Source organism: Vibrio sp. 10N.286.55.E10, assembly GCF_002872555.1.
GTDB classification, from domain to species: domain Bacteria; phylum Pseudomonadota; class Gammaproteobacteria; order Enterobacterales; family Vibrionaceae; genus Vibrio; species Vibrio crassostreae.
Window position 1 is genome coordinate 111980 of the sequence record NZ_MCSD01000046.1, and the last position, 57671, is coordinate 169650.

Sequence of the window (57671 nt, forward strand, 5' to 3'; positions counted from 1 at the left end):
TGGGTTCACACACACTTCCATTCCCAAGTTGCCAACAATCTCATCGTCAATCATTGCGACATACGAGTACACGTTGTCGGGAATATTAGAGATTCGTTTCTGCCAGCTTTCCAGAGATGGATTTGGGAGTTGCAGCGTACCGGTATAAGCATTAGTGCATTCGTAAACTTCTTTGATTCCCTTTGCATCTGACGGTTCAGACCGTCTCACTATAATACTCATCGCAACTCCTAATATTTCTTCGCTAAATATGAAACACATCCTCAATGTGCACCTAGACACACTAACAAATAGTAAATATTTAACAATAGATTAGATGAAATTGTTTTTATTGGGGCTGACGTGAGGAATGTATCTGGATGTTCTGAAGAAGTAAATTCGTAGAATCAAGGTTAGTTAAACTCGAGGTCATTAGATATGGGCACCTCAGGTGTGCCCATATCGTGAAACCTATGGAGTTATTGAGCTGGACGCCAAACGCCCCATTTGTCATTTTCGTAGGTCGCTTTAGGGTTTGTACCACCTTGAACCCACCATTGCGCTTTCCATGACTGGTTCGAGTAAGTCACGACTTCGCCACCAAGGTAAGTCGCTGATGAGTCCCAAGTGCCATTGTCTGGGTCAGGAGTCGGATCAGGGTCTGGTGTCACGCCACTGCCATCAGCAATCACTTCGAACGTGAAGGTTTCAACACTGTCGTTTTCAATTGAGCTAGCCATAAACGATAGAGTTTCGTTTGCAGTGATGCCAGCGGTATCAACTACGATAGAAGCCGTGCCGTTATTCTGGATGCTTACTGAAGAACCTTGAGTTTGAGTCAATGTCGCCGCTTCGCTTGTTGCAATCACAACTTTATCACCAGCATTCACAACATTGTCACTCTTCACTAGCTCGTAGATGTCACCTTTCAGTGGTTCAACACCACCGTCGCCACCATCAATCAGCGTTAACTGACCAGAAGCACGGCTATCTTTTGAGTTGAAGAAGTTACGTGAAGGATCGTTTTGGAAGTACATGTAGTGCTGCATTTCAGCGTGCCAGTCACCAATGAAGATCGCGCCATCTTTAAACTCTTCATGCCAACCATTGATTTCTGAAGCCAACAAACGAGCCCAATCGTTAATGTTTGAAGCATCGATGACGATGTCGAAGCTACGCGCTACTTCACCATACTTGTTGATGATGTCGTACTTAACTGTATCACCAACTTCTGGCGTTCCAAATTGGTCTGAAACAAACAGATCACCACGCACTAGATCGGGCTCTGGACCCGGCTCTGGTGGAGGGGTTGTGCCACCCGCGACAGTGATGTCTGAACAGTTGTAGAAGCCTTCGCCCGCAGCATCATCACGTTGCCAGCGAACGAATAGAATCGCATCGCCAGAACGGTCTGAAGGGATAGTGACGTTAATGCGGTACTTACCACCATTAACCGGAACGTTACCCTCTTCTTGGATAAGCTCTAAGTCTCCCCACGCTAAGCCTTTGCTTAGGTCTGCGTTTGGTTTCGTTAGGTAGAACTCCCAAAAAGAAGGGTTGTGTGGCGCAGTCGCATTGAATACATATTCAAACGTACCAGTATTTAGTTCAGTACGAGTCCAACCAGTATGAGGCGCACCCATACCGCGTTTTTGCGAATCATTGGCGTAACATAACGTGCCGTCAGGAATCTCCGCTTTTACAGCATTGATATTATTGAAATCCTGAACATTTTTAGCGTATTCGTTACGTTGAACAAACGGATATGAACCAGAAATGTCTTTTGCTTGAGCACACGCAGCATTAGGTGGTGTACCCGACCAGATTCCGCCTTGCTCGTAACACGTGTTCTGACGCGCACTTGGAAATTCAGACCAACCATGAGCATTTGCCACTGAAGGCACACTCGATAGCATAGCCATGCCTACTGCTACTTTTAGTATATTATTATTTATTGTTGTCACTTTCCCACTCTCTATTATTTTACCCTGCACATCACATCAATTGGTCACTTACCAATCAAAATTGCACTTCGAGGGTTTATAGTTTTTATTTGAAGAACAACGAAAAATATATACGTCAATTTTATCAATGACAGCGGGTTTTATATTGATAGGAATCAGAGTCACACAACTCAAAGAAATGCGTTGTCGATAGATGATGTTGCTTCGAATTATCGGGTCTCAGTATTCCGTCTTGATTGACGCAACATTATTCAAAGTGAATAAAAAAGCGGCTTAATGATTAAGCCGCTTTCAATATATACATTAAGTATGCTGCACGAGTTGTACACAAGTTGAGTAATGAGAAGGTAGTTAATAACGGCTATGCATGCCCATACGATGCGACATGTCATCGTCCATACGACCGCCCTTCCAACCGCCGCCACCCAATAGATTGAGTACATCTCGCGCTGTGTAGTCTTCTCCACCGAAGAAGTCATTAGACACATCATTACGTAACAGCTGGATAGTGGGAGCCAATTCAACAGCAAGGTCTTTTGGATCCGCAAACAAGGCTAAAGCAATCTGTTGTTGGCGCTTGCTCAGTTCATTAGAGCTCGTCTCAACCTGTCCAATCGAGAAGAAATCACGGCTTCCGTAGCTCTTCACCATTTTTGCAGACAGAAGCTTAATTACTTTTTTGATTCTTCGTCTTTGGATGTATCTAAACATGTTTGCTTCCTTTACTAACTCGCCTTAAACCCAATGATCAGCTTAACCAATTAGTCTTTTAACCAAACAGCAGATAGGTTTGATTATCGACTGAGATACTTTTGACTTCAGTGTTGAACACGGACTCTAGTTGTTCTGGAGTAAGCACTGCTGTAGCGCTACCTGATGCTTGCAGTACGCCCTTATCGAGCAGCAACACTTGGTCTGCGTGTCTTAGGGTTCTGTTCAAATCATGGTTAGCCATGATAACTGCGATCCCCTTCTCTGCTACTCGTTCAATGAGCTTGTACAACAAGGCTTCTTGAGCAATATCCAACGGAGCGGCAGGTTCATCGAGGATCAGCAGCTTCGCGTAGGGGTTAAGTGTCGGCCAAATTTGCAGGCACATTCCCGCCAAACGAACGCGTTGCCATTCACCACCAGACAGTGTCTGAATTGAACGATGAAGTTTGTCTGCAATGTCTAACATCTGGCTAATTTCTTCCAAAGCTGCGTTGATTTCAGCCTCAAGGCCATGCGATGAACTTGGCAATGACAACGCAAGGTATTGGAACACTTCCAAGTTAAAGGCTGGCCTTGCGCTTTGGCACAAATAAGCACGATGCAATGATAAATCTTGTAGCGACAATTCCGACAAATCCTGCCCGTCGATCTTTATATCGCCTTTGTAACCATCACCAATGCCAGATATCGCTTCGAGTAAGGTACTTTTACCGCTGCCATTCGGGCCGATAACATGAGTCACCTGCCCTTGCTTGAGCTCAAATGATAGTGGTAATAAACGAGCGCCGACGCTCAGGCTCTTAATTTGAATCATGATTTTTAATTAACATCCAAATGAAGATAGGCGCACCAATACTGGTGGTCATCACACCCAAAGGCAGCTCTGCGGAATCTAATAAGGTTCTTGCACAGATATCAGCAAATACCAGCAATGCAGCACCAGCAACGGCAGACAAAGGAAGCAGATATTTGTTATCAGTACCAATCGCTAAACGCAATAAGTGTGGCACAACCAAGCCAACAAAGCTGATCACGCCACCTAAGGCAACCGCGCAGCCGACTAAAATTGAGACAGCAAAGATTAAACGCCAACGTAATCTCGGAACATTCACGCCTAACTGTGCGGCATGCGTTTCGCCTATCATCAGTTTGTCTAGTTTGCTGCCTTGCAAACACAACCAGATAATAACGGGGATCATCACTAACGTGAGCGAGTGTTGGTACCAAGTTACACCACCCAAGCTACCCATCAGCCAATACATCAACAAGCGTAGACTTAAGTCATCACTAAAATAGAACGCCCATGTCACCATCGCGCCAGAAAGAATGCCTAATGCAACACCCACCAGCAGTAATTTAGCCGTGGTGAGTCGCATCGTTTTTACCATGCTCACCAGTATCACGGTGAAACAGAGCGAGCCTAAAACCGCAGCAATCATGAACAGTTCTGGAGTCGGCGCAAACGGCAAGAAGAACAGCACAATCACCATGGCGAGGCTTGCGCCCCCAGAAATGCCGAGTACTCCTGGCTCTGCTAATACGTTGCCTAATAAGACTTGTAAGCTTGCGCCAGATACAGCTAGCCCTGCTCCGATCGCAATCGCTGCTAATAATCGAGGTAAGCGTAAATCAATCAGTAGTTTTTGTTCTAACGTGGACAAGGTGTCCAGAGGGGAAATGAAGAGATCGCCAACCATTAGGTAAATCGCACTCAGCGTGACAAGCAGTGCTGTCATCAGATAAATGGCTCGGGTCCATTTGCGCTGTTTTTGGTGAAGAAGTTGTTGGAAATCCATATCAAGCTACTTTGAAATTGTTCGCGTAACCTTACCTGTATCCCTAAATAAACTCAAGGCTCACACCGTAATGTGAACCTTGATATTTCAACCAGTTGAGCGGTTGTTTTCGTTGCTATAACTCGACTCGGTATTAATCGTACACAAGCTGACCGTGGTCGAATCGTGTTTCAACTTCGCACACCATTAAGGCCGCTCGTTGACCGATAGCCACGTTACGATTTGGGAATACCACTGCTTCGTTTTCATTCTTCGCCATCAATGGCTTATCACCATCATGACCAAACACTTCTCCGTGCTTGAACGCGGTAAAGTTCTCCACGTCATCAGAGAACATGAAATCAAAGTCATCGTGCAAACGAACAATCGTTCGGCTTACGCGATATGTAATGGTTTTCTTCGGCAAATGCTCTGGTTCTATTTCAGCAATCAGATTGCGCATTGCCAAATCGAAAGCAGTTAGCTTATCAAGTTGGTTCTCACCAATTCTTGCTACCTGCCCTAACTCCATTGTCAGTGCTTGCGCTTCGAAGTTTTCGGCGCTGTACCAACTGAAAGTGCTCGTTGGCGCATTCGATAACAACACAGCTTCAACGTGAGCACTGTTAATGAAGTCGAACAAAGCTTTGCTGCGAACTTCGTGGCGAACCTTAGGGCTTACGGCGAAAGAGTAATGCTTAGACAAACGGATCGCACAGTGCAGATCTAAGTGCCAACGAGTGGCAGGTACCGTTTCTTTGTAAAACTCAGTCACCAAGTACTTAAGGTTCTTCGCGATATCCACTTCTCGGTTGCTTTCGTGCTGTTTTTCATCAAACAGACGGTTCATATTCACATCAAGAAAACGAGTATGCGCGTTGGTTGCTTCCGGGTGAGCAATGATGAATAAACATCTTGCTGTCATTACTTGGAAGCCTGTTTCAATATCTTCAATGAGCTTATCAATCAGCTCCATTGGTGAAGTTTCGTCGCCATGAACACCTGTTGAAAAGATGATATTCTTGGTTTCAGAATTGTACTCTGCGGGAATCACTTCCAATACACCGCGTTGATGAAGCTTAATTTGAACACCGTTACTCAGTACGGTCTGTCCTGCAACCACTTCTTGCTCAAGATCTAGGCTGTCAAAAAGAAATGATTGGCGAAAGAGGGTCTTCGTCATGCGCTACTCCTTAATTGCACGGCCGTATGTTAATAAATTGTACATAGAAATTGTGTTGCTAGGATCGCACTTATCAATAGAAACTCCGTTATCACTCACAAATACTACCCATATATTTTTGTATTACCTGCTGATTTTACTAACCGACATCTGTTCCAAATAACTTTCTCTATTTAGAGCAGCTTTTGGTTGTCTCAGGTCATCTCAGCAAGATAAGAGCCACGTAAGCTAACACAGCTCTTACCTGCCATGAACAGATTGAGATCAATTAATCTTCCTGATCGAGCAATCTTTCAAATTCATCGATTTGAACTTTGACCATGTCGATGCTTTGTTGCCAAAAATCCGCTTGAGTCAGATCCATACCAAGGTGCTTTTGAACGACTTCTTCCGCCATCATGCTGCCTGTATCACGAAGCAACGACACGTAATCGCCGTAAAATTGCTCGCCTTTCGCATCTCGCTGAGCATAAACACCTTTACTGAATAGGTAACCAAACAAGTATGGGTAGTTGTAGAAGCTTACTTGAGAGATGCTGAAGTGCAGCTTGCTCGCCCAGAAGTAAGGGTCGGCTTCTGTCATTGCATCGCCGTACCACTCTTTCCAAGTCGTTTCCATCAAGTCACACAGCTGCTGAGCCGTTAGCTCACCTTTTTCACGCTGCTCGTAGAAAGCTTTTTCAAACTCAAAACGCACAGGAATGTTCACCATTAATGCCAAAGAAGAAGAAAGCTCTTCCCATAGCATTTCAAGTTTCTCATTGCGTGTTTTTGCTTGCTTCAATAGATGGTCACGAACGATGTTTTCAGCAAAGATCGAAGCCGTTTCTGCTAGCGTCATTGGGTAGCGTGTTTGACACAACGGCATGTCTTTCATCACCCAGTTGTGGAACGCGTGGCCTAGTTCGTGCGCCAATGTCATTAAATCTGAGCGGCTACCGCTCCATGTCATGAACACAAGAGGTGTGCGTGTCGCAGCAAACTTGGTGCAGTACGCACCTAGACGTTTGTTCGCAGCTGGAGCTGCATCAATCCAACCGTTCTCAACCATCAAAGCGACAAAATCAGCCATCTCTGGATTCACTTCAGCGAACGCAGTTTTGATCACTTCGATCGCTTCATCAAATGGGTAAATCTTAGATTCAGCGTCACCGAGTGGTGGCATTGCTGCTAGATGATTCCAAGGCTTCATTTCATCTAAGCCGTGAACTCTTGCCATCAACAAACCCGCTTTCTGGCCAACCGTTCGATTAGCTTTTGCTACCGACATCATGGTGTCTAACGTTTCTGGCACAATGCGGCTACCGTGTAGGCTTGGAGCAAGGAAATGCACATCGCTAATTTTCGAGCGCTTTTTGTTTTCCGTTAGTCGCCAACCCGCCAATGCATTTAGAATCGAAGCGAACGACTCTTGATGCGTTTTCATTGCGGCTTGAACCGCGCGCCATGCCGGCTCTTGTTTGTCGAATTCGCTGCCGTATAACAGGCTCGCGGCTTGTGAAAAACCTAGAGCTTCCTCTTCACCGTCCAGCTTTAGCGACAGTTTTAAAGAACCGGTTAGGTTATCGTATAAACGACCCCATCCGTCACGCCCATCAACCTTCATAGCTGCCAATAACTGCTCTTCAGCAACACTGAGTCGACTGCTTGATAACTTACGTGAGCTTTCGATAGCAAAGCGTTGTCCTGCTACATCTGCGCTGTCATGCTCTAATACGGCATCAATAAATTCTGGTTCTGCGTGAATTAGCGTGTCTTCGTAAGGGCTGAACGCTTGAGACATTTCAGAGTTCAGCTTCGCAACACGACCAAGCAGTGCTTTCGCTTCTGTGTGTGTCGCGTCAACCGATGCGTGGCAATTAGCGAAAGTGTTGATCGTGCTGAGTAACGTGCCTGCCGCTTCTGAAGTCTGAATCGCGTTTTGCATCGCTAAAATTATGTGACGCTTTTCAACGTGTAAGTTCAACAGCTCAATACACTGCTGAATGAGTTCAATGTCCTGTTCGATTTTTGCATCATTAAGATCGCTGTAAGCAATGCTTAGATCCCAACTCGGTGTTGTCATGACTAAATTCCTTTCACGTAGGTAGTAATACCAATCAGGTATAACGGCTGTGAACGCCGCTTTATATTTCGATCTATTAGATCTGTGTCTATTTACAGATCTAATAGATTGTTAATTCTCAAACTGTGTTTTTTGAACACTCAGAGAACAGGCAGCCCTATCGATTTAACGCTGATAAAACTCTGTGCAAACTGAGTGATTTGAATATGAGTTATCGACGCGTTTTCTATCGATAACTTCGAGTACAAACTCGGATTTTTCCAATCGATATCAAGGCAATGCGCTAACAGAATGCGAATCACACCACCATGAGTAACCAACAATATATTGTCACTTGGATTGTTCAAAAGTTGCGACCAAGCTTGAGTTACTCTGTCGTGGAACCTCTGTAAACTTTCTGCGCCAGTCAATTGATGATTTGCTGGGTTTTGCCAAAAGGTTTCTAGCATTCCCCACTTGTCTTCAAGTTCATCAAATGGGACACCATCGACTTCACCGAAGTTCATTTCCTGAAAGCCAGGTGCAATCGACAAAGGCACAGACATACGCTCTGCATACAAGCTCGCGAGATCACCACATCGTCTTAATGGCGAGGTAACCACGCTATCAAAGGTAATGTCTTGTGTAGCAAGCGCCTGACATATCTGTTCTTGAAGCTCAGGGCTCACCAATACATCAGATACACCATTCAGTGCAGCTTTTCCTTCGACTTTGCCATGTCTTAGCAGATAGATGTTTTTGGTTGTTCCATTGACCATGTGCGTGACCTAGGCTTGAGTATCAAGCAAGTGATTGGATGGTTTTAAGCTCAGTGGTAACCCTGCTGCGACCAGAGTGACTCGTTCAACAACGCGAGCTAGTGATTGGTTCATGCGTCCCGCATTGTCTACAAACAAGCGCGACACTTTACCCAGCGGCACGACACCTAAGCCGACTTCGTTAGAGACCATGATAATTTGCGCCGGACTGTGCTCGACGCTTTTGACCAATACTTCAACCACGGCTTCAACCTGTTCATTGGTTGCATCTTCGCCGAGTTCAAAGATGATGTTGTTCAACCACAATGTTAGGCAGTCAATCAACACCACATCTTCTTTCTCAAAAGACTGCAGTTTTTCGGCTAACTCAACGGGTACTTCATGCTCGATCCACTGTTCTCCACGACGTTGTTGATGGTGCGAGATTCGTTCTCGCATTTCGTCATCAAGATACGTCGCTGTCGCAATATAATTGAGGCGTCCATTTGAACATGCTTCAAACGCACATAATGCTTGTTGCTCTGCAAAACTCGACTTACCTGAACGAGCCCCGCCCAATACCAGATAGCTGTTTCGCTGTCTTGTTTGACTAATTTGATTCGTGTTTGTCATAGGAAACCGTTATAGAAAGCCATTGTAAAATGCAGTAATGAATACCAGGTAAATCAATAACTCCATCAATTGCTGTGCTGCCCCCAAACAGTCGCCAGTAAAGCCACCTATTCGAGCCGTTAACCACTTTTTGAAACCTGCTCTGAACAGATAGGCGACGACCGATAAAACCATAGCGAATTCAAGACCAAACCACAGGCTAGGTAGTACGCCCACAAACAATAAAAAGACAAGTTCACCTTTAGTTTGCTTGTTGGCCAATGGCTTACTCTTGCTCGTGTCCAAATCACTGACATAAGGCATGTCGTAAATCAGCGATGCTGCGATCGCTCGGCTAAAGGTGTAGCTCGTCACGATGACCATAAACAACCCAGTCGAGCTGACGAGTTCATGCAGCAGAACCCACTTACCAAGTAATGCCATGATCAGCGCAGACGCACCATATGTACCAATTCGGCTGTCTTTCATGATGGTCAAGCGGCGTTCAAGTGTCATACCGCCACCGATGCCATCCGCCATGTCGGTCAAGCCGTCTTCATGGAAAGCGCCAGTGAGCATTAAGCTGAAACTCATCATCAAGAAGATGGCAATCGAACTCGGCAATACCGTATTAAGTAGCAAGAACACACCGCCACACAACAGACCAAGTAACAAACCAACCGTTGAAAAGTAGCGACCAGAACGATTCATTCGCTCTGTTGAATAAGGCGTGTTCTTTGGCATTGGCAATCGAGAAAAGAAACCCATCGCCAGCGCAAACAGCTCCCATTGATAAGTGACTCGATCTTTCAACGATCCTTCTGGTGCATCACTCATTAAACCGTGACTCCAGCACTTTCGAAGCTCGCCATGTTGTTATAAAACTCGGCTGCCGCACGAATAATTGGCATCGCCAGAGCTGCACCAGTGCCCTCGCCCAATCTCAACCCAAGATCAAGCAACGGCTCAGCATCTAGTAGCTCTAACAGAATTTTGTGCCCTGACTCTTCAGAGCGATGTGCAAAGATCATATAGTCACGGCAGTTCGGTTCAATTAAGGTCGCGACATACGCCGCAACCGACACGATAAAGCCATCGACTAATACTGGTGTTCTGTTTTGGTAAGCACCAAGGAAACCACCGACCATTTGAACGATTTCATAGCCGCCGACTTGTGCTAGTACCTCATTAATATCTTTAACTTCAGTCGTATCTAAACCTTTGCAACGCGCAACACCTTGCTCAACCACAGCCACTTTACGTATAAGCTGCTCATTGTTGATGCCAGTTCCGAGGCCAACACATTCATCTGCAGAGCGATTCGCTAACGCACTTAAAATCGCTGACGCGCTGCTGGTATTGCCGATGCCCATTTCACCAAACATGATGATATTAGTGCCATTCGAAATGGTTCTAGATACAAGCTCTGCGCCCAGTTCAATCCCACGTTCCACCGTTTCTAAATTCATTGCCGCTTCGTTGGCAAAGTTTTTGGTTCGCATACCCAAGCGCTGAGAAATCAACATGTCACTGTCAGATTCCACAGGCAACAATATCCCCGTGTCGACTACTGTGATATCGATGTTATTCACCGCACAGAAGCAATTGATCGCCGCGCCACCGCTTAAGAAGTTCAACACCATCTGTTGTGTGACGGCACTTGGAGCAATACTCACACCTTCATCTGCTATGCCATGGTCGCCAGCAAAAATGATGATACTTGGCTTATTTAATTCAATGTGTTCAACCGCAGCTTGTTTGCCTTGGCTCTGAATCAATGCCAGTTGATGTGCGACTTTTTCGAGTAAGCCAAGCGCACCGAGCGGCTTGGTTTTTTGGTCAATACGGTGTTGGATGTACTGCGAGTATTGGGTATCTAACATAGTTTTAAAAACGCTTATTCTGGGTACGGTTTAGTTAGGAAAGCTATTTAGGGCGTGCTACAGAGAACACATTAGAAAGCGTCGCGTATTCACCGCCGCCCAGTCGAGATAAAGGATCAAGTGCTAGTGCATCAATCTTCAAGCGATCGCTCTCTTTATCGATCACACCTTCAGAGATATACACCTGTTCAACTTGAGCAAAGATAAGGCTTTGCGGTACTTCACCGACTTCTTTAACTTCATACAATGTGCAGCCAAAAGCCACGGCGCACTCTTTCACTCTCGGTAAAGAAAAGCCCTCAAATTCAACCAGCTCAATATTATTCGCGGTTACTTCAGAATCACCATGATCGAGAGTGGCAGCTGTTGCCGTCATTATTTCTGCAGAACTTGAAGACGCGATATGGATCACCAGCTTACCCGTTTCAAGGGCGTTACGAGTGGTATCTTTGATTTCGCCCGTTGGCTTCTTCCCGACCGACAACATCAGTAGCGGTGGATTGCTGGAAACGGGTGTGAAATAAGAGAAAGGCGCTAGGTTGTACTCTTGGTCAGAAGATTCCGTCAATGCCCACGCAATAGGGCGAGGAACAACGGTTTGTGTCATCAGGTGATAAATCTGAGTGGGAGCAAGAGTATCAAGCTTGAAGTTCATAGCACGTCCTTGGTCTATGTGAATTACGACTCAGTTTACGTGTTAAGAAGAGTCGTATCTATGGCTAAGTACTAGAAACCGCAGAGAGTGTTCTTAATTTAGACAGACCACGTTGGTTTTTTCTCAAATTGACAATCAAATTGACGAACCCTATAACACCAACAATTCTGACAATAGATTTATCAATAACTTACATTTTGGCATCGTTTATGCTTTATCTAAAACACTTGTTAATCTCTCCATTGATAAGTACCCATACAGTGAATTCCCACAACACTGACGCTACACAAAGAAACACAAGCGATAGAAATACTCAACAGAACAGCGATTTAGGAGGTGTAATGATTCCGAACTCAAGTAAAAGAAAGCCAAATAAATCAAATAAGAAAACCAGCAAAAAGGTAAGGAAAATCCCACTGTCCTTCACCTAGTAAGCAGCAAAGCAAGTAACAAAGCCCGTCGCCCAGCGGGCTTTGTTATGTTTGAGACTCAACCAATACCGGATTCAGATCCCTACTATATTAAATACGTCATTAGCCACTCAGCATTCGCCCCTCATTTATCAAACTTTTATTCGCTTAAAATTCAAACACTGTTTATATTAAACAAGCACTTGTGAAGCGAGTAAGGGGTTAGGATGAGCATTTCTGGAGACAAAACATCGGTCGTAGTGGCTGGTGCTACTGGGCTAATTGGCCAACATGTGATGAAACTGCTCACCGACGAACCTGCCGTCGAGCATATCTATGCCCTATCTCGAAGAGCACTAAATTCACAGTTTGACTCCAACAAGCTCCACACGCTTATTCACAGCGACCTGCAAGTCACCAGTTGGGACGATAGCCAAGCCACGCCAAATCTTGGCGTTATCTGCTTAGGTACGACTAAGAAAAAGGCAGGATCAAAAGAAGCACTGCGCAAAATCAATGTGGAGCTGGTTAGCCAAGTCGCTCAGTCGATGAAATTTCTTGGGGTTCAACGCGTCGCGGTCGTTTCTAGCTATGGCGCTTCACCAGATTCCTATTCGCACTACCTTCGTTGCAAGGGGCAAATGGAGCAAAACTTAAAACGTATTGGCTTCAAGCAACTTTTCATCGCACGCCCCGGACCGCTGGTTGGTGAGCGTGATGAACCAAGAGCTGATGAAAAACTCCTGCAAAGTGTCTTTCCTCTGCTGTCTCCATTTATGTTTGGTAAGTTCAAAAACCTACGCCCTATTCAGTCGGAAGACGTAGCTAAAGCAATGTTGTTCCGATTATTCGAAAATAATTTCCAAAATATCGAAATTTACTCGTCAAGTGACATGCTCAATTTATTGGCAAAATATCGCTAAAAAGCTCACCTATTCATCACAATGTTGAATATCCACCCATCCTATTGAGTGGATATTACTAATCGTTCTATTAAATTACTTTTCCTTATTTTACGTTTTGTTACAGGTCGCTACTGTAGCTAACAGTATTTGCGCCCATATATCTAAGCGCCCTATCGATTTAAAGAAATTCATAAGGAAAACAAATGTCATTTTCAGCTATCGCTGCCTTAGCGGTATTCACTGGTATCCTCTTCTTTCTCTACGGACAGCAGAAAAAAGAAAACACGTTATCGCGCTTAGTTCTATTAGGTTTAGTTTTTGGTAGTGCTTTCGGCCTTGGTCTTCAGCTGCTATTTGGTGAAGGCAATCCTGTTATTAACGAAACGCTAGACTGGGTAAACATTGTTGGTCGTGGTTACGTTGGCTTACTGAAAATGGTCATCATGCCATTAGTACTAGTTTCAATGATTGCGGCGGTAGTTAAGCTTGAGAAAGGCGGTTCACTGGGCAAGATTTCTGGCATCACCATTTCTGTCCTGCTAGCAACCACAGCAATCTCTGCGATTGTTGGTATTGTTGTTACGCAAGCATTCGGCTTATCTGCGGAAGGCTTAACAGAAGGCGCTCGCGAAACAGCACGTATCGCAACACTAGAAAGCCGCATTGGCAGCGTTTCAGACCTAACAATTCCGCAGATGCTGATTAGCTTTATTCCGACTAACCCATTTGCAGACCTAACGGGCGCTCGCTCTACGTCTATTATCGCAGTGGTTATCTTTGGTGTGCTAACGGGTATCGCTGCTCGTAAAGTGATGGCAGAGAAAGAAGAACTAGAATCTCCAATCCGTACCTTCGTTGAAGCGGCTCAATCTATCGTGATGCGCTTAGTTAAGATGATCATGGCACTAACACCATATGGCATCGCAGCGTTAATGGCGAAAGTAGTGGCAACATCAAGCGCTTCTGACATCTTAAGCCTACTAGGTTTCATCGTAGCGTCTTACGTAGCGATTCTACTGATGTTCGTTGTACACGGTGTGTTGGTTTCTTTTGTTGGTGTGAACCCGAAAGAGTACTTCCAAAAGATCTGGCCAGTACTGACGTTCGCTTTCACGTCTCGTAGTTCTGCAGCAACGATTCCACTGAACGTTGAAGCTCAAATCACTAAGCTTAACGTACCACCAGCGATTGCTAACCTGTCTGCCTCTTTCGGTGCAACGATTGGTCAAAACGGTTGTGCGGGTATCTACCCTGCAATGCTTGCAGTTATGGTTGCACCTACGGTTGGTATTGACCCAATGGACATCAACTTCATTCTGTCTCTGATTGCTATTATCACAGTGAGCTCTTTCGGTATTGCTGGTGTGGGTGGCGGTGCAACATTCGCGGCGCTTATCGTACTGCCAGCGATGGGGCTTCCTGTAACTATCGCAGCACTGCTTATCTCTATCGAGCCACTTATCGATATGGCACGTACAGCGCTTAACGTATCTGGTGCAATGACAGCCGGTACTATCACAAGTCGCCTATTGGGTAAGAAAGACAAGCAACAAGATCTGGAACAAGCGAACGCTTAATTCTGAATCAAACAGCTCGACCAACAAAAAAACCGATGCATGTGCATCGGTTTTTTATTATTACCGTTTTTATATGGAGTGAATTAGATTTAAATAACCCTATTAATTTATATGCCAATATTTAGAAAGGTGTTGTCGAACAATAAACAAGCGATTTTTAGAATGATCTCATTGATAATTGTGTTTAATAGAAAAAATCGTGCATTTGTTCAATAAAACAATGAGTTAGCTATGAACGATTAACATAACTGATATATCATGCACCGCTTCAGTATGTCACATCATTTTGGCACCAGTTCGATAACAGGATCCTCATGAGCTTTATTATACTTTTACTTCTTCTACTCTTCGTTTTCATAACACGCTTACTTCAATGGCGAGCAACTTCCACTTTTTTATCTCTTGTTCTTATATCGTCATTTGTGTTGATTGGTTCAGGTTTTATCCCTCGTTATTTATTAGATGACCTGCAAGCAAATTACGAAAGTAAGCCTGAGATCCAATGGTCGGATAATAATTCGATTGTTCTTCTGGGTGCAGGAACGCAGTTAATTAAAAGCACGCAAGAATTCGAGCCGGCCTTCTTCTCTTTTGGCCGAATCAGCGAAACAGCCAGCCAATATAAAGATTGTTCGACAACGCAAGCCACTTGCAAAGTGATCATCAGTGGTGGCGATGCACAAAACAACGGTGTCACCGAAGCAGAAATTTATCAACAACAATTGCTGAGACTTGGCGTTCCGATGGGTGACATCATTCAAGAGCCAAATAGCGTCAACACTTGGAAGAATGCACAGCTAACTAGTGACCTAATGAAGCATCATAAATTCGACAACATTGTACTGGTTTCATCTGGCCTACATATTCGTCGCAGCGAGCTCTACTTCAACCACTTCGGCTTGAATGTTGTTCCAGTGAGAGCCGATTATATGGCGGCTCAAATTTCATGGCTGCCATTGTGGTACAACTTTGCGGTCACAGATTTTGCTATGCATGAACAGATAGGATTTGCTCGTTACAACATCTACAACTTTATGGGCTGGAACAGCAAACGCGAAAAGCCAGGTGATGCGTAATAAGACACTTGCCGATTACCGAGGGCTGCTCTAAGTAAGGTAGTCAAATCACTATAAATGAAAATGCAGCGACAACCCTTGGGTTATCGCTGCATTTTTGTATCTGTTTTGTCTATGTTCTTTACCAACTATGCAAAACAATCAGTATCAACCTGTTTGTTGAACTCGCCACCTTTCATCATTTCATCGAAAGCTTTACACACACCTCAAAAGGTATCCCGTACCTGAGTACGCACCGCTCAATAAAAAAGACAGAGAATAAAGAGAAAAATCTTTATCAAATGATACTTTAATCATTAAATGAGCCTGAAATTAAAGAGAATTTCTTTTCAATTCAATTCAGTATTTTTGCGATCGTTTTATATGACAGAGTACACGCCGCTAGGAGCCCTCGGCTTCAAAATAACACATATAAATAATATCTAATAAAAAAGCCAAACAATGGCAATTAGGAACTCATTAATGTTCAACGTCAGTAAAACTGCGCTCTTTATCGCTGCCACATCATTAACGTCTTATTCTGTTAATGCCAAAATCTATTCAGACCAAATCGTATTAGATAAGCTCGGTGAAGATATCTGCCGTTCCGATTATCGTCCGCTCAGCAATACAGAAGCTCAAGAACACAAAACCTCCCTACTATCTCGCATGAATGTATGGGACATTATTGGCCTTCAAAATGACTGGGTGATCATGGGGTCTGGCTACCACGGGCTCATCAAACATGGGCAACCAAGCGACAATACTTGGTGCTACCCCAACACCCCAGACGCAGGCCTGCCATACTACGAAGCGCAAGCCATTGAAACGAACAACAACCTTGATGTTCAAAACGCTTTAGTCAGCGACAACACGAACTTTATCAGACCATTGAGTTACTTAGCCCATAACCTGGGTTACGCTTGGGTTGGAGGCGATAGCGCGCGTTATGTGGGTCAAGATATGGCGATTAAACCGCTTAACAATGGTTGGGAGATTAAAGGCAATAACGATGGAAGCTGTGCCGGTGATCGCTGTAATGAGAAGGCAAGCATCACTGTTGATAACTTCGCTTACACGCTCGATAACACATCGTTTTTACACGGCTCTATCACAGAGACCGACCAAGAGCTGATTGAAACCGTCTCGGCTTATGCGATCAATGATGGAGATCAGCCTAAACAAATCATCGTTGACCTTCATTTTCAGCAATCCACACAATGGCGTAAAACACAGCGCTTCGACCTTGCTGATTCAGTCGTCATTGATGAAACCTTTCACTGGCCACAAGTTGGCAAAACAGAGGTAAGAGTCGCGCTAGAAGAAGGCCAACGTTTCTCTGATACCAATAGTGGCGCTCATTTTGAGCCGACGGATCTGCAAGCCATCATTACCGTGCCTGCTCACTCAGTACTTCCTTTTCAAGTCGAGTTTTTACGCTCTACCATCACTTACCCATACCGTATCAAAACCAACATGAGTTACGACGTGAACTTCACAGGTTTCCTTCGTTACAGCGGCAACGCGCTAAGCTCACACCCAACCAACCGCCCTACTGTCTCACACACCTTCACCATGGGAACCACCAGCGAAGATCAAGCCAATATCCGTTACCAGTGGGATCACCGCTATATTCCTGGAGAGATGAAATGGTGGGATTGGAGCTGGGCAATCAACACCAATGGCTTGAATAGCATGCAGTACGCCGCAGGTGCCAGTGTGCGTCCTTTCTACACCTATGTTTCAGGCCAGTTTAGTGCGGAGTCACAATATTCTGGAATGATAGATATCGGCGCTGAGCACGCTGCTAATTCATTTGATGTCATAGAGGTATTAACTAACCACACAACCTACTACGCGGGTGATATTAAAGTGGTTACTGATTTCGACCCTGCGACTCTTGCTCGACTTGGGTATGAAGATGCTCAGCTTGTGATAAACCCTTTACAGCAGTAAACAAACTCATATCTCCCCCCTTACCTAAGCTCATCACTCTGGTGGTGAGCTTTTTTTGTAATACCTCTATCAACACAACCAAACCTATCTTGAATCTCAGAAACCAAACAAGGCTCGTACCAGTTGGTGAGAAGCTATCTCGATAGATACAGCTAACTATCCAAAAAGAAATACTATGAAAAACAAAAACACGTTATGGCGGTTCGCTGCGATTATATATAGCCCCATATCTGTCGCATTTTGTCTTAGTGACGACGTCCAAGATACTCAATCATTAGATGCGATTAACCAGAATCGTATAACGTCATGGGCTCGGAACGAAGTTTATTCAGAGCCACAGTTTGGGATTGCACTAGGCGAACTCGAGCAAGATGCTCATACGAACTCTTTTTCGGCAGCTTGGCCACAAACAGAACAAGCACTAGCGAGCGTCCCTCAAACTTTTGAAAGTCCACTAAGCGAACAAAGTCTATTCAGTCGCCTCGGTAAAGCGGGCTCTTCTACGTTGGAAGTTTTAGGGCCAGTTGGAGATGCGGTCGCTGTGGGCTTTTGGCTAGACAACATGGTAAGTACATTCTCTAAGGAATCCTCTACCCGTCTTGATGAAGCCGCTTCTGTTTTTTCCATCATTCCTCTCGTTGGTGACGAGTTAAACCTATTGTCGAATGATATTAAGTACTTCGCAGCGAAAGAAAAAATTGAAGAGTTTGAAAGCCAATCACATTACGTGTTTAGTGACCACTCGTCAGAGTTTTATCGCTTCCATCACAAAAAAGAGGACGCAATTACTCTACTTAACAAATACGACAATCACGTATTACAGAGTGCCAAAATGTATGTCGACCACTTACTTCTTGAAGCTAACACAGAATATCGCCGACTGACCGCTGCATACGATAGGCAACTTTCTAAGCAAATGGCACGCATTGATTTAGAAATGTTGAAATCTATCGCGCATGTATCGCCTGAATCAAATCTGCACCAACCTCTATGCCACAACGTTCACTCCTCTTTAACAGAACTAGAACGCTGTATTCGCACTGAAGGGCCCTCACGTATTGGCAATTTAGTTAATAACCTAAACGAAGATGACTACCACGCGCTCGCTTTAAAATTACATAGCAAGAAAAGAGAGCTCGTTGAAATCGCTTTACGCCGACTATCCACGCACAGAATGAACATAGTTAAAAGGCTAATAGAAAGGTCAAAACCTCACGTCGCATCGATCATAACACACAGCAAAATCAACCGAAGTACATTGGAATTTCAAGTCAGGCAAAGTGGACTGAGAGAGTATGCAAACGAAGTTTGGGGACTTGATTATCTCAGTGAAGAGCAACTTAAAACTGCTACCTTACTGATACGCCCAGCCAGAGAATGTTGGGGAGTTCCTGCCATTGTACCAGGAGGCATTAAAGCCTCTGTCGATGCGTGTAAAGACTCTGGTGCATTATACGATACTTACCACCCTAAAAAGGACCCAGAGTTATCAGAAGTGTTGCTAAGAAAGGTTGAACTTAATGTCGAACAGTATATTGCATCAAGAGTTATTGATGGTTGGCCAGCTGGCTTATTTAAAACTCACTTAATCAACACTGCTAACGCCTACATATCAGGCCAGTCGTCGAACAAACTATTTGAAGAGCTCCTGTCCAAGTTAGCAAACAAGGAGGCTCTCCCCTACCAAACGTCTTTCAATGATTACCTAGAGAGCAAAGGAGTTGACAGCTCTGACCCCAATAATCGCAACAGTTGGTATCAGATTAGCCGTTGGTACGAGTTGCTGCTAACAGAACGACCAAGTGGTGGGGTATTAGATCAAATCAAACAATATGAAATTTTTAAACACTTTATTCAGCCTCAATTCAAGATAACTATTACCCTTTCTTACATACGCTCTCTCAATTACTCAGTACCCTACCCAAGCGTATACTCTGCAGCAAACCTTAGGTTTTATGCCCCTCAAATGGCAGACATACTCGATAACGTGATGTCGCAACCTGGCGCTCACTTTGAGCGAAACTTTCAAAGCGCCATTGACAGCATAACGGAAAAGGCGATGAAAGCGACAAATGCCAACCAACTTCAGTATTTATTGGGCGATCTTTCTCTCTATCTTCAAATCGCACAGCATCAACAGTCAGAATCAAATATATCAACCAACAGTAAACATCAACTGTTCAACAGCACGCTATCACCTCTTCATCTGAGCTACCTATCACAAGACCATCAAGACACCATTGCGTTTCAAATTGGGGAGATCTCTACCCACCAGCTTTGGTCACAACTTGCCGATATCAAGAGCACGTTAAGCCAAGGGGATATTCAAACGGCAGTTACACAACTAGGAGTCATCGTAAAGGAGGATGACTTTACTATGCTTCCACACATCAACCATCTGCTGCTTAGAGAGCTAGAAGATTGGATTGAAATCCAATTGGCACTAGAGGAATAAATCTATGAAACATAACATTACACGAATCTTCTTGGTCTTGTTGCTGATCATTAATTCAAGCGGTGCATTTGCTGGAAAAGGTTCTGAATTTGGACTCTTTTATGATGATCCAGACGGCGTAAAAGTCATCGAAGGATACAATTCCACGGCTTATGGAAACCTCTATCGCATGTCCAGAAATCTATACGTGCAAACCAAGAGTGACGCCTACCTTGCAGACATGAGCGTGTTAATTCGCAACCTGCAACTATCGCCAACAGGGCGTGAGATTTTGCGACAAATCGCGACCTACGAACCAGTAAATGCACCCGATGATGCTGTTGAACCGTTAGTTGAACATACGGTTGGAGTCGATCAATCAAAGGCCACTGTTGTCACTGTGATCAGGGAGCCTGAAGGCCCAGGCCGACTATTCGAGACAGTACCTTCGATATTCGAAGATCAACAAAAAGCTTCACTGGCATGGCAACGACAATTCAATGGTAAAGGTGTATCGAATACAATACTCTTCTCCACCACAGAAATGGTTAACATTCCAGGAAAGAACACACCATTTGATCAAACTGTCGCTTTAGGACATGAGCTCATCCACGCTCGAGACTTTGCTTCTGGCGCTGTTCCACAAGGCAGTACACCTTTGTCTCATCGACATCCCGACACCAACCAAATCACAGAATATGTCATTCCGAATTATGAGTACCAAACGACAGGAATTACACACTACAACAATGCTGAAAATGGGCGAGATCCTGTAACGGAAATCAGTAGTGCCAGACAATCAATGATCACCCTTCGCGAAGAGATGTATTTCCATTGGAAAGCACTGGGACAAGAAAAGGCTAAGGCGTATTTAAAAAATGAAAAAGTAGTGAGCGAGTTTCATTTGGCTGATGATCTAGGAAAAACGAAGCGCAATACTTATTGGCCAAAAGATCACTACGACTATCAACCCTATGCCCTTGAAACTAGACCATCTGCAACACCTCAGCATGCCCCTAAATGGGATACCGTAGAAGGAAAGCAAGCTCATATAGAAGTTAAACAAGCACTCCAAAAGTCATTAAGTGAAGGGAACAAGCCAGCGATTGTTATCGTTGACGCTACCGAACAGCGTCTTTCTCAAAGCCTGCAAAACTCGCCAGCGCTTACACGAAGAGGCCTTAGTAACCAAAGTTCCATTTTAAAATACGCAGCTCAGAACGACATTAAAGTGGTCAACCTATACAGTGCCGCGAATGAAACGCCACTGGGCTCGCTAAAGAAACGGAAAAAGAACCTGCTGTATCGAGCAATTTCCGGCCAAAGAACAGGCGAGACACAAGGTTATCGAGATGTTCAGTACAACGAAGGCAACCAAACAGCCCTAACCTCGGCACTGGAAGACAATGACGAAGTGTTAGTGATGGCCTACTCTGACGGCAAAGTAACAACCAATATTATCGACAATCTTTCAGAAAACATGCAAAAACAAGTAGTGGTATCGCGATACGCTAACTTGGATTACCAGCCATCAAACCTCAGCGCAGAAGAAAGCACTGCCTGGAAATCGCTAGGAAGAAAAGACAATGTAAGAATGCTTGGAGGTGGCAGTCGCTCTCGCTTCAATATATGTAGCATCCAATAAAAAAGGCTTAAAAAGCCAGTTTGCCATCAATAAACGTCGTATACAACTGGCCCTTTGTTAGTGATTAACCGCAATAGCAAAGGGCTGGTTTATGACAAATAAACCCGTTGCGTGACTTAAAAATGAAATCACAACGAAACAAAAGTTTGAGTTAATGGGGCCGGTTATACACTGGGATTCCATCAGGAGGATCTATGAAACACTGCCCATCTTGTTCAACTGAACTGGTCGCAAGAGACGATGTACAAATTTGCCCACGCAATGAAATCGGCGACTGCTATTTTGATGGTTATGAGCAATATCAGCTCGAATATCATCAGTTTAAAAACAACCAACAAGACTCAACGTTCGACATCGTAGACATTGTTGCCGATTAGCAGGCCAAAGCCTTAGTCGGTAACCTACTTACCTACTTATCTACTTATCTACTTATCTACTTATCTACTTACCTACCAGTAAAGCGGTCGTAAGTGAGACACTGGCAATGAATTATTTCTCAAATATAGAGACACGACCGGTTCAGATGAGCCCGTAAATAATTCTATGCAGTTGCCAACATTGAAAAAGCCCCGATGCAAGACGCATCGGGGCTTTTAATACTTCTTCACGCCACAAGTAATTGACGAATTAGATAGCGGTTTAGTCGAGGACTACCACATTAGATCATCAGGGATCACGAAGTCTTTGTATGGGTCATCTTCGTCTACTTCATCTGAGCTTGAAGCTTGAGTATCAACGATAGATTCTTCGTCACGCATCGCGATCTTGTTCGCTACTGCAGTAGGGATAACAACATAGCTTTCGCCTTGACGCGCGATACTTAAGATACCTTTACTGAGTTGCTTTTGAGTCAGATCTTCTACGTAAAGATATTTAACTAGCGTACCATCGGTGAAGTTGTATTTGATCTCACCATTCTTCTGTTCGATCTTGTTCATCTCAATCAGTTGCTTCACTTGAGCTTTAATTTCTTTGCTCAACTGTTGTTCTTTCAACTGTTGGTTTAACTCTTTGTCTTTCGCTTGCTGCGCCAGTTTAGTTTCTTCTGCTGCCGCTTTTGCTTCACGAGACTGAACGCGAGACTTTTTAGAGCCCTTCTTCGCCTTCTTTAATTTTTTCTCATTTACCAAGCCAGCTTTAAGCATTTGCTCTTGGAGTGTTAACTTTGCCATGACTTTCCCAGTTCAGGATTAAAAACGACACTATCATACCTGTTTTTGAGGAATCTGTTTACTGAACAATGGCAAAATTTATGCTGATAGAGCAAGGCGGTTAGCGTTATCCCTTATCGTGATTCACAGCATCCATTTCTGGTTATTTCCCGACCTATGATTTCCACGAAAACACACCACTAGTGACTTAGCCTTAAATCCAAATCGTTCTTCTGTTTGTTAGCGTGCGCGCGTATCACTTATCATTCCGACAAAGCAATATGTTAATTATCAATGAGTAATCGAATTTATAAAACTATGGCATATATCTAATATTTGGATAATTCTGATAGAGTTATAACTCCAATGTCATAACTCTTTACTACGTTATTCTTTAAACCAATCAGTAAGGATAACGTGAAAATGAAAACTCAATGGACTTGCCTGAGTGCATTACTTGTATCAGCTTCATTCATCTCAACCTCGGCTATTGCAGATACCGATGTGTACCTGACCAACAACACCAACCAAGTGATGACGATTCAAACCATTCATACTGGTACCGACCTACTTCAGTTAGGTGATGAGTGGCAGCAACATGTTGAACAAATTGGCCCGTGGGAAACCAAAAAGCTGATAAGTTTCAACCGCTGGACAGGCGTGAAGTCCGGTAAGACATACGAGTTTGACACAGTAGTCTCAAATTCTATTGGGGAGAGCGTCACACTTAATCAAATCATGGAAGGACATTGGTACAACTCAACACTGCAACACGGTTTGAGCGCAGCAGACGTCGACTTAACACTGCATGATGATCGTAATATTCACCGTAATTCAACCGATGCTTTTGATGTGAATACGGAGCTTGCCTCCAAAGCTGATAGCACCGCTCGCTACGATGATATTTACTATACCATCACCCCAGAGAAAATCGATGAGCAACCAGAGCCAGATGCCAACATATTGAAAGTGATGACCTACAACATTTGGGCTCTACCCGCTATCGCTTCGCACATCGGCGATCGTTACGACCTCATCCCTCAATACGTTAAGGGCTACGACGTATTGGCGCTTCAAGAAGTGTTTGCCAACGGACGAGATGAGTTCCTGCGTGAACTGGCAAAAGAGTATCCTTACCAAACTAAAATGCTCGATAAAGAAGGCATCAACATCTACGACGGTGGCGTGATCATTGTGAGCCGCTATCCTATCGTCAACGAAGCACAATACGTATTCCCTGATTGTACGGGCACAGATTGTTTCGCTGACAAAGGGGTGAATTACGCTGAGGTCATCAAAAACGGTCAGGCTTACCACGTGTTCGGTACTCACACCGCTTCGTTCGATACGGACACAGCGCGTGACTATCGTCAGCGTCAATTTAGACAGATGCGTGAACTCGCTCAATCACTGAATATACCAACCTCAGAAACGGTGATTTACAGCGGCGATTTCAACGTGAACAAGCTTAAGTTCCCAAGCGACTACCAACAGATGTTCGCCAACCTGCAAGCCGCCGAGCCTGATTACTCCGGTTATACCGCTTCAACTTTTGATCCTCGCATCAATAACTTTGCGGGTGCACCTATGTCGGGTGGTGAGAACGTCGAATACTTGGATTACGTGGTGGTGAGTTCAGAGTATGCACAAAAAGCTCACAACAATAACCGCGTTGATGTTCCTCGCTCAACCAGCAGTGAATTATGGAAGCACTACAACCTTTCAGACCACTTCCCTGTTAGTGCTGTCATCAAGTAGCGCGGTGAACGGATAATGCATCGAGTTATATTAATCCTAATGCTCGTCGCGGTGACGAGCATTGTTGGCTACTCATGGTCATCAAAATCAATTGAAACACCGCAATCTTCTGTTCAACACACAGAAGCAAAAAAGCACGTTTCTAAAACAATTGAGGACAATAGTCCCACATCAAAGACGGCAAGCTTTTCAGACAATCCCGTTTCGCAAGGTAAACAAGTCCAAACTGAAAACCTGCACGGAAAAGTATATGCAGAAGACCTAATTGAACTTGAAGGTAAATCGCTGCTGAATGAACTCGATAAGTTTTGGACGCTTTGCCAACAAGTGGGCAATTGCACTGAACAACTCGCGCAGTTGAAATCTAAATTACCGATAGAATGGTTTGAACTATTAAGTGATTACCCCAAGCTATCTACTGATTGGCAAGTAATGGAAAGCACAATTCCACTTGAGTCCGTTGACTCTTTGGAAGCGCGTGTTGAGCTGTTTAAGCAGTCTGCACAAGAGGTTTGGGGAGAGTTAGCCCACCAGCTATTTGCCGATCAATTTGCGCATCTGAACTTTACGCTCAGAGCAAACACGCTTGAGGAAGTTGAGCCCACAGAATTTATCTCACACTACCAAGATTTACTCGCTGAGTGGGCAAACAAAACAGGGACATTAAATGCAGAGACTCCGGCTCAAAAATACGAGCTTGCTGTCTCACTGCTGCCAAACAGCTACAGTTCTGCCGAGCTAGCGACCATCAAAGTTGAACTTCAAGAGACATATTTAGATGCAGCACAGGCCGATAATATCGCCGCGCGTGAACAACAAGTGGTGCAACAACAGCAGACGGTGATGACTTATCACGACCAACTTGATCAATTAAAATCGAGCTTAGACTCTCAACGCTCTGCAAGTCATGCCAATTGGGATACTCAGGAATGGAACAGTTACTATCAACAACAAGTAACTGAATTTCGTGAGCAGTTCTTCAGGAAATAAAGAGAGACAAAAGTTATAACCAGATTAAGTGAGGCCTTTACGAAACTGCGCCGGTGTTTTATTTAGCCAGCTTTTGAATGCTCGTCTAAAATTAGCGGGGTCGCTATACCCTAGCCTTTCGCCAATTTCATCGATACTCATTGCTGTGCCGAGTAACAACTCTTTGGCTAACTCGACCCGGACTTCAGTAAGTAAGGCTTGATAACTGGAATTATGAGAAACCAGTTCTCGTCTGAGTGTGCGAGAGCTGCAACCAAACTCGACGGCGAGTTGCTCTATAGTTGGGAAGCTACCTGCTGTTTGATAAAAGATCGTTTTGATCTGATCAGTTAATAGGTGCTCAGAGTCCAGCGTTTCGACTATAGACTGGCAAGACGCAAGATAGCGCTTCAGTGTCGCGGCATCATGAGTCAATAAGGTTTGTGATAAAACCGAGGCATCAAAACGCAGTTCACAATGGCTTTGCTCAAAAATCACAGGGCACTGGAAACGGTCGTCATAGAGCTTGGCGTAGTTAGGGCGAGCATAAGGCAAAGCCAAAGTATGAATATCCAATTCATGACCAGTCAGTTCTTTGAACAAAGAGACGATTGAACTTAAGAAATATTCACTGCAGAAAGGCAGGAGATCACCCACTTCCAAGGTGTTCTCAATCTGAATCACTGCTTGCTCGGAATCTAGAAACAATTTAACCGAGAATATAGGACCGTTCAGGCGCAGATATTTAAAGCCCGACTTGATGGCCTCCCCGACATTTTGACTGGTCGATAGCGCATAACCCAACACACCAAAGTGGCTCAAGCTAGCGTGGTCCCCCAGCCAAAGCCCTAAGCCATCGTGAGGAAAATTCTGGGTGGCCGCACTGAAGATGGACAGTTTATCCGCGTAAGTCAGCTTCCCATTTGGGTTTTGCCAATCTAGGCTATCTAACCCGGCACCAGCAAGTAGCACTTCAATATCCATGCCTCTTTGCGCCAGTGTATTCAGCAATAACACGACATCCAATGTTCCCAATTGGTGGCGATGCTCCGTTGGCATGTACTCTGCGATAATTTCCAACTAAATCCCCTTATACTGAGCCGATTCCCACGCTCATGACCATACAGATTCGATAACCCACACTGACAGAATCGTGATTGATAACCTGCTCTTGTCCGATTATGACCTCCCAATTTTACGTTACTCGTCGCACAATGCTGTTAATTGTTAAATTTATGTGAACCATCGCAATGATAAAAACAAATCCGGCTCCATACAGTTTGATTGATTCTAATGGTCAGCCGATCATTGGACATTTCGATGGCATCCCCAAACACCTGAACATCGAGAGCTTTGACTACCGAAACTCGATGGATTCAAAGGCAAACTCTTGGCAGAAGCACTTCCACTACAAACAATTCCAATTTGTCAGCATCGTCACCGACACACACATTATTGGTGTCGCTATCGCGGATATTCGCTACTTGGGCTCGGCATTTTGTTATCTGTACGATATTGAAAACAACCATCTAGAAGAGTCATCTTGGTTGAGGCCATTAGGGTTTTATAAACAAGTTACCGCTTCACCATTTGACGGCACGACAAACATTGCAGACCAAAGCATTACCTTTGAAATTGAAGGCGGACAATGGCAAGTTCGCTTGAATACCAAACTCATCAAGGCCGATATCGCTTTACAGCCTGAAGCCGACAGCTTGCCCTTGGCGATGTGCAGCCCAACCGGTTATTCAGGTTGGACTTACACCCAAAAGCACAATGCTTTGCGCATCAGCGGCGACATCCAAATCAAAGGAGAATCACTCGTTCTCGAACAAGCTCGTGCCGGTTATGACTTTTCAGCGGGCTACATGAGACGTGAAACCAGTTGGCGCTGGGCAAGCATCAACACGCAATCCAATGGCACAGATATTGGCCTAAACCTCGCGGCGGGCGTGAATGAAACCGGTACTTGTGAGAACGTATTGTGGGTTGATGGCTCTAGACACCTACTTAACCCTGTGCACTTTATGTTTAACCGAGATGATATCGACCGACCTTGGACAATCACATCGCAAGATGGGCGCATCAACCTGACGTTTACCCCTATTAACCAACGCAGTGAAAAGCTCAATTTATGGGTACTTAAAAGTAACTTCCGTCAGTTCATCGGCCACTTTTCAGGTTCAATTCAAGACAACGATGGGAGCATCCATCAGCTAGAGAATGTGCTTGGTCTTACCGAAGATCATTTCGCACGCTGGTAGCGCACCTAGTCACGAAGCAAAAACAAAAAAGGAACAGGAACAGGAACAGGAAATGGATATCGACTCACTGATCAATCACCCAGAATGGCTACTGCTTGTGTTAGCTCCGTTGTTCATGATCTGTATGTTGGCCGAGTATTTCATTGGTCAAAAGCAAGGTCGATTACCCGACAATTCGAGTTATAAATTGTCTGAAGTGCTCTGTAACTTTACGTTGGCGGGTATGCACCAGCTCTCCGATTTGTTAACCGGATTACTGATTGTTCAGCTGTATCTTTGGTTATTCGGCTGGCACTTAATGGATATCGAAATGGGCGTACTGAGTTTCATTGTTTTGATGGTTCTGCAGGATTTTTTCTATTATTGGTTCCACCGTGCAAGTCATAGAGTCCGTTGGATGTGGGCGGCACACGTGGCACACCATAGTTCAGAAAGCATGAACTTCAGTACGGCTTTCCGTCAGAGTTTAATGTACCCATTTGCAGGCATGTGGTTATTTTGGGTGCCTTTAGTCATCATAGGCTTTGACCCTAAATGGGTGATATTTGTGGTGCTTTTAAATCTCGGTTTACAGTTCTTTGTGCACACCCAATGGATAAGAAACCTAGGCCCATTCGAATACATTTTTAACACACCCTCTCACCACCGTGTACATCACGGCAGAAACCCGCAATACATAGATAAAAACTACGCTGGTGTTCTTATCATCTGGGATAAGCTATTCGGTACCTTCGAACCTGAAATCGAAACAGTGCGTTACGGCGTCACCAAGCCTGTAAACAGTTTTAACCCGATAACGGTGACCTTTCAAGAGTGGAGAGCTATATGGACAGACCTCAAGAATACACAGCTCTCGCGAATGCAGAAAATCAAACTGATGTTTTCCCCGCCTTCCGATTAACATCTGCAAGTTGATAGAATAAAAAAGCCCGCATAACGCGGGCCATCAATTCAGTTTATTTCCAACGCCACTGGCTACCGTTGATATCAGCACCCACCAGCCAAGTACGATCATTCCATTTCAGGGAGTTCGCCAAACCATTCTTCAGCTGGCCATTATCCCAACGCCATTGTTGAGTCTCGTGATTACGGCACTCCTCTAAACTGATATCTATGCCATTTTGGTCAAGGCAAATATCCGGTGCCGCTTTGTTGATCAACTTTCCATCCACATTCATTTTCCACTTTTGATTGTCCCCATCGTGACAACTCCAACCATAAATGAGTAAGCCTGAATTAGAGCCAGCAACTTCGGCATCCAGACATTTCAATCCATCTTCTGAATCAGTAACAATACCTCGCCATTCATCATCGGACTGAATACCGCTCGACGCTTCAAACAAAGCGTTTACGACCGATGTTAGTGGTTGAGTACTGCGCGATGCTCTGCGAGCGTTATCTTGCCAAGATTGAGGAACGGGCTGTGTAATATCCCACTGACCTTGGCCATCGTAGTAAGACTTAGCCACCGCTTGAGGAGTGGGTGTCCATAAAAAATCTGGATGTCGATTCTGGTACCATTCGCCACCGATTGCGTTGCCATTCTGATCAAGTTCCAGATCGTAGTAATAAGTGACGTTGGTAATGCCATCGAAACGAGGCGAATCACTATCTCTATGAGTTGGAGATGTCTCAACCACATAACTGACTACCATCTGAACCCCAACCACACTTTGAGCATTTGAAGAGCGGTAATTAGAAAACCTGTCTTTACGGTAATCCTGCAAATCAATGGTTACTGCTGATGGTTGAGAAGCTGTTTGGTTCGTTTCTGGGTTAAAATAGGTCACCTTGTAGCCAACAACGGGCTGATTCCAAACTTGATAATCATAGGTTGCGTCCATGATTAAGCTTCGCTTGGAAATGCCCAATTGATTTACGATAGATAGATGCCAACTTGCTGGATTTGTATCCGCGCAATTTGGATCAATAACACGCCCATTTTCGTCTCTCATTGGATCTTTTATGTTGCAGCGCCCACCAATAAAACGAGAATTAAACGGCGCTTCAGACCATAGCAATGTCCCGAGTGCTTTAATATCTGACGGGTAGAAAGTAAGGAGCTCACCATTTGCGTCAGGTACAATCAACGATTGCTTTGGTCGTGGAAGCATATATGCTGCGGGGGCCCATCCGTGACAAAGCCCCATCCAACGCTCCACATGTCCACGAGACTCATAATACCGCTTGCCAGAATCCCACGAACGTTGAGTCAGAGTGAAATCCCCATCTCCAACCAGAAGATCGTACTTTTCTGCTGGCGACAGGTCATCACGGTCTTGACCCTGATAGAACGCTAAGGGCTTTTGCGTATTACTAAAATCGAAATACGCATTCCAATTATTCGCTCTAAGTTCCTTATCTGCATAACGCCAAGCGAGTGCACCAGAATACAAAGGCCAATACGTATCTGACCACGGCTGAACATCGAGTCGTGTTTGATTTGGAGCCACTTGAGACAATTGGTTTAAATTGCGAATTAGACCATTCCCAGAGTCAACTAAACGAGCAGGGTTATCGTTTTGTTGAATCGGTGATAATAAAAATTCTGATATTCCCGAATTTATCTCTCCCCTTCTAATTATGGATTCTCTCATCAAGTCTCGGTGACTACTCATAAATTCAGAATTCTTGGAAAAGATAACATGGCCACTTTTTTCAGGAACAGCATCCATAACCGCCTCGGGCGAACCATGAAACGCCTCCATGAAATCGGTTACTTGTGAATCACTAGCGGCTACAGCATATGGGAGCATCGCTGACAATAAAGTTACGATCGTTTTCATTAAAATTTCTACTCACTCAGTTACTATCATTAGTGATAATAATTACCATTAACAGGACAAGGTAAGCAGAATGGTTCGCTTTAAGGGATAAATCAATTTCACGATCGTGCCAGTAAATAAAACTGTGATTCGCTTTCAAATAACACGTCCAATTATCTTCTTTACTAATTAGAGCGTAAATTATCTATAAATAATCAGGTAGATACGGAATATTTATTATTAAACAGAGGGCATATCACATATAATAGAAAGCTATTAATACAACAATTATAATTACTAAAATGAAGAATTTGCACATTCGCTACTTACTTGCCCTTTGCCTTACGGCGATACCTTTTACTTCTCTTGCTGAACTCAAATATAACGCTGAGTTCTATAGTGCCGATAACATTGAAGCCATTATTGAAGATATGTCCGACCCAGGAATTGAATCGAATTATGGGGACTTTGCTAAGATTCGATCGCAGCTTTATCAGCAAGCAGGAATGCAAAATCAAGAGCTGAGCTATAGTGAGATCGAAGCCTTAGAAAGGTATCAATACGATGCTTACCAGCCAATAAGAAGGGGCTTAGCACAAGGTAGGATGGATGAGGAAACAGAATCGTTAGTGAAAGAAATCGATTCTGCGTTCAAAAATGGCATCAAATACCAAGGGACGGTTTTTCGCGGTGAGAGCTTACTCTCTCCTTATGGATCGAACGTAAAGGTTGGAGATATCGTCAGCCCCTCTTCCTACTTATCGACGTCTATCTCGAAAACATCCTCTTATACTTTTCATAATGGGCAACTTTCGCGCTTTGAGCTCAATCTTGGTCAACACGGTATCGTGATACCCACGGTGCGCGATGATGAACTAGAAGTACTCATTAATAGAAACTCTCTGTTTGAGGTCACTGCTATCAATACCACGCCGGAGGGAAATCAGGTGATCTATCGTGAAATGTCAGCAGAACAAGTCGGCATGCGCCCTATAAAAGATCTCCATTCAGGAGAAACCCTCACGGTAGCGGAAGCCTGCGTCTACTAGTGAGCGTTAAGATAAAGGCTGAGAACATCGATTCTCAGCCTCAACTAGCATTAATAGACCTTATGAAAGTCGATCAGCTGGAATGTTAAGTCGCTTACCCAAAAGTCACCATCTAAGTCGGCACCTTGCACGTATCTTTTATCGCCCATCTCTAGGGTAATAATATATTTTCCAGCGATTAATCCTTCTACCATGTAAAAGCCGTCACTCTCTATTTCGCTCGAATATTCCGTACCTTTTTGTATGTGTTTGAAGTGTAAATATGCGTTATCTTCCAGCGTTCCCTCTACTGTGCCGTCAACGCCAAATGAAACCACCATTTCGATATGAGCATGGGTCAACCCGACTTGTTTAGTATTCACAAATACAGGGTTCTGAATCGGTGTTAAGTTAAGGTCAAGCGCACCTTCATCGATATAGATAGGCAGATTGTCGCGCGCGGGAACACTTGAGAATTCGAAGCGCCCTTTTGAATCGCTCACCGCACGTTGGTCCAGTATTTGTAAGCTCACACCCGCGATAGGCTGCTTGTGGTGATCATAAACAATTCCCGTCAGCTTAGAATGATTGTATTTATTCCACTCAACGAACTCGCCTATGTTCTTATCAAAATAGGTTTTCGCGCCAAATTCAGTGGTCACCTCAACACCATAACGGTCTTCGTTTCCTTCCAATTTGAAGAGCAGATAAGGGTTCACACGCGCTTCTAGAGAAGCCGAAAATGACACCTCTTGCTTTTGATATCTTGCGGACACATTAGTCGTAAGTTCTTGAAAAGCATTAAGTGGGTCCAATATGCACTCTTTGCACGCGTTCCTTAACGAAAACTCGGTTCGTTCATGGTGTCCAGAGCCATTCACTGTGCCCGAGACATTCCAAGATGTGTCTGAAAATCCGCTCTTGGCTAACCCTATTGTGTGTAGATAATCGTCTTTATGGGAGCTCTTGATATAACGATAGTCTCCAGCATAAGAGAGAAACAGATTACTCGACACCTTGGCGTTCACTTTTGGCTCGACACTCAGCTCATCTTCGTCGTCTCTCACCGTTAAAAAGGCCGTCAGATTTGCAAGCGAAGAGTTGTATTTGAATACGTCATATTCCATTGACTCTGAATCCAGTTCATCGGTTTTATTGAGCTCGATTGACGCAGATTGGTCGCTACCGAGTAAGATATCAAACTCCATTGGAAACCGATTAAAGTCAGGTAACCAACCGATATGACCTGCAAACCAATGTGTCGGTAAATATCGCCCTTGGAAACCAACCAAGTCTTTGCCATGTTGCCTCCTAAAAGCGCTACCCACAGTAAAGTAATCAGCAAGTCCATACTCCAAAGATACAGCACCCGCTCTGTCTGCACCTTCATTCCCGACTACCTGTACGCCCCACTCATTGCGTGGCAGAAATGCATCTTCTAAACCGGCAACGGTGATCTCTTCTTCCTGCCAGACTCCTTTCGATAAATAGTAGCGAAATTTAATGGTGTCACCAGGCGAGATGTTGTCTTCTTCAACAACAAAGCGTCCAAACTCATCAGAACGATACGTAGTTTGATAGATGCCATTAACCAACACATCGATGCTGATGTTCGGTTTAGTAGTACGTTCCAATTGTAAGTTGCCAAATTCGGGCTGACGCTTTCGATTGGTATAATAAAGCCCATCTTCGAGTGTTTGATTGACGGTAAATACGCTGCCATCTAACAGCACGTGCCCAATTTCAATTGAACCTTCTCCATCATGCGCCTCAACCGCAATGTTGTAATAGACGACAGGCTGATCTTCTCGCGAATCAATAGACAAGCGAGATAAGGAATGTTCGGTGCTTAGGATAGTGTCGGAAATGACGTAAACATCGCCGCCGGTTTCACTATCGTGGTAAACAGAAGCCGCCAATCTTGTTGCCAAACCCACGGTCGCAAGTGGCTCTATAACTGGAGTATTACTGGCACGCTTCAACTCTTCGGCTTTCTTACGGGATTCATTTTTGATCTTAGAGATCACTGCTTCCAACTCGGTTAACGAACTGAATTCCGGGGAAACGGTTAGCCGATAGTCATCAATGTCCCATCGGATTTTGGCAGGGATACAGGCTTGTAAGCTGTACCAGTGGATGTAGGTTTCTGAGTCAATCACTTCAAATTTGATCGACTGGATATTGTTGTCATCGCGATAACAAAGCGCTTGCTCAGTGTCAACAATATAAGGAGGTGACTCTCTGCCTACATCTTGTGGCAAGTAGATTTCGCAATAGCCGTTCTCATCGCACTGCCCATTCATCTCTAGCAGAGAAAACGCGGCATTTGATATCGAAATAAACGGCTCTTCGTAATCATCCATCATGACACGATAGAAACTATCACCGACTTGCCCTACTCGAACTTCGATATGAGCAGGATAAAGCTCAATCGCCTCACTTTCCCCTTCTGACTGCGAAAGAACGACAAATGGAAACAGTGAACAAAGCAAGGCAAATCGACAAGCCAAATGTTGAAACATGGATCTTGTCGTCACTCAGTTGAGCGCACAATCACTGGCAACACACAGTTCAAGCTACAGAACACATTCGTACAAAGGCTGGTCGTTCTGCACCAATGAAACCTTCGAGCCCTTTGGTAGCGGTTTGGTTAATTCTGCATTTCGAAGTAACACCACCTTTTCGCTGTGTTCGTCGACATTCAGTTTAGCGCTGAACTGGAAATTACCGTCATTCGTGATCTTGAGGTTCTGATCATCACATTGAAACTTCACATCTTGTACCTGCTCACCTTTTTGTACATAAACCGGGACATAACTGTTGATATGAAAGTTGAGTTTAAACGCAGAACCGTTGTTAGAACGAACCTTTCTGGATAAATCAGGCGGTGAGGCTTCAACAGCCTTCGCGATAGGCGAAAACCATAGGTAAGCTCGATATTCGCCATCTGGCATGTCGTCTGGCAATGCGTTCATGCGTAAGCGAACAGTGCGTCTTTGGTTGGGTTTCAATTCACGAATAATCGGCGGTGACACTTTAATCCAATCAGCGATATTTTCAGACTCAGCAATATTCGCGTCGGTACGAACTAACCCACTGGCCTTGACTGGTCGATAGATTGGTTTGATCTCCAATCGAATCGGTTCATCCGAATTGTTCTCCACCACGATTTTTTCCGTCACAGAGGTATCAGCATCTAAGACAAAACGAGTTGGAGCGATTAGGAGTTGAGCAGAGGCTTGTGCCGTGAAAAGTAAGCCGAGAACACATGAGATAAATAACTTCATTTATAATTAACCTCAAAAGGAATTGTACTGGTATAAACGCCAGCGGGATGATTAGCGCCGATTTTCACTCGTGCACCAATACACAGTAGTTTGCTTCTTCCATTGCCTTTGATTTTGGCTCTGCCTCGCTTTGATAAGCCGCAACCAAAATAGAACTTTTTAATACGAAGACGTTTGGATTTACGAGAATGGTTGAGGTACTGCTTAGAGGGGAGCGAAACCACGATCTTTTTACCAGGCTCGCCTTCAACATAAAATCGAACTACGTAAATCTGACTATTAGCCGGATTAGCATCAGCATTTTGCCCCGAGCCAGAGATATACATACCCGGAAATTTCACCTCCATATTTTCAGGAATGATTTCCAGAGCATGAAACGGGCTTGAATAAAACGTCAGACCGATATAAATCGCGTATTTGAATAGAAACTTCATCGTAAAAATGGCTGCTCTACAACAGCCAAAATATTATACTGATTTCATTTGATTACTGGTAAGTTACATCTACTGCAACGTTTGCAGTATAAGTACCAGCAACTAATGTTGCACTTGAAGTACGTGCTGTGCCACCAATATTAAGATCCGCACTACCACCAGTAAGAGTAATAGCGTTATTAAAGTCGAATTCTGCTGCAATCGTATTTACACCGTTAACTAAGTTAGTATCAGAAATACTTACTGTTACTGCATCACCAGACTCTCCTGAAAGCGTAAATGCCGCAGCTCCTGCATCACCTTGAGCGATAACAACATCTGTTGTGTTATCTGAAGTGATGATACCAAAATCAAGATCACTTGTTTTTGTCATCGTAATTGCTTGTTTTACTTCTAGTGTTGCATCAAAAGTGTCACTCACAGCGAAAACGTTCGCTGAAGAGATAGAAAGTGCAGAGACAGCAACAACCTTAAAAATTTTGTTCATTTCTTTAATCCTTTATATAAAATCGGCTTTATTATTAGGGTTACCTAATAGTTAATCAGAGTTAACAATTAAGTAACAGCAATCCTATTTAGAAAATATATACATTGACACTAATTTATAAAGAAATGAGGCGCAGTGAGAATAAGATCACGCAAATTGACACAAATAACACTAGAAAAAATAGTGGTATTTAGGTGTTTTTATTAATTATATATAAAACTGGTTTTACACTTAATCCCTTTAATTTTATACGTCATTATTTTTATAAAAAACGTTTTATTTAAAATGTCTGCACAATAAACAAAAGTAATAACCAAGCATTTTATTTAAATGAATCACTATATAGATCACCGTGTTGCAATATAGTCTCATAAATGAAACAAACCAGTATTAACATTGATCTGTAATAAAAATGAAATATTAAGTTTCTGTATTAGCCAGTTTAAACATAAGTTTTAAACAGTATTAAAAATGAGACACGTAGAACTATCCAACATGATTACCCCTACACTCATAAATACTCAATAAATCGTCAAAGCTAGTGAATTATATTGCCGAAAGACAACTAAATTGGGGAGAGCATTAGGCATGAAGATGTAACGGTTTAAACGGTCGTCTGATAGCTTAAACATCTGTACCTTGATAGTGACCCTGACTCTCCACCACCGCCGCTCATCTAAACCGTAAACAGGCAGAACCGTTACGAAGAAATCGCCACAATTCGATTCAAAAGCTTCCCTGTTGACTCGATTGAATAGTAAAGCACCGTTTTCCGGCAATTTATTTGTGATCTGGGTTGCACGCGTACCGCATACTATCAGATACTGAACAAAACTAACCTTCAGCCACAGTAAACGTCGTCCGCTTACTGTTCAGGAAATTCAATGAGTTCAGATAATCAGCCAACCTACTTCTTTTTCGATTACGAAACATGGGGCGTGAGCCCAGCGAAAGATCGTCCGAGTCAATTCGCAGGTGTTCGTACCGACCAAGATTTCAATGTTATCGGAGAACCTTTGGTTATCTACTGCCAACCTCCTGCTGATTATCTTCCTGCACCTGAAGCTGCGCTGATCACTCGCATCACACCACAAAAAGCCATGTCTCAAGGCTTACCTGAGCCTGAGTTTATCGCCAAGATTCATGCAGAGCTTGCAAAACCAAACACCACAAGCCTTGGCTACAACAGCATTCGATTCGATGACGAAGTAACGCGTTACACCTGTTACCGTAACTTCATCGACCCATATGCGTGGAGCTGGCAGAACGGCAACTCACGTTGGGATCTACTGGATGTAATGCGCGCTGTTCACGCACTGCGCCCTGAAGGCATTGTTTGGCCAGAGAATGAAGAAGGTTACCCAAGTTTTAAACTGGAACACCTATCTGTGGCAAATGGCATTGAACATGAGAACGCGCACGATGCGATGGCCGATGTTATCGCAACTATCGAACTCGCGAAAAAGCTGAAAGCCGCACAACCTAAGATGTTTGATTACCTCTACAACATGCGCCACAAGCGTAAGTTGAATGAGCTTGTCGACATCGTCAACATGACACCGTTAATGCACGTGTCAGGCATGTTTGGTCGTGACTGCAACTACACAAGTTGGATTGTTCCTATGGCTTGGCACCCGACCAACCAAAATGCCGTTATCGTTGTGGATTTAGCGAAAGATCCTAGCCCTTTACTGGAAATGGATGCGGATGAACTAAGAGAAAGGCTTTATACCAAGCGCAGCGAGCTTGCTGAAGACGAACTGCCAGTACCAATCAAACTGGTACAACTCAACAAGTGCCCTATTCTCGCGCCAGCAAAAACGCTCACCGCTGAAAATGCTGAAACGATCGGTATCGATCGTCAACAGTGTTTGAAGAATCTAGCCCTATTACGTGAACATCCAGAGATCCGTGAAAAACTGATCGGTTTATATTCACAAGAGCGTGAATACGAGAAAAGCAATGACGTAGACACACACCTTTACGACGGCTTCTTTTCACCAGCTGACAAGACCGCAATGAACATCATTCGCGAAACTGACCCAAATAACTTGGCAGCACTGGACATCACTTTTAGTGACGAACGCATTAAGCCTTTGTTGTTCCGTTACCGCGCTCGCCATTTTCCATGGACGCTAGACGAAGCTGAACAACTTAAGTGGGCTAACCACTGTCGTGAGTATTATGAGAGCCGTTTAGAAGATTACATGCTAAACCTTGAAAACCTCGCGCATGAACATGAAAGCGACGAGAAGAAAATGGCCATCTTGAAAGCGGTTTATCAGTACGTAGAAAAGTTAGCTAGTTAATTCATTATCAAGAGATGTGACACTTTGAAAGAAAGATTGATCAAACTCGTTTACTGCTTAATCTCCTTCACCTTAATCATAGGTGCTCTCACTGCAGGCAACGCGTTACAACAATATCTAGAGACCTCTATCCCAGGCAGTATCTTTGGCATGTTGATCCTATTTACTGCCATGGTGATAGGTATCGTCCCTTCACATTGGGTACAGCCCGGAGCCAGTCTGATTATTCGTTTGATGATCTTATTGTTCGTCCCAATCAGTGTTGGATTAATGGATCACTTCGACATGCTTATCGCCAATGCTTTGCCAATCATGGCAAGTGCAGTTGGCGGAACTCTGATCGTATTGGTGTCTCTATCATGGTTCTTAGACCGCTTGCTTTCGAGAGGTTAATAATCATGTGGATTCTACTGACCATCGCGGTGTTCCTGTTTGCTCGCTGGGTAAGCCAAAAAGTGAACTCACCACTGTGTAACCCGTTATTGATCAGCATTGGCATCATTATTCCAATTCTGTTGTTCTTCAAAGTCCCTTTCGAGACCTACTACGCAGACAACACTTGGATTACTTACATGCTTCAGCCTGCGGTTGTGGCGCTTGCTTATCCGCTATATGAACAGTTACCTCAAATTCGAGCGAACTGGCGCATCATCACCTTTGCTTGCACGCTGGGCAGTGTGATGTCGATGACAACAACAGCACTGATTGCGGTCGCCTTTAAAGCAGATCTGAGCCTAATTGCCAGCCTACTAGGTAAATCGGTCACTACACCTATAGCAATGGAAGTCTCAAGTCATTTAGGTGGTGAAGCGGCTATTGCTGCGATTCTGGTTTTGATTGTTGGTCTGTTTGGGGCAATTTTTGCTTACCCAATCTATAACCTGATTGGTATTAAGAGCCCAATCGCCAGAGGGTTAACAATGGGAACGGTATCTCACGCATTAGGTACTGCGACATGTGCTGAAAAGAATCAAGAAGATGCGGCATTCAGTTCTCTAGCGCTTGTTCTCTGTGGCGTCATTACCTCGATTATCGCACCGAGTATATTTTCGCTTGTAGTTTGGCTCTACTCTTAATCGAAACAATCACTACGCGATTCAGCCCAACCAGAATGCTGTTACTTACAGTGTCTGTTTGGGCTTTTTATTCGCATTTATTCAGCAAGAGCAGTCAAGTCACGGTCTTTTACGAGCAATAAGTGCGATATCAACTGTATAAATGGCTCTTGTAATCGATTTCAAGTGTGACCTCACTCTAATTATGCAAACCAATGTAACAACAACAATTCAATAGTGACCCTTGTCACAGAAAATTCCTGAGTATTGCATAAACTTAAAGCCTAAGGTCAATTAAGGATTCAACATGAACAGTCGTATTACCCTGGCGCTGGAAAGTGCTCCAACAGAAATCAAAGCACTTTTGAGTGACATCGTATTAGCAGACAACTTTGACGCGACATTGTCTCCAGAACAATTTGCTAGCTTACTGCAAGCAAGTGGTTTAGCGGATGACGAGCTACGTATTGCGCTACTTCCTTTTGCCGCAGCGTATTCTTACGCTCCGTTATCTGACTTTTATGTTGGTGCAATCGTGCGCGGTTTGTCTGGTACTCTGTATTTTGGTGCAAACCTTGAAATCGCCGGAGCTCAACTTGGTCAAACGGTTCACGCAGAGCAATCAGCAATCAGCCACGCTTGGATGAAAGGCGAACAAGGTATCTCAGATATCACGATCAACTTCAGTCCTTGTGGTCACTGTCGTCAATTCATGAACGAACTGACAACAGCAAAAGAACTTAAAGTTCAGCTTCCACAGCGTGATGAAATGTCTCTGCAGGAGTACCTGCCAGACTCGTTCGGCCCTGCAGACTTAGGTGTAACAACTGGCCTAATGACTAAGCTTGATCATAAGTACACGACCGAAGAAACAACGCCTATTGTTGTAGAAGCGCTAGCAGCACTAAACCGCAGCCATGCTCCTTACACCAAAAACCTAAGCGGTGTTTCACTACAACTAACATCAGGTGAGATCTTCACGGGTGCTTACGCAGAAAATGCTGCGTTTAACCCGAGCCTGCCCCCTCTGCAAGTGGCATTGATTCAACTTAAACTGGCGGGCTTCGATTTTGAACAAATTGAAAGTGCTGCTTTGGTTGAAATCGCAGAAGGTAGCATCAGCCACCTAGCGGATACGCAATCTACATTAGAAGCGATTAATCCCGACATTCCAGTGACTTACTTAGCAATCTAAGTACATCTAATTAACAAAAATTTAAATAAGCAGCCCTATTTAACAGGGCTGCTTTTTTTATATCTGTAATTAACGCAACAACTTGCGCAAACGTTTGCTTTTGTCATTGAAATAAGTATGATCACCCCGTTTTCAATCAATCGTTCAAAAGATCGGAAGGAATTTCTATGTTTGGTACTGCTACTCGTGAAAATGCTACTCGTGTACTTCTATTAGGTTCAGGTGAACTCGGCAAAGAAGTTGCTATCGAGTGCCAACGTTTAGGTTTGGAAGTTATTGCTTGTGACCGTTATGCAGACGCACCAGCAATGCAAGTTGCGCATCGTAGCCATGTATTAGACATGTTAGACGGCGATGCACTTCAAGCTATCATCGAACGAGAAAAACCTGATTACGTGGTTCCTGAAATCGAAGCTATTGCCACCAGCAAGTTAGTTGAGCTAGAAGCACAAGGTTTGAATGTCGTTCCAACTGCGAATGCAACCAAGCTAACCATGAACCGCGAAGGTATCCGTCGTCTAGCCGCAGAAGAGCTGAAACTGAGCACCTCCCCTTATCGCTTCGCAGACACCTTCGAAGATTTCTCAGCCGCTGTTGAATTCGTAGGCATGCCTTGTGTTGTGAAACCAGTAATGAGTTCTTCAGGCAAAGGCCAAAGCGTTATAAAAACACAAGAAGACATCCAAAAATCTTGGGACTACGCACAAGAAGGTGGTCGTACTGGCGCAGGTCGTGTGATCGTCGAAGGCTTCATCGACTTTGATTACGAAATCACACTGCTTACCGTTCGTGCAGTCGACGGTGTTCATTTCTGTGCGCCAATCGGTCACCGCCAAGAAGACGGTGATTACCGTGAATCATGGCAGCCACAGATCATGTCAGATAACGCTCTGAAAGCTGCGCAATACACTGCTGAACAAGTGGTTAACGCACTAGGTGGTCGCGGTATCTTTGGTGTCGAGCTGTTTGTTAAAGGCGATCACGTAATCTTCAACGAAGTATCCCCTCGCCCACACGATACTGGCTTAGTAACATTGATGTCTCAAGATTCATCGGAATTCGCACTGCACGTACGCGCCTTTACCGGTATGCCGGTTAAATCCATCACGCAATACGGCCCGTGTGCTTCAGCGGTTATTCTGGGCCAAGGCACTTCAACTAACATTCGTTTTGAAGGTCTTACAGAGGCGTTAGACGCGCCACAAACGCAAGTTCGCCTGTTTGGTAAACCTGATATCGATGGTCGCCGTCGTCTCGGTGTAGCGCTTACTCGTCGCAACAGCACTGAGACAGCGATTGAAGATGCTATTGAGAGCGCGTCAAAAGTAAAAGTGATCTACTAGCTAGCTATTCAACTCTGAACAATCGCGACTTCAAATCTCAACAATAAAAAAGACGGGCTATCGAGCCCGTCTTTTTGTTGGTGTTATCTTATTTATTTGAGCGCTCTTTTCGCTTGAAAGCTTGCGGAATTTAAGCGTCTGACTCAATCAAATACACTTCTTCACTGAATCGAGATAAGCCTTTCTTTGCAATCTTAGGATGTTCATCGTCTGCGATGTCCTGATTCAACAATGTAATATTGTAGCCCGCGAATAACTGATCGATCTCTAGTTTAGGTACGCTAAACGGAGGCCCCGCCATCTCGCTTTGGTCGTAATCCAGCGTCACCAGGAGGATCTTACCGCCCGGTTTCAGCAGTTGTTTCAAACGCTCTACATACTGCACTCGCATCTCTTCAGGCAATGCGACCAAAGACGCTCGATCATAAATGGTATCGACAGGCTGGATTGGCGCTGTGAAGTAGTCGCCTGTATAGATGTTCAATTCATCGAATTGGTACAGCTCGTGCTGACCGCTAATTTGAGTCACAGTCGGCGTGTAAAGGTGCTCGGCAAAAAATGCGCGAACCGCAATCTGGCTTAACTCGACACCTTGAACATCTTCATGCTTTGAAGCTAGCCAAATTAGATCTTCACTTTTGCCACAAAGTGGAACAAACACACTCTTCTCGTAGCTAGGCTCGGTCTTTTCCCAAAATTTAATCAGAAGTGGGTTTACATCTTCGAGGTGGAAACCAATTTGGTTGGCTGCCCATTTATTGTGCCAAAATTCAGGATTATTCATCTTTCGTTCATGTTAAACAGTCATAATGCAAGGGTACAGTATAGAGAGGTAAGAGCAACCTTAGCGTGATTTAAAGTACCACATTGGTTTCGATAAAATCAGAAACTGGCTAAGTTCAAAGTTCTGATAATTGCGGAACTAACGGTTGGATTATTTGTCTATATCTTCACATTTTAAAGCAATATTAAACGTTAGAGTTGGTTTCTGTCTTAGCTAGCCCCATTTAATATCTAGTGAGTTTAGTTAAGCTGTTTTTACTCTTATGCGTTACTGGTTACCCCTTTTGACTACCCGTTTTTTGTAACCTTGTATTTTGGAGTTTGAATGAGTGTATTTCTCCGTACGACGGCCCTAATGCTTCTGGTATTGAGCCGAGCGCCTGCATTCGCAGCAGCACCTGTTTCAACAAGTTCAACTGATCAATCACGCACAGCGTCATCGCAAAACCAAGTTTCATCAAATGTATTCCGCCATAGCCTAAGCGGCTTGTATGGCATTAAAGCATTCGACTCACGTCCGACTCAACCTTATACCGACTTCGATATTCTGTACAGCAAAGCGCATCAAGGCCAAGCTGAACTAGAAACTATCTGTAAAAGCACAGCCCTACTCACCAATTCTGAAGCGCTCTTTGCTGGCGTTAAATCTCAAGCTCGTGCAGAAGAAAAAATCGCTCTTGAGCTTGATGGTGACGTAACAAAAATTACCGACTTAGCCCGTGCAACTATCATCGCGAACGATGTAGAGAGCTTGGTTGAAGTTTACGAAGCGCTGAGCCGCGAAGCAGACGTTGTTAAGCTGAAGAACAAGTTTAAATCACCGGCTGATTCTGGATACCGTGACCTTAACTTATTGGTTCGTTTGCCAAAAACCAACATCATTGCGGAGGTTCAACTTCACTTAAAAGCGATTGCTGATGTGAAAAGCGGCCCTGAGCACGAGCTATATGAAATAATCCAAGGCATTGAGCGTCACGCGATTGCAGAAAAACGCCCAATCAACGATATCGAAGCGGCGCAAATCAATAGCCTAAGACGCCAATCTTTAGAGCTTTACCAACAAGCATGGCAACCGTATATTACAACGCACATCAAAGCAGCTTAGTCACTGGCTAAGCAATTATCATAAACAAGAACGACAAAGGGCTGCATAATCGCAGCCCTTTCTTGTTATTGGTGTTCTCGATTTGCTTTCCTTACTCCATTCCTATCAGACAGCAAAATATAGAGATTTCACTAATGGTAATTAACGAGGAGAGCAACGAAAAAAAGAGAGTAAGGTCATGCTACTAAGGGGAACTAGCGACAAAAAAGTCAACAGACGATGTATGAACCGCAAAAACAAAAAGACCACGCTTGGCGTGGTCTATTGCTTGGCTACTTCTCGATTTTAATATTCTCGACTCGGGCCTTTAATTTTTGTCCCGGTCTAAAAGTAACAACACGTCGAGCAGAAATTGGAATGTCTTCACCAGTTTTCGGGTTACGACCAGGTCGCTCGTTTTTCTCGCGAAGATCAAAGTTACCAAAACCAGACAGTTTTACCTGTTCGCCATTTTCGAGTGCTTTACGAACTTCTTCGAAAAACACTTCCACCGTTTCCTTGGCATCCCGCTTGCTGTATCCGAGTGTCTCAAACAGGTTCTCAGCCAAATCGGCCTTCGTGAGTGCCATAAAACTTTCCTCAAAGCTATGTTAAACATTGCTACTATCGCCAGTAGCGCCAAAGCATTTACCCTATTCAATCAATGAGATAAGGTCATTTACAAGGAAAGTGTATGCCAAGCTTCTGATTTTCGCCAACTTTTTTATCTGAACTATTGAATTATTCTTTCAAATCAGAAAGATAACTCGCTCCTAAATTCACACATATAGCTGAAAAACCTCTACTTCTCGGCCATCAAACAGAGTTATACTCCAACCAAACTAAATTAGCCAATATTTAAAACTTTAGTTTTCTAAATATTAATTTCTGAGACTTTTCTCCGATACCCAATAAAATCAGCCACTTGATTTGATATCGAACTCAACAGAGGTTACTAAATAAGCGTTATTAAATATGAGATTCGTATCATTTCAGCATTTAATTCGATTGTGTCAATATCGGAATGCAGATATGCGTCACGCTCGTTGACGTTTTAAAACGGTATTACCCAACGGAAACTCCGTATCCAACCTAAAAACGTCGCATTTCCTTACTTCATTTAAAACTAATAATAGTCACACTTAGTACTAACAAAACCAAAAGTACGTTTCACTACTCAAATTGTTATGTTATAACATCTCTATATTGTTTTTAATTTAGTGGATTGAATGCGAGACGTCGAAGCGATCATTAAGCATGTAAAACACGGCTGCAAAACCAATGGCAAACAGTTTACGGCAAAGAGACTGTTGATATTGCGTGCGTTGGTACACGCTGACAAAGCGCTGTCTGCCTATGAAATTGTCGATTACTGTAAAGAGCACTTTGATCAGAATGTTCAGGCGATGTCGGTTTATCGAGTGTTGGAGTTCTTAGAAGAGCACCACTTGGCGCATAAACTGAAAGTCTCCAATAAATTCATACTTTGCGACCATATTCTTTGTGAACATGAACATGGCATCCCCCAATTTTTGATCTGCTCCAAATGCGACAAGATCAGCGAGCAAACCATCCACCCTGCCATTATTCGCGACCTTCAATCTCACGCTAAGCAAGAAGGCTTCACCGTTGTTAGCCCTCAGTTAGAGATAAGTTGTGTGTGCGATGAATGCGCTAACCAAGATGCGACCGCTTCCACTTAATGATGCTCCTACTCTCTTAACCATTCCCAATAGTATTTGCCCCATCAACAAGGAGAAAGTGAAACGTTATGTCTGCAACGCTCATAAAGAATGCCCGCGTGGTTAACGAAGGCATCGTCACCGAAACGGATGTATTGGTCGTAGACCAGCGAATCGAAAAGATCGCAAACCACATTTCACCGAGCCCAAACGATGAGGTCATTGATGCTCAAGGCTGTTACTTAATCCCTGGAATGATTGACGACCAAGTTCACTTTCGTGAGCCGGGTTTGACACACAAAGGCTCAATCGCCACTGAGTCACGAGCTGCGGTTGCAGGCGGTATTACCAGCTATATGGAGATGCCAAACGTAAACCCTGCCACAACGACCATTGAAGCCTTAGAAAAAAAATTTGATATCGCAGCACAGAATTCACTGGCTAACTACTCTTTTTACCTAGGTGCAACTGAAGATAACCTAGAGCAAATCAAGCTGCTCGACCCGACCAAACACTGTGGTGTAAAGGTGTTTATGGGCGCTTCAACGGGTAACCTGTTGGTTGAAGATCCTCAAGCACTCGATGCCATATTTCGTGATTCTCCCGTCCTGATTGTCACCCATTGTGAAAGCCGGCCTGTTATCGCTAATAACCAAGAAGAATTGAGAAAAGAGAAAACGGTTTTCACGATTGAAGATCACCCTATTCTAAGAGACGACAACGCCTGCTATGCCTCTTCTTCTTATGCGATTGAGCTAGCTACAAAACACAATAGCCAACTTCATGTGTTGCATATCACGACAGAAAAAGAACTCGCTCAGTTTGAAGCCGGATCCATTCAGGGAAAACGTATTACCGCAGAAGCTTGTGTCCATCACTTATGGTTTAGCAATAAAGATTACACAACGCTCGGTAACCAAATTAAGTGTAATCCAGCCGTCAAATACCCTAGTGATAGAGACGCTCTATTAACAGCGTTGAGCACGGGCCAAATCGACATCATCGCAACAGACCACGCGCCACATACATGGGAAGAGAAACAAGTTCCTTACGAACAAGCACCAGCAGGGTTACCTCTGGTACAGCACGCCTTGTTGAGCCTATTTGACCACGTACATGCTGGAACCTTGACTGTTGATCAGGTGGTCGAGAAAACCGCACATAACCCAGCGACCCGTTATGCGATACAGGAACGCGGCTATATCCGTGAGGGCTACTTCGCCGATTTAGTATTAGTCGATCCACAGACACCAACTCTAGTCAGCAATGAAAATAGTTTGTATCAATGTGGATGGTCACCGTTCGCAGGGCACGAATTCTCAGCTCAGATCAAGCACACCTGGGTCAATGGCGCCAAGGTATATAGCAATCCAGAATCCCCTGAGAACCAAGATACGCATACCGCTGATACATCAAAAGAAATATCGAGTGACATGGTCACTCCTGCAATGAGGCTCTCATTTGAGCGTTAGTTCAGCAGTTATTACCAATCAATAAAAAGAAATCAATATGTTAAGAAGAAATCCAAGCGGTCACATGCCAGAAGTATCGGAGACCGCTTTCATTGACCCGACTGCCATTATTTGTGGCAAGGTAATCATTGAAGACAACGTGTTTATTGGCCCTTACGCTGTGATTCGAGCTGACGAGGTCAACGAACAAGGTGACATGGAAGCCATCGTGATTAAGCGCGACACCAACATTCAAGATGGTGTGGTTATTCATTCAAAAGCTGGCGCAGCCGTCACTATTGGTGAACGCTCATCCATCGCTCACCGATCGATCATTCATGGTCCTTGTCAGGTCTGTGACGACGTATTTATTGGCTTCAACTCAGTCGTCTTTAATGCGGTGATTGGCAAAGGTTGTGTAATTCGCCATAACTGTGTGGTGGACGGCCACGACTTACCTGAAAGCTTCCATGTACCACCAATGACCAACATCGGTTCAGGGTTTGATTTGAACAATATCTCAAAGGTACCACCTGAGTATTCTGCGTTTTCAGAGTCTGTTGTTTCGGCCAACCATACCCTTGTGCAAGGTTATAGGAGAATTGCCAATGAGCTCTGATAACAAACCTCTCTTGGGTATCCCAACCAATATCATTACCGGCTTTCTCGGCGTAGGTAAAACTACCGCGATTCTCAACCTAATGAAGAACAAACCCGTAGATGAAAACTGGGCTATTTTGGTAAATGAATTTGGAGAAATTGGCGTCGATGGAAGCTTATTCGAAGGCAATCAAACCAAACAGCAGCGAGTTTTTATTCGTGAAGTACCCGGTGGCTGCATGTGTTGTGCCGCAGGGCTACCGATGCAGATAGCACTCAATCAATTGCTTTCTGAGGCGAAACCAGACCGCTTACTGATTGAACCTACTGGACTCGGCCACCCAAAAGAAGTGTTAGCAGTCTTGTCTTCAGAGCATTATCGTAAAGTGCTGTCACTACAAAAGAACATCACCTTGGTCGATGCTCGCAAACTGTCTGATACACGTTACTCTGAACACGATACTTTCAACCAGCAAATTACCATTGCCGATACGATTGTAGGTAATAAAGTAGACCTATATAACAATGGCGATGCAGAAAAACTGGCCGAGTACATTGCTCAGGTTTGTCACCCTGACACTAAGCTGATCTTTGCTCATTACGGTAAGATCTCATACGACGAGTTTGATGGAAACAGTAATTTCTATCACCACCAAGCTCATGGGCACCATCACCACCATCATCATAAGGAAGATAAGCCACTCGCTTCAGAATTACCGATGCCAAAGAGCGGTATGATAAAGGCGAGCAACCAAGGTGAAGGGTTTGAAAGTATTGGTTGGCGATTCGCGGCTGACAAACTGTTCGACCACCAGCGTTTACGACGATTTCTAGTCGGCTTGAAAGTAGAGCGCATGAAAGCAGTGTTCATTACTCCAAATGGTATCTTTAGCTACAACTTAACAGAGGATGGTTTGACCGAATCAGAACTCGATGAGTGTGCCGAAACTAGAATTGAAGTGATCGGGCACCAAATGGATGAAGAGCTAGAGTGCCAATTACTCAAGTGTATGGTGACTTGATCGCTTAGTTAATAGAGTTATTAATTAAGAGCTAGTTCATTGAGAGCAAGTGAATAGAGTGCTGTTAATTAATTCTTTAAGTAACTTCACTTCTTCGACATAGAGTAAGACCTCGCAAGTGCGAGGCCTTATTGTTATTCAAAGCATTTGAACTCTATCCGTTTCATTGAATACTATCCGATTATCAATCACTTTTGTTCTGCGAGTTTCGTTGTAGCTTGAGAATTAGAAGCCTTCGCAGGCTTCACTATCAAACCAATCCCGACTAAAAACAGCACCGATGCAACCACTTGAGCGACTGACAATACTTCGTCATACATAAAGTAACCGCTGATCAATGCAAAGATTGGTACTAGTAAGGTTAACGGTGCCGTTGTACTTAAAGGATATTGGATTAACAACTTATTCCACACCCAGTAACCAAACAATGTGGTCGGGTAAGCCTGAAACAGAACAGCAATCGTCGTATTCCAATCCCATTGTTCGATGCCCTGCCAGATAATTTGATCACCGTGTAGCATCACTGCAAATAACACTAATGGTACTGGAGCAAACAACATCCCCCAGACATTGAACGCAAAAGCTTGAGTGGTTTTAGATGCCTTAACAATCACGCCCATTAGCGTCCAACTACACGCTGCAATCATAATCAAGATCACGCCATTAACGGTGATATTACCCTGTGCCGCCGAGACTAAGACTGCGAGTGCAAACATGGCTAACATCGCACCAATTAACTTACGAACCGACGCACTTTCTTTGAAAACCCATACCCCAACGGCCATACCAATTAATACGTTGGTAGAAAGCAATACAGACGACAACCCTGATGAGAGCCCCGCTGTGATTGACCATGAAGCCATGCCCCAAATACCCACACCGAACACAAAGCCATAACTGACTAAATAGCGCCAAGCGACATTCGGTCTCGCCACAAAAAATATCACTGGAATCACCGCTAGCGAGAAACGCGCAGCCGTTGCCAACAAAGGGTGCACATTGGTCACGCCCATTTTAATCATCGAGAAATTGAATCCCCAAATTGCCATGACGAACACCGCTAACAACAAATCATTTCTTTTCATACTGACCCCTCCTTTGTTTTAAAAGAGTATCCCTTGAACAATAAAACCGGTACAGATACAATTTTTACAATAAAAACCAGTACAGTTAATAACGGTCGTGACAATGAGCATCTACAGAAAGCTAGCCAATCAGTTTATCGATGAGATAGAAACAGGCAAAAGACCCGAAGGGGGGCGCATGCCTTCACTGCGCCAATTAGCTAAGCAACAGGCGATCAGCATGTCGACCGTAGTAAGCTGTTACCAAGAGTTAGAATCACAGGGTTGGATTCATTCTCGCCCGCAAGCGGGGTATTTTGTCTCGCCTCACAAGCCTGTTCATTCAACACCTGAATGGGCGCAGTTTGAAAGTAAGATTTCCAAAGTTAAGCAAACTTCATCGACTCACAACTCAATCAATGGGCCTTTAGGGGTCTCTAGCACCACTAATGATGAACAATCGATTGTTGAACTAGAACGCAGTTTCCGCCGTTCTATCAAACGTATGGGCGACAGGCTTAATCACTACCCTGATACGCAGGGCGAGCCGATGTTAAGACAAGCTTTATCCACCCACTTTGCCAAGCTTGATGTCCACTTTGGACCTGACGAAATGGTGATCACGGCAGGCTGTATGTCGGCGATTAAAGCCGCTCTCGAATCCTGCACCAAAGAAGGTGACACCATTGCCATCAGCTCTCCTTGCTTCAACGGTATTCTGGACTTGCTCGGCAAGATGTCACGCCAGATCATCGAGATCCCGTCTTTGGATGACGGTGTCGACCTAAAACAGCTAGAAACACATCTGAAAAACAAACGTGTGGATGCAGCAATCTTCTGTACCTCCCATATGAATCCTCAGGGGATCAATATGTCTGCCAGTCAAAAGCAAAAACTGGCTGAATTAGCGAACCACTATCGAGTACCCATCATTGAAGACGATGTGTATTTGGAGCTGTCATACTCATCACACACGCCTCTGCCGGCAAAATACTATGACAAAGGCGGATACGTGATGTGGTGTGGGTCGGTATCGAAAAGCCTTTCACCCAGTTATCGTTTAGGCTGGTGTTTGCCTGGCAGATACATAGACGAGTACAAGGCTCAGTTTTCTGCTGCTAGCTATGGCGTCGCCCTGCCGACTCAACTCGCGGTTGCTGACTTTATCGAATCAGGCCAATACGCCAAACACGTTAGAAGAAGATGCTCTCAAATCCTCTCTTTGCGCCAACAATACCTCAGCTATTTAACTCAACACCTTCCTCAAGATGTGAAGATCAGTAACCCACAAGGTGGCATGGTGCTTTGGTTACAAATACCCAATCTAAATCAACAAGCATTTACTCAAGCGGTCGCCAAACAAAACCTTGATATCAGGCTTGGGCATCTGTTCAGCACTCTTGATCTCTACAGCAACTGTCTACGCATCAATTTTGGTTATTCGTTAGAGGGAGAAGCCAAACAGCAGTTGGATGACTTGATTAAACTTATCCATCAATGTGTCAGTGGTTAGCCTTTTCTAAGAGCTTTCTCTCACGGCTTTGACTCTTAGTCCCTTCATCGCTATTTGTTATAAAAGAGGCGGTTATTATTCTGATTGGAATTGGGTTAGAGCTCGTTACCGTAAGGAAATCCATTCGCCTCAAAACCCTTAAATGCTGAGTTTGCAAGCACCCACAAAATTATGCAACTTGGCTAATGACACACCACTTTTTATCTTCAATATACAGCCGTCAGCGCTGGCGTTTTCCTATATTTGAAGAGAACTATTATGAGTGATAAAAACAAAACATTACCTTCCTTTATTGAAGAACGCTTGAGCTTCTATATTCAAGACCTAATCACCCAGAACCAAAGCCAAAAACACTTGGTTTTGGGTAAACGTCCATCGCGCGACTCCGTTGTCATGCAGAGCAATGATTATTTGTCTTTGTCACATAACAAAGCAATCCAACAAGCTCACCAAGCGGCGATCAGCGACCACGACGACAATGTGGTAATGTCTGCGATTTTCTTACAAGATGCAGAGTCTAAACCTGCGTTTGAAACCGAACTCGCCAACTATGTTGGAATGGAAAGCTGCCTGCTTTCTCAGTCTGGTTGGGCAGCCAATATTGGGTTGCTTCAAACGATCTGTCCGCCAAATACGCCGGTGTATATCGACTTCTTTGCACATATGTCGCTATGGGAAGGTATTCGCGCAGCAGGCGCGGCAGCTCATCCATTTATGCATAACAATATGAGTCACTTACGTAAGCAACTGGAACGTCATGGTTCTGGTGTGATTGTTGTCGACTCGATTTACAGCACCATTGGTACCATTGCCCCGCTCCGCGACATCTACGAAATGGCGCAAGAGTTTGATTGCGCTGTTATCGTCGATGAATCGCACTCATTAGGGACACACGGTGAAAAAGGTGCAGGCTTAGTGCAAGCTCTCGGGCTCACTGACCAAGTCGACTTTATCACGGTCAGCTTAGCCAAAACCTTCGCTTATCGTGCAGGCGCGATCCTTGGGCCCAAACAGCTCTCTGATACTTTGCCGTTTGTTGCTTATCCTGCCATTTTTAGCTCAACCGTATTGCCGCAAGAAGTGATTCGTTTAGAGAAAACATTGGAGGTGATTAAAGGTGCAGATGACAAACGACAAGCCCTGTTTAAGCGAGCACAGTCGCTCATTACGGGTCTAAAACGGATTGGCTTTAACATCCGTAGTGAATCTCAAATCGTCTCGCTAGAGTGTGGTAATGAAAGAAATACAGAGCGAGTGCGCGATTTCCTTGAAGAACGTGATGTGTTCGGTGCAGTGTTCTGCCGCCCAGCGACAGGGAAGAATAAGAACATCATTCGATTTTCAGTGAATGCCGACATGACTCCACGAGACATTGACCATGTGCTCACGGTTTGTCATGAGGCGTACCATCACTCAGAATTAGAATTCGTATAGCTCTGAACACACTAATTCTTTAACTAAAAACGGCAGGACTGAATGGACGCTACCATGTCGCTAAACAAAAAGAGCCCAGCAATTCGCTGAGCTCTTTCTTGTATTTGAGTCGCCGACACGATGGTCGTGTAGTTCAACCTATAACATTCACTAGATCCAGTGAGCAATCTTATCGAACAGTCGGTTTTTATCTGCGGGTTTGACGATGAAATCAGACATGCCTGATGATTCCATTTTCTCCAAAGTGACGGGCGAACTGTCACCGGTATGGGCAATAATCGGCACTGAAGAGTATGCCTTGTTGGCACTTCGAATTCGGCGAGACGCTTCCACACCATCCATGATTGGCATTTCGATATCCATGAGAATCAGGTCAATATCGTCGCAATCCAACGCATCTAACGCTTGCTGACCATCTTGTTTCTGCACCACATCAAAGCCCTGCTTTTCCAATAACATCGCAGTAAAACGGCGCAAAGATTCATTGTCATCCACCACCATAATCGTACGTTTGTTCGCAGCCTCTAACGGTTTTACTGGCACAGGCGGCATCACGTAATTGGAATCGAACATTAAACGATCGATGGTCGCTTTGGTATTGAGTAGCCAAACCTGCGTTTCCACCCAAATAGGCTCGAAAGAGACGTTACGTACACGCCTAATCGGATGATGTTCATAGAGATAAATGATTCGAGCTTCAGTAAACGAAAGCAGTGATTCAATCCTCTCCAAGCAGCTAGCTCGTAGATCCAAGCTCTCCATATCAACGAAAACCAAATCAAATTCGAACTGATATTCCTTATTTTTAAGCGCAGAAGCGACATCCATAATAGTGAGGTCAAAGCCCATAAAACGCGACATCTCGGTCATTTTACTGGTCAGAACCTTCTGATCACTGATCATCACCACACCCTTTAACTTAGTCAGTTCGCTCTTAATCTCTTTCACTGAGTTGGATGTCAGAGCTGGGAACGTCATCGTGAATTGCGTCCATTGCTCCACTTCCGACTGACATTTGATTTCGCCACCAAACGAGCGCATTACCTTCTGACAAAATGGCAAGCCTAAACCGTAGTTACCCGATTGGCCTGTGGTGTAGAAGTCTTGGAAGATACGGCGAATCACATCACTTGATATGCCAGAGCCGTTATCCGTCACCATGATTTGATTGGTTACTTCATCACTGCACATCGTGACATGAATATGGAAATCTTCAGGGCTGCGATGATGGAATGCGTTCTTGAACAGGTTATACATCACGTACTTCAACAAGGTATCGCTTCCTAAGAAGTCAAAGTCGCTTTGTACGTCTAAAGAAATGGCAGATTTATCGGCTGCGCGCTTGTAATTAAAGCTGGCAATCGAACCCTCCACGACCGCTTGCGCCGAATGCTTTTTAAAGGTCGAGCGAGAGACTCGGTTTTCGTCAATTGAAGTCAATAACAGATCAATCGTTTCGTTACCTGAGTGAATGATCTCCATCGCTTCATCACCCACTTCTCGCAACTGGATAACGTCTTCATTACTCAGCGCATATTGCCCTTTGTGGTCGCCACTTTTTGGGTCCGGCAATATGGATTGCATGACATCAATAGAGGTCAACAAACCACTTAATGGGTTTCGCATTTCGTGGGCAATACCAGCACCAAAAGACTTCGCCAGTGATACCTTGTTCTCGTGTTCCACCTGATTACGGAAGTAGAACAAGTTGCCGAACAGGTAGATAAACAAGAAGATGGGTACATGCGTCCAATCCATTGTGATTTCGAGGTAGAAGCCTTGTGCCACCCAAGCACATAACGTCGCAATTCCAATTCCGACAAAAGTTTGAGCGAACATGACTTTAGTGACGTGCACCAACAAAATATGCAGAAATATAGCCGACATAAAAGACATGACCCAAACGTTGGACCAATTGTTCATCAGCAGCATGTAAAAGAAGAAACACGGCAAACAGAGGGTTACCGCAACTTGGTAATAAGCCGGAAGGTATTTGCGCCATTCAAATGGCACACGATTACGGGAAATGATGCCTAAAAATAATACCGAACACGCTAGACGCAGCGGTAGGTTTTCATATGGTTGAGGGAACAAAAACTCCCATATAATGTAGTAAATGGGAAAGCCGACAAAGCCCATCCAACCTACAAGGGTGAGATTAGGTTCTGCGTATTGATAAACTTTGCGAATAGCGTTCATACGAAATACTTTGTTCTCTAAGCCCTAACGTTTACTGGTTCTATGGTTTAATTTTTATTCTTATATTTAGGCGCCGATTATATTACACATCACCTCCGAGCAGTGAGGTTTGAATCAAATATATATCAAGGTTTTTGCTTTTAAACTTGAATTTGGAGTCAGTATAAATACTGACAAAAGTAACAAAAGCCTTTAGCGGATTCAGAATAACTAAAGAACCTTTGGTCATGCGTGCTCAGCGATCACAGCCGAGCACACACAACTCATCAATGTTATATCGAGTCAACTGGCGAGCGCAGCTAATTGAAATTTACAACTAATTGATATGTAGAACTAACTGATATGTAAAGCTAACGAAGCTCCAATTTCATATTGATAGTTTCTATTTCTTGCTGCCATTTATGTTGAAGATCTGGCTTTTGATGTTTTGCTTTTCGAGACTGGTCTTGTGTCAGTAACTCTTCCAACTCCAACAGCCTTTCCAAAAGCAACTCTTCATCGTTTTGTGTCGTATTTGAGTGGTGATTTTCGATAAACTCAGATTTGGATAACAACACCGAGCTTGGCGCTGTGTCATTCGCCTCTAAGCTAACGACCTGATTACCGACAGACATCGCCTCATACACCGCATCTAAGTAAGTCATTTCCACAAGTTGACCATCATTGATGTACCAGAATCGATTGCATGATTTTTCAATCAACTCTCGATCATGGCTGACCAACAGTAGCCCCCCTTCGAATTGAGTTAAGCAATTCACCAGCTCTTCCTTACCTTCAATATCAAGGTGGTTAGTGGGCTCATCCAACAACAGGAAGTGATACTTCGCTAGCGATAGCCCAACAAACAGCAGTCGAGAACGCTCGCCACCGCTAAGCTCTGCGATCTTTTGCTCGTGTCTTTCATAGGAAAAACCCGCGCTAATCAAAGCCATTTTTCTAGCTTCCTCCGAAACAGGATAAAATGAGTAAAGTGAATCTATTAGTGAATGGTCATCACGTAATTGGTGAAGGCTTTGGTCGTAATACCCGACTTCAGCATTTGGGTGAAAATAACCATTATCTCCAAGTTGAGACGCCTGATAATTCGCCCACAATACTTTCAGAAGCGATGACTTACCCGCCCCATTTTTGCCTAGCACAGCAACACGGTCACCGCTCTTTATCTGTTGGAACAGCACTTCAAACAGTGGCGCTTGGTCGTCAGCGGCGGTAATTGGCACCTCCGACAATTCAAGTAGTCGATTGGCCTTCATGGATTCACCGGACAAGCTTAGTGTCCATGGTTCAACGGAATCTAAACGAGTCATGGTCGAGCGTAACCCTTCAGCGCGCTTTTCCATGCTTTTTGCTTTTCGTGACAGACCTTCATTGTCAAAGTCACGCCCCCAAATCGCTAAACGATGAGCGCTCTTTTCGATGCGGTCGATCTCTTTCTTTTCTGCTTGTTGCCTTTCAGCATCCGTTCGATCTTTATCTTCCAGTGCTTTTCTAGCTTCGGTGCATTTTTGGCTAAAGCTAAGTATCCTTTTGTCACGTAACACCCAAGTAGAATCGGTGACGTGGTCGAGTAATCGTTGATCATGCGAAACCATGACAAACGTCCCTCTCCAATCTTTCAGAAACTGCTCTAACCAAAGTAACGTCGGTAGATCTAAGTGGTTACTTGGTTCATCTAGCAACAGGACATCTGGCTCAAGAATCAATGCTCTCGCGACTAACACTCGCGCGTATTGACCGCCACTTAAAGTGCCTACCGGCTGGTTCCAATAGCTTTCATCAAACCCTAAATTAGAAAGAGTAATTTGTGCACGCCATTGCTCTGTTTGCTGCATGTTTAAAGTAAGGTTGTCGGTCACAGCATCGAGCATTGTTAGGCTTAACAGTCGCTTAGGTAAGTGTTGCTCAATCAAGGCAACTACGGCATTCGAGGCGAAGGAAACATTCCCTACACAGTCAGGTAAATCTTTGTTTAACAGACGTAATAAGGTGCTTTTGCCACAGCCATTACTGCCAATAAGGCCAATGCGGTCACCTTTCTTAATGGTAAAGGAAAGCCCATCAAATAATCGGCATGATGTTAGATCGTAAGAAATGGATGATGTAGATATTAATGTAGTCATTTGTTTACTCAAGTTTCAAGCGCAAAAAAGCGCTGTCGTCATTCGCTGACAACAACCAAGTAAACTAGAGTGAAGAAACTCTATTGAAGGTTATATTGAAATGCTTCGCTCAAGTTTTGGTTATCGCAGCACGATAGTGTTAAAACTTGAGTTTTGGTCGTACCAAAAAATATGCGCGAAGTTAAATTCACACACTTTCATAAAAATCCTCCTTATGTTTGTCTTGAGTTGAACATTAGCGCTAAAAATAAATCACATTAACCGATGAGTCAAAATATTTAGGCGCTTCGACTTGTACTTGATTTACAACCTTAGGTCACTGTTACTCGGTGCATTTTTCTTGGCGTATCACCGTAATCAATCACAGCATAATGCTGAGTGACCCTGTTGTCCCATATCGCCATTGAGCCCCTGTTCCATTTGAAACGCACTTGATACTCTGGTCGTCGTGCAATTTCAAAAAGCTGGCGAAGTAGTGAATCACTCTCTTCACGTTTGAGTTCATTGATGTAACGGGTAAATTGCTCGTTGATATATAGCGTCTCTTTGCCCGTTTCTGGATGAACTTGTACTAAAGGATGTTCTACTGGAGGATTTTCTTGCGCGGTTTTCAGCAACGACTTATGCCAATCTAGCTCAATTTGGTCCGATTCAATACCCTCAAACGCGACTAACGAATGCGTTGCCGATAAGCCTCTTAGCTTTTCTTTCATGCTTTCATCTAATGAATCGAACACTGAGGTCATCGAACACCAAATCGTGTCGCCACCGACATCCGGTACATGTTGAGCATGCAATAGAGAGGCTTTAGATGGTAGCTCCCGCCAGGTTAAGTCGGTATGCCAATAACTCTCCATTGGCGCATTACCTCGAGTAGTTTCTATCACACTGACTTGCGGGACTTGTTCTACACGCGGAAAGAAGGGATGAGCGGGTTCGAGCTCTCCGAAACGCTTGGCAAGCGCTAAGTGTTGTTCAGGCGAGAGGCTTTGTTCATCCAAGAAAATGACTTGATAAGTAATAAGCGCCTTGTACACATCATCAAGTTCATACTCACTGCAATCCGAAAGATTTAATCCATGAATACGAGCGCCAATGTGAGGGGTAATAGGTTCAATTTTCAAC

General features: G+C 44.1%; 49 protein-coding genes (2 of these 49 running past the window's edge). 24 read left to right on the top strand and 25 right to left on the bottom strand.

Translation table 11 applies throughout. The features are described from left to right. The 12 genes from BCV39_RS19370 to BCV39_RS19425 form a co-directional block, all read right to left on the bottom strand. A protein-coding gene (locus BCV39_RS19370; protein WP_048658534.1) for a GNAT family N-acetyltransferase crosses the window boundary here: on the bottom strand, positions 1 to 222 show its 5' end (the start). It extends 267 nt beyond the left edge of the window; 222 of the gene's 489 nt are visible here — the first part of the coding sequence; the start codon lies at positions 220 to 222; its stop codon lies off the left edge, out of view. Positions 223 to 458: 236 nt separating this feature from the next. Continuing rightward, positions 459 to 1895 (bottom strand): lytic polysaccharide monooxygenase, encoded by a 1437-nt coding sequence (locus tag BCV39_RS19375; RefSeq protein ID WP_102433235.1) that lies wholly within the window; start codon positions 1893 to 1895, stop codon positions 459 to 461. Positions 1896 to 2294: 399 nt separating this feature from the next. Then, on the bottom strand, positions 2295 to 2654 hold the full coding sequence (locus BCV39_RS19380) for a DUF6559 family protein (RefSeq protein WP_057622554.1): 360 nt from the start codon (positions 2652 to 2654) through the stop codon (positions 2295 to 2297). Between the two features lie 58 nt (positions 2655 to 2712). Further along, positions 2713 to 3471 carry a vitamin B12 ABC transporter ATP-binding protein BtuD gene (gene btuD, locus BCV39_RS19385; RefSeq protein ID WP_102433234.1) on the bottom strand — a complete coding sequence of 253 codons (759 nt, stop codon included), beginning with the start codon at positions 3469 to 3471 and terminating at the stop codon, positions 2713 to 2715. Continuing rightward, positions 3458 to 4453, bottom strand: coding sequence for a vitamin B12 ABC transporter permease BtuC (gene btuC / locus BCV39_RS19390; RefSeq protein WP_048658530.1), 996 nt, complete (start codon positions 4451 to 4453; stop codon positions 3458 to 3460). Before btuC ends, btuD begins: the two co-directional genes overlap by 14 nt. A 133-nt stretch (positions 4454 to 4586) precedes the next feature. After that, complete coding sequence (locus BCV39_RS19395) at positions 4587 to 5615, bottom strand: succinylglutamate desuccinylase (RefSeq protein ID WP_102433233.1); 1029 nt, start codon at positions 5613 to 5615, stop codon at positions 4587 to 4589. 268 nt (positions 5616 to 5883) lie between these two features. Next, positions 5884 to 7680, bottom strand: a complete 1797-nt coding sequence (locus tag BCV39_RS19400; RefSeq protein ID WP_102433232.1) for a M3 family oligoendopeptidase — start codon at positions 7678 to 7680, stop codon at positions 5884 to 5886. 140 nt (positions 7681 to 7820) lie between these two features. Then, positions 7821 to 8438, bottom strand: coding sequence for an alpha-ribazole phosphatase family protein (cobC, locus tag BCV39_RS19405; protein WP_102433231.1), 618 nt, complete (start codon positions 8436 to 8438; stop codon positions 7821 to 7823). 9 nt (positions 8439 to 8447) lie between these two features. Further along, positions 8448 to 9050, bottom strand: coding sequence for a bifunctional adenosylcobinamide kinase/adenosylcobinamide-phosphate guanylyltransferase (cobU, locus tag BCV39_RS19410; protein ID WP_102433230.1), 603 nt, complete (start codon positions 9048 to 9050; stop codon positions 8448 to 8450). A 9-nt stretch (positions 9051 to 9059) separates the two neighbouring features. Next, positions 9060 to 9866, bottom strand: coding sequence for an adenosylcobinamide-GDP ribazoletransferase (locus tag BCV39_RS19415; protein WP_102433229.1), 807 nt, complete (start codon positions 9864 to 9866; stop codon positions 9060 to 9062). Beyond that, on the bottom strand, positions 9866 to 10912 hold the full coding sequence (gene cobT / locus BCV39_RS19420) for a nicotinate-nucleotide--dimethylbenzimidazole phosphoribosyltransferase (RefSeq protein ID WP_102433228.1): 1047 nt from the start codon (positions 10910 to 10912) through the stop codon (positions 9866 to 9868). Before cobT ends, BCV39_RS19415 begins: the two co-directional genes overlap by 1 nt. Before the next feature lie 43 nt (positions 10913 to 10955). Beyond that, positions 10956 to 11567 carry a flavin reductase family protein gene (locus BCV39_RS19425; protein ID WP_102433227.1) on the bottom strand — a complete coding sequence of 204 codons (612 nt, stop codon included), beginning with the start codon at positions 11565 to 11567 and terminating at the stop codon, positions 10956 to 10958. A 637-nt stretch (positions 11568 to 12204) separates the two neighbouring features. On the opposite strand from BCV39_RS19425, the gene BCV39_RS19430 reads away from it, so the two are divergent. The 7 genes from BCV39_RS19430 (at position 12205) to BCV39_RS19460 (ending at position 21926) form a co-directional block, all read left to right on the top strand. After that, positions 12205 to 12900 (top strand): NAD-dependent epimerase/dehydratase family protein, encoded by a 696-nt coding sequence (locus BCV39_RS19430; RefSeq protein ID WP_102433226.1) that lies wholly within the window; start codon positions 12205 to 12207, stop codon positions 12898 to 12900. A 185-nt stretch (positions 12901 to 13085) separates the two neighbouring features. Beyond that, positions 13086 to 14459, top strand: a complete 1374-nt coding sequence (locus BCV39_RS19435; RefSeq protein ID WP_048611859.1) for an L-cystine transporter — start codon at positions 13086 to 13088, stop codon at positions 14457 to 14459. Between the two features lie 314 nt (positions 14460 to 14773). Beyond that, the gene (locus BCV39_RS19440) at positions 14774 to 15535 is read left to right on the top strand and encodes a YdcF family protein (protein WP_102433225.1); all 762 of its coding nucleotides are present in this window, start codon (positions 14774 to 14776) and stop codon (positions 15533 to 15535) included. A gap of 462 nt (positions 15536 to 15997) precedes the next feature. Next, positions 15998 to 17470, top strand: a complete 1473-nt coding sequence (locus BCV39_RS19445) for an aerolysin family beta-barrel pore-forming toxin (protein WP_102433224.1) — start codon at positions 15998 to 16000, stop codon at positions 17468 to 17470. Positions 17471 to 17645: 175 nt separating this feature from the next. Further along, positions 17646 to 19925 (top strand): hypothetical protein, encoded by a 2280-nt coding sequence (locus BCV39_RS19450; RefSeq protein WP_102433223.1) that lies wholly within the window; start codon positions 17646 to 17648, stop codon positions 19923 to 19925. Between the two features lie 4 nt (positions 19926 to 19929). Beyond that, a complete protein-coding gene (locus BCV39_RS19455; protein WP_102433222.1) occupies positions 19930 to 21549 on the top strand; it encodes a M91 family zinc metallopeptidase in 1620 nt (539 codons plus the stop codon). Between the two features lie 194 nt (positions 21550 to 21743). Next, the gene (locus tag BCV39_RS19460) at positions 21744 to 21926 is read left to right on the top strand and encodes a hypothetical protein (protein WP_102433221.1); all 183 of its coding nucleotides are present in this window, start codon (positions 21744 to 21746) and stop codon (positions 21924 to 21926) included. Positions 21927 to 22199: 273 nt separating this feature from the next. Here the strand turns inward: BCV39_RS19460 and BCV39_RS19465 are convergent, their stop codons facing one another. Continuing rightward, complete coding sequence (locus tag BCV39_RS19465) at positions 22200 to 22721, bottom strand: DUF2058 domain-containing protein (RefSeq protein ID WP_004734880.1); 522 nt, start codon at positions 22719 to 22721, stop codon at positions 22200 to 22202. A 402-nt stretch (positions 22722 to 23123) separates the two neighbouring features. On the opposite strand from BCV39_RS19465, the gene BCV39_RS19470 reads away from it, so the two are divergent. Together BCV39_RS19470 and BCV39_RS19475 are read left to right on the top strand one after the other, a co-directional pair. Further along, positions 23124 to 24458: a sphingomyelin phosphodiesterase gene (locus tag BCV39_RS19470; protein ID WP_102433220.1), complete on the top strand. Its 1335-nt coding sequence runs from the start codon at positions 23124 to 23126 to the stop codon at positions 24456 to 24458. A gap of 39 nt (positions 24459 to 24497) precedes the next feature. Next, complete coding sequence (locus tag BCV39_RS19475) at positions 24498 to 25448, top strand: chromosome partitioning protein ParA (RefSeq protein ID WP_102433219.1); 951 nt, start codon at positions 24498 to 24500, stop codon at positions 25446 to 25448. Between the two features lie 24 nt (positions 25449 to 25472). Here the strand turns inward: BCV39_RS19475 and BCV39_RS19480 are convergent, their stop codons facing one another. Continuing rightward, positions 25473 to 26507, bottom strand: a complete 1035-nt coding sequence (locus BCV39_RS19480) for an AraC family transcriptional regulator (protein WP_102433218.1) — start codon at positions 26505 to 26507, stop codon at positions 25473 to 25475. Positions 26508 to 26677: 170 nt separating this feature from the next. Between BCV39_RS19480 and BCV39_RS19485 the strand changes: the two genes are divergently transcribed. Both BCV39_RS19485 and BCV39_RS19490 read left to right on the top strand, forming a co-directional pair. Continuing rightward, positions 26678 to 27691 (top strand): DUF2804 domain-containing protein, encoded by a 1014-nt coding sequence (locus BCV39_RS19485; protein WP_102433217.1) that lies wholly within the window; start codon positions 26678 to 26680, stop codon positions 27689 to 27691. Between the two features lie 52 nt (positions 27692 to 27743). Continuing rightward, the gene (locus BCV39_RS19490) at positions 27744 to 28592 is read left to right on the top strand and encodes a sterol desaturase family protein (protein WP_102433216.1); all 849 of its coding nucleotides are present in this window, start codon (positions 27744 to 27746) and stop codon (positions 28590 to 28592) included. Between the two features lie 55 nt (positions 28593 to 28647). Here BCV39_RS19490 and BCV39_RS19495 read toward each other — a convergent pair whose 3' ends face one another. Then, a complete protein-coding gene (locus BCV39_RS19495; RefSeq protein WP_102433215.1) occupies positions 28648 to 30477 on the bottom strand; it encodes a ricin-type beta-trefoil lectin domain protein in 1830 nt (609 codons plus the stop codon). 281 nt (positions 30478 to 30758) lie between these two features. On the opposite strand from BCV39_RS19495, the gene BCV39_RS19500 reads away from it, so the two are divergent. Then, complete coding sequence (locus tag BCV39_RS19500; RefSeq protein ID WP_102433214.1) at positions 30759 to 31505, top strand: ADP-ribosyltransferase; 747 nt, start codon at positions 30759 to 30761, stop codon at positions 31503 to 31505. Between the two features lie 50 nt (positions 31506 to 31555). Here the strand turns inward: BCV39_RS19500 and BCV39_RS19505 are convergent, their stop codons facing one another. From BCV39_RS19505 to BCV39_RS19520, 4 genes are read right to left on the bottom strand one after another with little or no spacing between them, the layout of a single operon-like run. After that, positions 31556 to 34006: a carboxypeptidase-like regulatory domain-containing protein gene (locus BCV39_RS19505; protein ID WP_102433213.1), complete on the bottom strand. Its 2451-nt coding sequence runs from the start codon at positions 34004 to 34006 to the stop codon at positions 31556 to 31558. A gap of 54 nt (positions 34007 to 34060) precedes the next feature. Continuing rightward, on the bottom strand, positions 34061 to 34771 hold the full coding sequence (locus BCV39_RS19510; RefSeq protein WP_102433212.1) for a molecular chaperone: 711 nt from the start codon (positions 34769 to 34771) through the stop codon (positions 34061 to 34063). Then, complete coding sequence (locus tag BCV39_RS19515) at positions 34768 to 35205, bottom strand: DUF4402 domain-containing protein (protein WP_102433211.1); 438 nt, start codon at positions 35203 to 35205, stop codon at positions 34768 to 34770. The genes BCV39_RS19510 and BCV39_RS19515 overlap by 4 nt, the downstream gene beginning before the upstream one ends. A gap of 52 nt (positions 35206 to 35257) precedes the next feature. Further along, complete coding sequence (locus BCV39_RS19520; protein WP_017104493.1) at positions 35258 to 35692, bottom strand: DUF4402 domain-containing protein; 435 nt, start codon at positions 35690 to 35692, stop codon at positions 35258 to 35260. An 884-nt stretch (positions 35693 to 36576) separates the two neighbouring features. Between BCV39_RS19520 and sbcB the strand changes: the two genes are divergently transcribed. The 5 genes from sbcB to purT all read left to right on the top strand — a co-directional run bounded on the left by sbcB (position 36577) and on the right by purT (position 41594). Further along, on the top strand, positions 36577 to 38001 hold the full coding sequence (gene sbcB, locus BCV39_RS19525; RefSeq protein WP_102431774.1) for an exodeoxyribonuclease I: 1425 nt from the start codon (positions 36577 to 36579) through the stop codon (positions 37999 to 38001). Between the two features lie 24 nt (positions 38002 to 38025). Further along, a complete protein-coding gene (locus BCV39_RS19530; protein WP_102431773.1) occupies positions 38026 to 38394 on the top strand; it encodes a CidA/LrgA family protein in 369 nt (122 codons plus the stop codon). A gap of 5 nt (positions 38395 to 38399) precedes the next feature. Continuing rightward, entirely contained in the window at positions 38400 to 39077 is a 678-nt protein-coding gene (locus tag BCV39_RS19535; protein ID WP_102431772.1) for an LrgB family protein, read from the top strand. 286 nt (positions 39078 to 39363) lie between these two features. Then, a complete protein-coding gene (gene cdd / locus BCV39_RS19540) occupies positions 39364 to 40251 on the top strand; it encodes a cytidine deaminase (RefSeq protein WP_048664862.1) in 888 nt (295 codons plus the stop codon). A 167-nt stretch (positions 40252 to 40418) separates the two neighbouring features. Continuing rightward, complete coding sequence (purT, locus tag BCV39_RS19545; RefSeq protein WP_102431771.1) at positions 40419 to 41594, top strand: formate-dependent phosphoribosylglycinamide formyltransferase; 1176 nt, start codon at positions 40419 to 40421, stop codon at positions 41592 to 41594. Between the two features lie 130 nt (positions 41595 to 41724). On the opposite strand, the gene BCV39_RS19550 is transcribed toward purT, so the two are convergent. After that, a complete protein-coding gene (locus tag BCV39_RS19550; RefSeq protein ID WP_102431770.1) occupies positions 41725 to 42378 on the bottom strand; it encodes a thiopurine S-methyltransferase in 654 nt (217 codons plus the stop codon). A 324-nt stretch (positions 42379 to 42702) separates the two neighbouring features. Here BCV39_RS19550 and BCV39_RS19555 point away from each other — a divergent pair, with 324 nt between their 5' ends. Continuing rightward, the gene (locus tag BCV39_RS19555; protein WP_102431769.1) at positions 42703 to 43482 is read left to right on the top strand and encodes a RelA/SpoT domain-containing protein; all 780 of its coding nucleotides are present in this window, start codon (positions 42703 to 42705) and stop codon (positions 43480 to 43482) included. Positions 43483 to 43754: 272 nt separating this feature from the next. On the opposite strand, the gene ihfA is transcribed toward BCV39_RS19555, so the two are convergent. Beyond that, positions 43755 to 44051 (bottom strand): integration host factor subunit alpha, encoded by a 297-nt coding sequence (gene ihfA / locus BCV39_RS19560; RefSeq protein ID WP_004734853.1) that lies wholly within the window; start codon positions 44049 to 44051, stop codon positions 43755 to 43757. A gap of 639 nt (positions 44052 to 44690) precedes the next feature. Here ihfA and BCV39_RS19565 point away from each other — a divergent pair. The 4 genes from BCV39_RS19565 to BCV39_RS19580 all read left to right on the top strand — a co-directional run bounded on the left by BCV39_RS19565 (position 44691) and on the right by BCV39_RS19580 (position 48216). After that, entirely contained in the window at positions 44691 to 45164 is a 474-nt protein-coding gene (locus BCV39_RS19565) for a transcriptional repressor (protein ID WP_048664859.1), read from the top strand. A 68-nt stretch (positions 45165 to 45232) separates the two neighbouring features. Continuing rightward, positions 45233 to 46615 (top strand): dihydroorotase, encoded by a 1383-nt coding sequence (locus tag BCV39_RS19570; protein ID WP_102431768.1) that lies wholly within the window; start codon positions 45233 to 45235, stop codon positions 46613 to 46615. Between the two features lie 37 nt (positions 46616 to 46652). Then, positions 46653 to 47213, top strand: a complete 561-nt coding sequence (locus BCV39_RS19575; RefSeq protein WP_102431767.1) for a carbonate dehydratase — start codon at positions 46653 to 46655, stop codon at positions 47211 to 47213. Further along, positions 47203 to 48216, top strand: a complete 1014-nt coding sequence (locus BCV39_RS19580) for a GTP-binding protein (protein WP_102431766.1) — start codon at positions 47203 to 47205, stop codon at positions 48214 to 48216. The genes BCV39_RS19575 and BCV39_RS19580 overlap by 11 nt, the downstream gene beginning before the upstream one ends. Positions 48217 to 48404: 188 nt before the next feature. Here BCV39_RS19580 and BCV39_RS19585 read toward each other — a convergent pair whose 3' ends face one another. After that, positions 48405 to 49301 (bottom strand): EamA family transporter, encoded by an 897-nt coding sequence (locus BCV39_RS19585; protein WP_102431765.1) that lies wholly within the window; start codon positions 49299 to 49301, stop codon positions 48405 to 48407. A 103-nt stretch (positions 49302 to 49404) separates the two neighbouring features. Between BCV39_RS19585 and BCV39_RS19590 the strand changes: the two genes are divergently transcribed. Continuing rightward, positions 49405 to 50793 (top strand): PLP-dependent aminotransferase family protein, encoded by a 1389-nt coding sequence (locus tag BCV39_RS19590; RefSeq protein WP_102431764.1) that lies wholly within the window; start codon positions 49405 to 49407, stop codon positions 50791 to 50793. Positions 50794 to 51051: 258 nt separating this feature from the next. After that, entirely contained in the window at positions 51052 to 52227 is a 1176-nt protein-coding gene (cqsA, locus tag BCV39_RS19595; protein WP_102431763.1) for an alpha-hydroxyketone-type quorum-sensing autoinducer synthase, read from the top strand. Positions 52228 to 52377: 150 nt separating this feature from the next. Here the strand turns inward: cqsA and BCV39_RS19600 are convergent, their stop codons facing one another. The 3 genes from BCV39_RS19600 to BCV39_RS19610 all read right to left on the bottom strand — a co-directional run. Further along, entirely contained in the window at positions 52378 to 54426 is a 2049-nt protein-coding gene (locus BCV39_RS19600) for a hybrid sensor histidine kinase/response regulator (protein ID WP_102431762.1), read from the bottom strand. A 350-nt stretch (positions 54427 to 54776) separates the two neighbouring features. After that, positions 54777 to 56546 carry an ABC-F family ATP-binding cassette domain-containing protein gene (locus tag BCV39_RS19605; RefSeq protein ID WP_102431761.1) on the bottom strand — a complete coding sequence of 590 codons (1770 nt, stop codon included), beginning with the start codon at positions 56544 to 56546 and terminating at the stop codon, positions 54777 to 54779. A gap of 311 nt (positions 56547 to 56857) precedes the next feature. Beyond that, positions 56858 to 57671, bottom strand: partial view of a TauD/TfdA family dioxygenase gene (locus BCV39_RS19610; RefSeq protein WP_102431760.1) — the 3' portion only. It continues 2 nt past the right edge of the window; the window shows 814 of its 816 coding nt (coding positions 3–816); the start codon is cut by the window's right edge — 1 of its three bases falls inside, at position 57671; its stop codon occupies positions 56858 to 56860.

What these genes read in the sequence shown, in the direction of transcription:
- BCV39_RS19575 (WP_102431767.1), top strand. Translation starts at nt 46,653, where the DNA reads ATGTTAAGAAGAAATCCAAGCGGTCACATGCCAGAAGTATCGGAGACC.
- BCV39_RS19580 (WP_102431766.1), top strand. Translation starts at nt 47,203, where the DNA reads ATGAGCTCTGATAACAAACCTCTCTTGGGTATCCCAACCAATATCATT.
- BCV39_RS19445 (WP_102433224.1), top strand. Translation starts at nt 15,998, where the DNA reads ATGTTCAACGTCAGTAAAACTGCGCTCTTTATCGCTGCCACATCATTA.
- btuD (WP_102433234.1), bottom strand. Translation starts at nt 3,471, where the DNA reads ATGATTCAAATTAAGAGCCTGAGCGTCGGCGCTCGTTTATTACCACTA.
- cqsA (WP_102431763.1), top strand. Translation starts at nt 51,052, where the DNA reads ATGAGTGATAAAAACAAAACATTACCTTCCTTTATTGAAGAACGCTTG.
- BCV39_RS19395 (WP_102433233.1), bottom strand. Translation starts at nt 5,615, where the DNA reads ATGACGAAGACCCTCTTTCGCCAATCATTTCTTTTTGACAGCCTAGAT.
- cdd (WP_048664862.1), top strand. Translation starts at nt 39,364, where the DNA reads ATGAACAGTCGTATTACCCTGGCGCTGGAAAGTGCTCCAACAGAAATC.
- BCV39_RS19510 (WP_102433212.1), bottom strand. Translation starts at nt 34,771, where the DNA reads ATGAAGTTATTTATCTCATGTGTTCTCGGCTTACTTTTCACGGCACAA.
- BCV39_RS19375 (WP_102433235.1), bottom strand. Translation starts at nt 1,895, where the DNA reads ATGCTATCGAGTGTGCCTTCAGTGGCAAATGCTCATGGTTGGTCTGAA.
- BCV39_RS19500 (WP_102433214.1), top strand. Translation starts at nt 30,759, where the DNA reads ATGAAGAATTTGCACATTCGCTACTTACTTGCCCTTTGCCTTACGGCG.
- cobU (WP_102433230.1), bottom strand. Translation starts at nt 9,050, where the DNA reads ATGACAAACACGAATCAAATTAGTCAAACAAGACAGCGAAACAGCTAT.
- BCV39_RS19475 (WP_102433219.1), top strand. Translation starts at nt 24,498, where the DNA reads ATGCTCGTCGCGGTGACGAGCATTGTTGGCTACTCATGGTCATCAAAA.
- BCV39_RS19430 (WP_102433226.1), top strand. Translation starts at nt 12,205, where the DNA reads ATGAGCATTTCTGGAGACAAAACATCGGTCGTAGTGGCTGGTGCTACT.
- purT (WP_102431771.1), top strand. Translation starts at nt 40,419, where the DNA reads ATGTTTGGTACTGCTACTCGTGAAAATGCTACTCGTGTACTTCTATTA.
- BCV39_RS19470 (WP_102433220.1), top strand. Translation starts at nt 23,124, where the DNA reads ATGAAAACTCAATGGACTTGCCTGAGTGCATTACTTGTATCAGCTTCA.
- cobC (WP_102433231.1), bottom strand. Translation starts at nt 8,438, where the DNA reads ATGGTCAATGGAACAACCAAAAACATCTATCTGCTAAGACATGGCAAA.
- BCV39_RS19590 (WP_102431764.1), top strand. Translation starts at nt 49,405, where the DNA reads ATGAGCATCTACAGAAAGCTAGCCAATCAGTTTATCGATGAGATAGAA.
- BCV39_RS19485 (WP_102433217.1), top strand. Translation starts at nt 26,678, where the DNA reads ATGATAAAAACAAATCCGGCTCCATACAGTTTGATTGATTCTAATGGT.
- BCV39_RS19460 (WP_102433221.1), top strand. Translation starts at nt 21,744, where the DNA reads ATGAAACACTGCCCATCTTGTTCAACTGAACTGGTCGCAAGAGACGAT.
- BCV39_RS19505 (WP_102433213.1), bottom strand. Translation starts at nt 34,006, where the DNA reads ATGTTTCAACATTTGGCTTGTCGATTTGCCTTGCTTTGTTCACTGTTT.
- BCV39_RS19380 (WP_057622554.1), bottom strand. Translation starts at nt 2,654, where the DNA reads ATGTTTAGATACATCCAAAGACGAAGAATCAAAAAAGTAATTAAGCTT.
- BCV39_RS19400 (WP_102433232.1), bottom strand. Translation starts at nt 7,680, where the DNA reads ATGACAACACCGAGTTGGGATCTAAGCATTGCTTACAGCGATCTTAAT.
- cobT (WP_102433228.1), bottom strand. Translation starts at nt 10,912, where the DNA reads ATGTTAGATACCCAATACTCGCAGTACATCCAACACCGTATTGACCAA.
- BCV39_RS19415 (WP_102433229.1), bottom strand. Translation starts at nt 9,866, where the DNA reads ATGAGTGATGCACCAGAAGGATCGTTGAAAGATCGAGTCACTTATCAA.
- BCV39_RS19600 (WP_102431762.1), bottom strand. Translation starts at nt 54,426, where the DNA reads ATGAACGCTATTCGCAAAGTTTATCAATACGCAGAACCTAATCTCACC.
- sbcB (WP_102431774.1), top strand. Translation starts at nt 36,577, where the DNA reads ATGAGTTCAGATAATCAGCCAACCTACTTCTTTTTCGATTACGAAACA.
- BCV39_RS19440 (WP_102433225.1), top strand. Translation starts at nt 14,774, where the DNA reads ATGAGCTTTATTATACTTTTACTTCTTCTACTCTTCGTTTTCATAACA.
- BCV39_RS19450 (WP_102433223.1), top strand. Translation starts at nt 17,646, where the DNA reads ATGAAAAACAAAAACACGTTATGGCGGTTCGCTGCGATTATATATAGC.
- ihfA (WP_004734853.1), bottom strand. Translation starts at nt 44,051, where the DNA reads ATGGCACTCACGAAGGCCGATTTGGCTGAGAACCTGTTTGAGACACTC.
- BCV39_RS19555 (WP_102431769.1), top strand. Translation starts at nt 42,703, where the DNA reads ATGAGTGTATTTCTCCGTACGACGGCCCTAATGCTTCTGGTATTGAGC.
- BCV39_RS19490 (WP_102433216.1), top strand. Translation starts at nt 27,744, where the DNA reads ATGGATATCGACTCACTGATCAATCACCCAGAATGGCTACTGCTTGTG.
- BCV39_RS19435 (WP_048611859.1), top strand. Translation starts at nt 13,086, where the DNA reads ATGTCATTTTCAGCTATCGCTGCCTTAGCGGTATTCACTGGTATCCTC.
- BCV39_RS19570 (WP_102431768.1), top strand. Translation starts at nt 45,233, where the DNA reads ATGTCTGCAACGCTCATAAAGAATGCCCGCGTGGTTAACGAAGGCATC.
- BCV39_RS19455 (WP_102433222.1), top strand. Translation starts at nt 19,930, where the DNA reads ATGAAACATAACATTACACGAATCTTCTTGGTCTTGTTGCTGATCATT.
- BCV39_RS19425 (WP_102433227.1), bottom strand. Translation starts at nt 11,567, where the DNA reads ATGAACTTCAAGCTTGATACTCTTGCTCCCACTCAGATTTATCACCTG.
- BCV39_RS19495 (WP_102433215.1), bottom strand. Translation starts at nt 30,477, where the DNA reads ATGAAAACGATCGTAACTTTATTGTCAGCGATGCTCCCATATGCTGTA.
- BCV39_RS19535 (WP_102431772.1), top strand. Translation starts at nt 38,400, where the DNA reads ATGTGGATTCTACTGACCATCGCGGTGTTCCTGTTTGCTCGCTGGGTA.
- BCV39_RS19605 (WP_102431761.1), bottom strand. Translation starts at nt 56,546, where the DNA reads ATGACTACATTAATATCTACATCATCCATTTCTTACGATCTAACATCA.
- BCV39_RS19550 (WP_102431770.1), bottom strand. Translation starts at nt 42,378, where the DNA reads ATGAATAATCCTGAATTTTGGCACAATAAATGGGCAGCCAACCAAATT.
- BCV39_RS19515 (WP_102433211.1), bottom strand. Translation starts at nt 35,205, where the DNA reads ATGAAGTTTCTATTCAAATACGCGATTTATATCGGTCTGACGTTTTAT.
- btuC (WP_048658530.1), bottom strand. Translation starts at nt 4,453, where the DNA reads ATGGATTTCCAACAACTTCTTCACCAAAAACAGCGCAAATGGACCCGA.
- BCV39_RS19520 (WP_017104493.1), bottom strand. Translation starts at nt 35,692, where the DNA reads ATGAACAAAATTTTTAAGGTTGTTGCTGTCTCTGCACTTTCTATCTCT.
- BCV39_RS19465 (WP_004734880.1), bottom strand. Translation starts at nt 22,721, where the DNA reads ATGGCAAAGTTAACACTCCAAGAGCAAATGCTTAAAGCTGGCTTGGTA.
- BCV39_RS19565 (WP_048664859.1), top strand. Translation starts at nt 44,691, where the DNA reads ATGCGAGACGTCGAAGCGATCATTAAGCATGTAAAACACGGCTGCAAA.
- BCV39_RS19585 (WP_102431765.1), bottom strand. Translation starts at nt 49,301, where the DNA reads ATGAAAAGAAATGATTTGTTGTTAGCGGTGTTCGTCATGGCAATTTGG.